Origin of the sequence: Panacibacter microcysteis, assembly GCF_015831355.1 — a bacterium.
In the GTDB taxonomy this organism is placed as follows: domain Bacteria; phylum Bacteroidota; class Bacteroidia; order Chitinophagales; family Chitinophagaceae; genus Panacibacter; species Panacibacter microcysteis.
Genome location: NZ_JADWYR010000001.1, coordinates 461,372 through 519,042, shown reverse-complemented (window position 1 = coordinate 519,042; position 57,671 = coordinate 461,372). Strand labels below are relative to the sequence as shown.

38 protein-coding genes, 4 tRNA genes and 4 rRNA genes (1 of these 46 cut by a window edge) are annotated in these 57,671 nt (G+C 42.5%); 27 read left to right on the top strand and 19 right to left on the bottom strand.

Annotated elements, in window-relative coordinates:
• The 7 genes from ispG to I5907_RS02095 form a co-directional block, all read right to left on the bottom strand.
• Positions 1-711, bottom strand: partial view of a (E)-4-hydroxy-3-methylbut-2-enyl-diphosphate synthase gene (ispG, locus tag I5907_RS02125; protein WP_196989087.1) — the start only. 1,299 nt of this gene lie to the left of the window's left edge; 711 of the gene's 2,010 nt are visible here — the first part of the coding sequence; its start codon is at positions 709-711; the stop codon falls past the left edge of the window.
• 88 nt (positions 712-799) lie between these two features.
• Complete coding sequence (locus I5907_RS02120; RefSeq protein ID WP_196989086.1) at positions 800-1,588, bottom strand: hypothetical protein; 789 nt, start codon at positions 1,586-1,588, stop codon at positions 800-802.
• Between the two features lie 13 nt (positions 1,589-1,601).
• Positions 1,602-2,321 (bottom strand): tetratricopeptide repeat protein, encoded by a 720-nt coding sequence (locus I5907_RS02115; RefSeq protein ID WP_196989085.1) that lies wholly within the window; start codon positions 2,319-2,321, stop codon positions 1,602-1,604.
• Between the two features lies 1 nt (position 2,322).
• Complete coding sequence (locus I5907_RS02110) at positions 2,323-3,336, bottom strand: VWA domain-containing protein (protein WP_196989084.1); 1,014 nt, start codon at positions 3,334-3,336, stop codon at positions 2,323-2,325.
• Between the two features lie 398 nt (positions 3,337-3,734).
• Positions 3,735-5,570: an ABC transporter ATP-binding protein gene (locus I5907_RS02105; protein WP_196989083.1), complete on the bottom strand. Its 1,836-nt coding sequence runs from the start codon at positions 5,568-5,570 to the stop codon at positions 3,735-3,737.
• A 544-nt stretch (positions 5,571-6,114) separates the two neighbouring features.
• Complete coding sequence (locus tag I5907_RS02100) at positions 6,115-7,485, bottom strand: RagB/SusD family nutrient uptake outer membrane protein (protein ID WP_196989082.1); 1,371 nt, start codon at positions 7,483-7,485, stop codon at positions 6,115-6,117.
• 22 nt (positions 7,486-7,507) lie between these two features.
• Entirely contained in the window at positions 7,508-10,552 is a 3,045-nt protein-coding gene (locus I5907_RS02095) for a SusC/RagA family TonB-linked outer membrane protein (RefSeq protein WP_196989081.1), read from the bottom strand.
• A gap of 673 nt (positions 10,553-11,225) precedes the next feature.
• Between I5907_RS02095 and I5907_RS02090 the strand changes: the two genes are divergently transcribed.
• From I5907_RS02090 to I5907_RS02080, 3 genes are all read left to right on the top strand, one after another.
• A complete protein-coding gene (locus I5907_RS02090; protein WP_196989080.1) occupies positions 11,226-12,173 on the top strand; it encodes an NAD-dependent epimerase/dehydratase family protein in 948 nt (315 codons plus the stop codon).
• Between the two features lie 44 nt (positions 12,174-12,217).
• On the top strand, positions 12,218-12,850 hold the full coding sequence (locus tag I5907_RS02085; RefSeq protein WP_196989079.1) for a hypothetical protein: 633 nt from the start codon (positions 12,218-12,220) through the stop codon (positions 12,848-12,850).
• 286 nt (positions 12,851-13,136) lie between these two features.
• Positions 13,137-14,459, top strand: coding sequence for a peptidoglycan DD-metalloendopeptidase family protein (locus I5907_RS02080; RefSeq protein ID WP_196989078.1), 1,323 nt, complete (start codon positions 13,137-13,139; stop codon positions 14,457-14,459).
• A gap of 45 nt (positions 14,460-14,504) precedes the next feature.
• Here the strand turns inward: I5907_RS02080 and I5907_RS02075 are convergent, their stop codons facing one another.
• From I5907_RS02075 to I5907_RS02050, 6 genes are all read right to left on the bottom strand, one after another.
• Positions 14,505-14,918 (bottom strand): Hsp20/alpha crystallin family protein, encoded by a 414-nt coding sequence (locus tag I5907_RS02075; protein WP_231401934.1) that lies wholly within the window; start codon positions 14,916-14,918, stop codon positions 14,505-14,507.
• An 11-nt stretch (positions 14,919-14,929) separates the two neighbouring features.
• Positions 14,930-15,103, bottom strand: coding sequence for a hypothetical protein (locus I5907_RS02070; RefSeq protein WP_196989077.1), 174 nt, complete (start codon positions 15,101-15,103; stop codon positions 14,930-14,932).
• 10 nt (positions 15,104-15,113) lie between these two features.
• Positions 15,114-15,380 carry a hypothetical protein gene (locus tag I5907_RS02065; protein ID WP_196989076.1) on the bottom strand — a complete coding sequence of 89 codons (267 nt, stop codon included), beginning with the start codon at positions 15,378-15,380 and terminating at the stop codon, positions 15,114-15,116.
• 116 nt (positions 15,381-15,496) lie between these two features.
• The gene (locus tag I5907_RS02060) at positions 15,497-15,826 is read right to left on the bottom strand and encodes a hypothetical protein (RefSeq protein WP_196989075.1); all 330 of its coding nucleotides are present in this window, start codon (positions 15,824-15,826) and stop codon (positions 15,497-15,499) included.
• A 14-nt stretch (positions 15,827-15,840) separates the two neighbouring features.
• Positions 15,841-16,392, bottom strand: coding sequence for an RNA polymerase sigma factor (locus tag I5907_RS02055; protein WP_231401933.1), 552 nt, complete (start codon positions 16,390-16,392; stop codon positions 15,841-15,843).
• A gap of 265 nt (positions 16,393-16,657) precedes the next feature.
• Complete coding sequence (locus tag I5907_RS02050; RefSeq protein WP_196989073.1) at positions 16,658-17,068, bottom strand: RrF2 family transcriptional regulator; 411 nt, start codon at positions 17,066-17,068, stop codon at positions 16,658-16,660.
• A 65-nt stretch (positions 17,069-17,133) separates the two neighbouring features.
• Between I5907_RS02050 and I5907_RS02045 the strand changes: the two genes are divergently transcribed.
• Positions 17,134-17,661, top strand: coding sequence for a hypothetical protein (locus I5907_RS02045; protein ID WP_196989072.1), 528 nt, complete (start codon positions 17,134-17,136; stop codon positions 17,659-17,661).
• Between the two features lie 153 nt (positions 17,662-17,814).
• On the opposite strand, the gene dapB is transcribed toward I5907_RS02045, so the two are convergent.
• Positions 17,815-18,531, bottom strand: coding sequence for a 4-hydroxy-tetrahydrodipicolinate reductase (gene dapB / locus I5907_RS02040; RefSeq protein WP_196989071.1), 717 nt, complete (start codon positions 18,529-18,531; stop codon positions 17,815-17,817).
• Positions 18,532-18,604: 73 nt separating this feature from the next.
• On the opposite strand from dapB, the gene I5907_RS02035 reads away from it, so the two are divergent.
• Positions 18,605-18,808: a hypothetical protein gene (locus I5907_RS02035; RefSeq protein WP_196989070.1), complete on the top strand. Its 204-nt coding sequence runs from the start codon at positions 18,605-18,607 to the stop codon at positions 18,806-18,808.
• Here the strand turns inward: I5907_RS02035 and I5907_RS02030 are convergent.
• The 4 genes from I5907_RS02030 to I5907_RS02015 all read right to left on the bottom strand — a co-directional run bounded on the left by I5907_RS02030 (position 18,794) and on the right by I5907_RS02015 (position 22,238).
• Positions 18,794-19,471 (bottom strand): DUF5683 domain-containing protein, encoded by a 678-nt coding sequence (locus I5907_RS02030; RefSeq protein ID WP_196989069.1) that lies wholly within the window; start codon positions 19,469-19,471, stop codon positions 18,794-18,796. The two genes, I5907_RS02035 and I5907_RS02030, sit on opposite strands and share 15 nt — an antisense overlap.
• 7 nt (positions 19,472-19,478) lie before the next feature.
• Complete coding sequence (locus I5907_RS02025; protein WP_196989068.1) at positions 19,479-20,402, bottom strand: ParB/RepB/Spo0J family partition protein; 924 nt, start codon at positions 20,400-20,402, stop codon at positions 19,479-19,481.
• 77 nt (positions 20,403-20,479) lie between these two features.
• Entirely contained in the window at positions 20,480-21,280 is an 801-nt protein-coding gene (locus I5907_RS02020; RefSeq protein WP_196989067.1) for a ParA family protein, read from the bottom strand.
• Positions 21,281-21,557: 277 nt separating this feature from the next.
• Complete coding sequence (locus I5907_RS02015) at positions 21,558-22,238, bottom strand: metal-dependent hydrolase (protein WP_196989066.1); 681 nt, start codon at positions 22,236-22,238, stop codon at positions 21,558-21,560.
• A 670-nt stretch (positions 22,239-22,908) separates the two neighbouring features.
• On the opposite strand from I5907_RS02015, the gene I5907_RS02010 reads away from it, so the two are divergent.
• The 12 genes from I5907_RS02010 (at position 22,909) to I5907_RS01955 (ending at position 44,194) form a co-directional block, all read left to right on the top strand.
• The gene (locus I5907_RS02010; protein ID WP_196989065.1) at positions 22,909-24,345 is read left to right on the top strand and encodes a hypothetical protein; all 1,437 of its coding nucleotides are present in this window, start codon (positions 22,909-22,911) and stop codon (positions 24,343-24,345) included.
• A 9-nt stretch (positions 24,346-24,354) separates the two neighbouring features.
• Entirely contained in the window at positions 24,355-27,549 is a 3,195-nt protein-coding gene (locus I5907_RS02005) for a carbohydrate binding domain-containing protein (protein WP_196989064.1), read from the top strand.
• 77 nt (positions 27,550-27,626) lie between these two features.
• Positions 27,627-33,350 carry a DUF6443 domain-containing protein gene (locus I5907_RS02000; protein WP_196989063.1) on the top strand — a complete coding sequence of 1,908 codons (5,724 nt, stop codon included), beginning with the start codon at positions 27,627-27,629 and terminating at the stop codon, positions 33,348-33,350.
• Positions 33,351-34,134: 784 nt separating this feature from the next.
• The gene (locus I5907_RS01995) at positions 34,135-34,707 is read left to right on the top strand and encodes a hypothetical protein (RefSeq protein ID WP_196989062.1); all 573 of its coding nucleotides are present in this window, start codon (positions 34,135-34,137) and stop codon (positions 34,705-34,707) included.
• Positions 34,704-35,000, top strand: coding sequence for a hypothetical protein (locus tag I5907_RS01990; protein ID WP_196989061.1), 297 nt, complete (start codon positions 34,704-34,706; stop codon positions 34,998-35,000). Before I5907_RS01995 ends, I5907_RS01990 begins: the two co-directional genes overlap by 4 nt.
• 1,268 nt (positions 35,001-36,268) lie before the next feature.
• Positions 36,269-37,069 carry a 3'(2'),5'-bisphosphate nucleotidase CysQ gene (gene cysQ, locus I5907_RS01985; RefSeq protein ID WP_196989060.1) on the top strand — a complete coding sequence of 267 codons (801 nt, stop codon included), beginning with the start codon at positions 36,269-36,271 and terminating at the stop codon, positions 37,067-37,069.
• A 116-nt stretch (positions 37,070-37,185) separates the two neighbouring features.
• A complete protein-coding gene (locus tag I5907_RS01980) occupies positions 37,186-38,283 on the top strand; it encodes a glycosyltransferase family 4 protein (RefSeq protein ID WP_196989059.1) in 1,098 nt (365 codons plus the stop codon).
• A gap of 199 nt (positions 38,284-38,482) precedes the next feature.
• Positions 38,483-39,388 carry a sulfotransferase gene (locus tag I5907_RS01975; RefSeq protein WP_196989058.1) on the top strand — a complete coding sequence of 302 codons (906 nt, stop codon included), beginning with the start codon at positions 38,483-38,485 and terminating at the stop codon, positions 39,386-39,388.
• Positions 39,389-39,653: 265 nt separating this feature from the next.
• Positions 39,654-40,598: a sulfotransferase family protein gene (locus tag I5907_RS01970; protein WP_196989057.1), complete on the top strand. Its 945-nt coding sequence runs from the start codon at positions 39,654-39,656 to the stop codon at positions 40,596-40,598.
• Positions 40,599-40,648: 50 nt separating this feature from the next.
• Positions 40,649-41,569 (top strand): sulfotransferase family protein, encoded by a 921-nt coding sequence (locus tag I5907_RS01965; protein ID WP_196989056.1) that lies wholly within the window; start codon positions 40,649-40,651, stop codon positions 41,567-41,569.
• A 45-nt stretch (positions 41,570-41,614) separates the two neighbouring features.
• On the top strand, positions 41,615-42,934 hold the full coding sequence (locus I5907_RS01960) for a UDP-glucose dehydrogenase family protein (protein ID WP_196989055.1): 1,320 nt from the start codon (positions 41,615-41,617) through the stop codon (positions 42,932-42,934).
• Positions 42,935-43,063: 129 nt separating this feature from the next.
• Positions 43,064-44,194, top strand: coding sequence for a glycosyltransferase (locus tag I5907_RS01955; protein WP_196989054.1), 1,131 nt, complete (start codon positions 43,064-43,066; stop codon positions 44,192-44,194).
• A gap of 190 nt (positions 44,195-44,384) precedes the next feature.
• Here the strand turns inward: I5907_RS01955 and I5907_RS01950 are convergent, their stop codons facing one another.
• Positions 44,385-46,832 (bottom strand): M1 family metallopeptidase, encoded by a 2,448-nt coding sequence (locus I5907_RS01950; protein ID WP_196989053.1) that lies wholly within the window; start codon positions 46,830-46,832, stop codon positions 44,385-44,387.
• A 295-nt stretch (positions 46,833-47,127) separates the two neighbouring features.
• Between I5907_RS01950 and I5907_RS01945 the strand changes: the two genes are divergently transcribed.
• The 10 genes from I5907_RS01945 (at position 47,128) to I5907_RS01900 (ending at position 57,526) form a co-directional block, all read left to right on the top strand.
• Complete coding sequence (locus I5907_RS01945) at positions 47,128-48,405, top strand: proline and serine-rich protein 1 family protein (RefSeq protein WP_196989052.1); 1,278 nt, start codon at positions 47,128-47,130, stop codon at positions 48,403-48,405.
• Positions 48,405-49,169 (top strand): tRNA pseudouridine(38-40) synthase TruA, encoded by a 765-nt coding sequence (gene truA / locus I5907_RS01940; protein WP_231401932.1) that lies wholly within the window; start codon positions 48,405-48,407, stop codon positions 49,167-49,169. Before I5907_RS01945 ends, truA begins: the two co-directional genes overlap by 1 nt.
• A 626-nt stretch (positions 49,170-49,795) precedes the next feature.
• A 16S ribosomal RNA gene (locus tag I5907_RS01935) occupies positions 49,796-51,322 on the top strand.
• 144 nt (positions 51,323-51,466) lie between these two features.
• Positions 51,467-51,540: transfer RNA gene (locus I5907_RS01930), tRNA-Ile, on the top strand.
• Positions 51,541-51,596: 56 nt separating this feature from the next.
• Positions 51,597-51,673, top strand: a tRNA-Ala gene (locus I5907_RS01925).
• Positions 51,674-52,001: 328 nt separating this feature from the next.
• A 23S ribosomal RNA gene (locus I5907_RS01920) occupies positions 52,002-54,792 on the top strand.
• A 128-nt stretch (positions 54,793-54,920) separates the two neighbouring features.
• Positions 54,921-55,032 (top strand): 5S ribosomal RNA (gene rrf / locus I5907_RS01915).
• 616 nt (positions 55,033-55,648) lie between these two features.
• A 16S ribosomal RNA gene (locus tag I5907_RS01910) occupies positions 55,649-57,175 on the top strand.
• Together the 16S, 23S and 5S rRNA genes with 4 tRNA genes alongside form the textbook arrangement of a ribosomal RNA operon.
• Positions 57,176-57,319: 144 nt before the next feature.
• Positions 57,320-57,393 (top strand) — tRNA-Ile (locus I5907_RS01905).
• Positions 57,394-57,449: 56 nt separating this feature from the next.
• Positions 57,450-57,526 (top strand) — tRNA-Ala (locus tag I5907_RS01900).
• Positions 57,527-57,671 lie beyond the last annotated feature (145 nt).

Genomic DNA, 57,671 nt, shown 5'->3' with positions numbered 1-57,671 from the left:
TAACGGGTAGCATTCGCCAAATTCCGCATCCATCTGTTGTACCAGTAAGCGATAAGCCTGTACCATTACCTGTGGGTTGCTTGACTTCATGCTGAGGATAATGTTATGGTAGGCTTCTGCACGTGCAATACGCAGGAACTCCATAGCACTTTCTACCATACCCATTGGTGTATCACCGTACCGGCTCATGATCCTGTCGCTGAGAGAACCATGGTTTGTGCCAATACGCATAGCTGTTCCATACTGTTTGCAAATGTTAACGAGCGGGGTAAAGCGCTCCCTGATCCTGTCTATCTCTTCTGCATATTCAGCATCGGTATATTCTATCTGTTCAAACTTTTTCTTGTCAACATAATTCCCGGGGTTCACACGTACTTTTTCTACTATTCTGGCGGCTATTTCGGCAGCATTTGGTGTAAAATGAATGTCTGCAATCAATGGTGTATGATAGCCACGGTTGCGCAGTTCATTTTTTATATGCAACAGGTTTTCTGCTTCTTTTTTACTTGGTGCAGTAATGCGCACAAGCTCAGCGCCGGCTTTTATACAACGGATACTTTGCTCCACCGTACCAATGGTATCCATAGTATCGGTAGTGGTCATCGTTTGTACGCGTATAGGATGGTTGTTGCCCAGCAAGAGATCGCCGATCTTTACTTCTTTCGTTTTAAGCCTGCTTACCTGTGTAAGGGAATTACAATACAACTGCATGTTCAATCTTTGTTTGCGCTGCAAAAATAACAAACAAAAAGGGGATGCGGTTTTTAAGCATCCCCTTTATATTTTGTGTTATTGCAATTTAGTACTCAACTGAGTATTCAAGCGTTTCAGGTTTATCCAGCAAACCCGAAAGGCTGTTCATAAAACTGATCGTCTTTTTATCGTCAGACAATTGCGTTTCTGCGCCACCGCTGTATTTTTTTACAGGCTTCGGCAAAACAAATGTTGTTTTGTAAGTAAAATCGCCCACAAAAGGAATCATTTGTTTCAGCATCTGTACACTGTCAGATGCAACTGCGGCCGTTAAACCCTGCTTGTCTTTTATAGTATTACTGATTATGCCATTGCCGGCAGTAAACGAGAATGCATCCTGGGTGGGGTTAAGCAGTTTGCCGGCGCCCGCCATCGGAGAACCCATATTGCCACCCATCATATCCATTCCCGGCATCATGCCCGGTGCGTTATCGCCATTCATATCTGAGGGCTTTATCTTGCTGATCATTTCAAACATGTGCTGCTTAATGTACAGCAACTGGTTCATGTCTTTAAAAGGCAATTCAAATTCGGCTTTTATATCATCATTCATGGCAATGTGCATTTTGCCATTTTGCAGGATGGTTTTTTCTTCTGCACTCAACGTAGTTGCCGTGTCGGTAAAACTTTTAAAGTATATAACGGTATCTTTTTTTTCGAGGGCCTGGCCAGACTGCTGCATTGCGCTTTGCAACATGGGCGAGTTACCAATGTTCATTACAAGCTGGTACGTACCACTTTTGTCTTCATTGAGTGTTATCTTCTCTTCTGTGTCGAGACACGAAACGAGCGCTACAGCAAAAAAGCCAAGCACCAAACCAAATATTTTTTTCATAATTGTTGCTTTACTACCAGTCTTTGTCGGGTTGCTGACCGGTAGATTTTCTTTGTAATAATTTTTGAAGTTGTTTTTCCTTGTCTTTCAGCTCTTCAAACTTTTGCTCCATAACATCCCTGTTGGGCATTTTGTTCTGTTGCTTTTTGGGGTCAGGTTTTTTCTGTTGCTGCTGCGGCCGGGGTTGGTTTTGCTGGCGTTTCTGCAACTCGGTCAATGCTTTTTGCAGGTTTTCCCTTGTTTCATTGTCTTCCGGGTTTAGCAGCAAAGACTGTTTAAAAGCTTCAATGGCTTCGGGCAGTTTCTGTGCCCTTATCATTGTTATACCCTTATTGTAGAGGGCTTTTGATTTAAACGCGTCATCGCTGTTAGCTTCTGCAAGCTGCGTGTAGTATTGAATTGCTTCAGCAATATTATTTTGTTTTACCAGCGCATTGCCAAGATTAAATTTTGCGGTTACATTGCTGTTGTTCTCTTCCAGTGCTTTGCGGTAGTACTTTTCTGCATTCTTGTAATCACCTTTTTTATAGGCGTCATTACCATATTTTATCTCACTGTTTTCGTCCTGTGCGTAAGTGGTGATGGTAGTTATAAAAGACAGCATGCAAAGCAGGAGTAGTGTTGGTAGCCGGCTGCAGTTTTTCATGGCATCGCCTGTTGTGTCACTCACTTCAGCGGCTGAAGCATTGGTGAGCAGGCCTGCGCGAAGGCCATGCGATAAAAACTGTTGCATACTAAACAGCATTGGACTGAATTTTTGTCTTCTTTCTTTCGGGTATAAAAATTTCGATGATCAATAATAGTAAAGCTATGGCAATTATAAATGGGGAGAGCGAAAAATAAGCCCGTTCGCCGCCGCTTTCAACCAGCTTTTTTTCCATGCCATTCAAGGCAGTGCTTACCTGGCTGGCAGTAGCTGCAACATTCTCCAGGCGAAAGTACCTGCCTTCAGTAGTGTTGGCAACCTCTGTAAGTAAATCTTCATTTAACCTGGTGATAACCGTTTTGCCGTCTTTATCAGTTTTCAGGGTGCCGGTTTCCGGTTCTGTAATGGTCGATCCATCGGGTGTACCTATGCCAACCGTATACACTACTGCTCCGTTATCTGCCAATATCCTTGCTTCAGCGCCGGCACCATTATCATGGTCTTCACCATCTGTAATAAGTACCACGGCCTTGTGTTTCTTTTCTTTTGTATCCAGCGCATTGTTGCAGAGCTGTAAAGCTTCGGTAACATTTGTTCCCTGCACAGGTACCGCATCAGGCGAGGCATTGGAGAGAAAAAGTTTTGCTTCAGAAAGATCAGGTGTTAAAGGCATTTGCAGGTAAGCCTTGCCTGCAAACAAAACAAGCCCCACACGGTTGTTTTCGCTTTTGTCGATCAGCATGCTTATTAATTGCTTTGCACGCTCCAGCCGGTTAGGTTTTATATCGTTGCCAAGCATGCTTTTGCTGACATCGAGTGCAATCATGATGTCTATGCCTGCTGTTTGCTCTTTGCCTTCATCCATCGGTGTCCGAACATTGGTTGCGGCCATAATGCATAAAGCAAGCGCTATCAGTACTACTACGAATTTGAGTTTGTATAATTTGTCAGAGTAGCCAAAGGTGAGTTTTTCTATAAGCGACGCATCGCCCAATGCTTTGGCGGTCTTGCGCTTCCAGCGTAATACCAGCACAAAGATCACAACCACTGGTATCAGTAATAAAAGGCCCGAGATGAGTTCGATGTTTTGAAAAGAAATCATAAGTATGCGCAAGCTACAAGCATTAAGCCAAACGCATAATTAGTATTTAATTTTGTAAGAAAAGTGTAAAGTTTTTTTAATATTTCAGGCCGTTATCATAAATCTCCTTTCAGCTCCAGCAAGCGCAAAAAAAAGCCGGCGCCTTTTTTATCGGAATCGGGTTTGTTTTTTTGCAGGATAAAAACAATACTGATGAAGACAAGCAGTGTTAGCAACGCGAATAAAATAAAATAATGCATAACGTTTAGGGGCTTAGTGTTGCACAAAGATATAGGGGAAAATGAATTGACCAAATCTTCGGTCTTTTAATCTTCGCGTGGCTCAAAAAAGTGATGCAGTACAAGAGTGCGACGCAACAAAAGCATCATCGTTATACTACAACCGGGCGCATAAAATTTTTAAACAATGAGGTTTTTTTTCTGGTCCAGTTGCATGCTGTGCAGCTTTGCATAAAAGCCATCTTTGGCCAGCAACTCATCGTGCGTGCCGCTTTCCTTTATTTCGCCTTTATCGAGCACAATAATTTTGGATGCCTTGCGGATAGTAGAAAGCCTGTGTGCTATTACTATTGCGGTTCTGTTGGCAATCAGTTTGTCTATTGCTGTCTGGATCAATAATTCACTTTCCGTATCAATAGAAGAAGTGGCTTCATCAAGTATAAGTACAGAAGGGTTGTAAAGCAGCGCACGTATAAACGAAATAAGCTGGCGCTGTCCGAGGCTGAGCGTTGTGCCACGTTCCATTACATTGTAATCGTAACCACCGGGCAGCCGCATAATGAAATCATGTACACCAATGATCTTGGCGGCTTCCTCCACCTGCTCTCTTGTTATGTCAGGGTTGCGCAGCGTTATATTGTCGAGCACAGAGCCGGAGAAAAGAAAAACATCCTGCAATACAACACCAATGCTGCCACGCAGCCTGTCGAGATCATATTCAGGAAGGTTAACACCATCCAGTTTAATGGCACCTTTCTGAATTTCATAAAGCCTGTTCAATACGCTTATCACCGATGTTTTACCGCTGCCTGTATGCCCCACCAGCGCAATAGTTTCGCCTTCTTTTACGGTAAAACTGATGTCTTTCAAAACATAGTGTTCGTCGTTATAGGCAAACCAAACCTTTTCGAATGCTATATCGCCTTTTATAACAGCAGGTTTATATGTTCCTGTATTTACGGTATGATCCGGATTATCGAGCACCTTGAAAACCCTTTCTGCTGCTATCATACCCATTTGTATGGTATTGAATTTATCTGCAATAACACGCAGGGGCCGGAAGATAAGGTTGAGGTACATGGTAAACGATATAAGTTTACCGGCAAGGTCTTCCTGCGAAATGGGATTGCTTGCTGCCTGCCCTGCCAGCCACCACACAACCAGCCCGGTTGCCACGGCCAGGATGATCTCTACGATCGGGAAGAAAACAGAATAAGCAAAAATGGATTTAATGTTTGCATCCCGGTGTTTCCTGTTGATGGTATTGAACTTGTTAAACTCGCGCTCTTCGGCTGCAAAGGCCTGCACAACCATCATACCGGTAATGTGTTCCTGCACAAACGCGTTGAGTGCAGCCACTGCATTGCGCACCTTGATAAAGCTTTTGTTTACGCTTTCTTTAAAATAATAAGTGGCCACAATAAGCAGCGGAAAGGGAATGAGTGCAATTAGCGTTAAACGCCAGTCAACCACAAACATCGTGATGAGCACTACAATTATTGAAAGCATATCTGCAATGATCTGAATCAGCCCGTCTGAGAAAATGTCGTTGATGCTTTCGATATCGTTGATGGTCCTGGTGGTAAGTGTGCCAATGGGTGTTGTATCAAACTGTTTTAAATTAAGACCCAGTATTTTCCTGAAAACACTTACCCGCATGTCTTTTACAACACTTTGCCCAAGCCACGAGGTAAGAAAAGAAAATAAAAAGCGCAGGATGGTTTCAACAACCAGGAATATGAGCTGGAAAACGGTGATGGCAATGATGAATTTTGTAGCGTCAGTAAGATCTGTATTGAAGTAAAACCATTTCAACAGCAGGGGCAATTCTGTGGGTTTGCCGGTTGCCCTGTCAATGGTCAGTTGAATAAGGTGCGGCCGCACAGGTGTAATGAGTGCCAGTAGTATTGCCAGCACCACACTGGATACAAACTGAAAACGGTACGGACGTACAAACCTGAACACCCTGCCCATCAATGAGAAATCAAAAATCTTCTTTTTGGCCGTTTCACTCATAATTAGTGCGCAAAGGTAAAGGAAGAAGGTGGAAGAGGCAAAGAGGGAATGAGGCAACAAAGCACTGAGGCAGGAAAACGTAGCACGTGGTGGAATCACGGCTTGGTAAGTATGAAATAATTGGATTTTATTAGCCGGCTGCATTGCTGCTATGAGGCACCGGTTGTGTCACTCACTTCAACTGCACCAAGTATTTGAGCACGGAAGCAAACTGGTTCATGGTTTCTAAGTGCTGCAAAAGCGGCGTTTAAAAGTTCTGCTGCTGCTGAGATGTATTTTGATAGAGTTTGATAACCAGATTCCGCCGGGAGTGCGATAAACAGCTACGCTGCAGTTGCCATAACAACGGAACGATGAACCGAGCGTGGCAACAGGCGATGCCATGAAAAGCTATTGCTGAAGCACAAAAGAAAATTCCTGTTCGCATTGGCGCATGTTGTTTGACCAGAACAACCCAGGTGCAGCTTTTTAAAAGCAATATTGCAGGCAATAAAAAACCGGCAACAATTGTTGCCGGCCTTTATTATTCACACATGAGAAAAGACTAGTAACCCGGATTTTGAACGAGGTTTTTGTTTACATCCATTTCTCTTTGAGGTATGGGTAACACGAGTGTAGGATCGTTGAACGGTAAACCGTCAATATCCAGTTGGAGACGTTTAAGTGTCCACAACCTGTCGCCTTCGAAAGCAAGTTCGCGGAAACGCTCGTCAACAAAATCTGCACCGGTGGCGTTATTGATGCTGCCTGTGCCTCTCATGTTCCTTACCATATTGATATCGTCATCCGGATCTACGCCACCCACAGGCGCGCCACCTTTTCTAAGGTTTGCTTCTCCTCTGGTAAGATACATTTCTGCGATACGTATAACAGGGATGGTTTTATACAGCACGCTGTACTTGTTGGTGTAAGTTCCGCTAAAGCCACCAATACTTACGCCATCGCTAAAGAAATATGCGCGTTGATCATCGTCGTTGAAATAGCTGAAGTAATTGGTATTTACCTGGGCATCTCCGCGGCCTACAGGTCTTGGTGCATAGAATGTAGGCAAACCATTATTGGTAGTACCTGCGTTGCTTTGCGAAGACTGAAGAATGCCGAAGATATCTTCCGGTGAGTAACCATCGTTGTTGAACACTTTTGTATAATCGCTTACTAAAGCAAAACCTCCGTTATTGATCACATCATCGGCCATTTCTGCTGCAGCCTGGTAGTTCTCCATTTGCATATATACTCTTGCAAGAAAAGCTTCAGCCGAGTATTTGGTTGCACGGCCGGCCGCTGCCCCTTCGGGCAATGCTGCTGCTGCCTCCGTTAGATCAGTAATAACCTGCTGGAACACCTGCTCCGTAGTGGCACGTGATGGTTTGATCGTTGAATCGTATGCGTAAGTTGGTTCGAGAATCAACGGAACGCCGGAGTTTGCATCTGAGGCATTACCTGCCGAATAAGGCTGTGAAAAGAAGCTTACCAGTTCGAAGTAGGCAACACCTCTCATGAACTTAGCCTCTGCTTCGATAGCAGCTCTTGAATCCTCATCAACAATATCGATCTTGTCAATAACAGTATTCATGGTATTTATGAGTGAATAGCTGTTAGACCACATGCCTGTTGCGATGCTGTTGTTTTCAATGATTGTTTTGGACTGTATATCGGCATAGTTGGTGAATGTTCCGATGAAATCTACCTGGTCCTGGGAAGCGAGCAGGTCTGCTGCAAAAAGGAAACGTTCACCAAAAGCATTCGGGCTTTGAAGAATGCCATAACCGCCCAGCATAACCGCTACAACATCGCCTGATGTTTGAATTTGTTCAGGCGTTATGTTGTTCTGTGGCAGCACATCCAGCTTTTTGTTACAGCTAAACATTACGGCCGCTGCAACCATAGTAAGGGAAATATTTTTAAACTTTTTCATTGTTCTTTTTTTAGGTTAATAATCAGAATCGAACATTTACACCAACGGTTATTGTTTTGGCCTGCGGGATGGTATAAAAATCCTGTCCGCCGCCGATGTTGCCGAGTGTCTGAGTATTTACTTCAGGATCTCCGGGATAATCTGTCAACGTCCAGAGATTGGTGCCGGAAACATAGAACCTGGCAGAAGATATTTTGAGACTGCTGGTAACTGATTTTGGCAGGTTATAACCCAATGAAACTGTTCTCAGCCTGATGTAAGAACCGTCGTATAACCACCGTGTTGAATTGTCGCCATCGTCTACACCGTAGAAGTAACCGATTCTTGGAACGTTGGTAATGTCTCCAGGTTTTTGCCATGCGTTCAGCATATCAACTGTCTTGTTGTCGAAGTAGCCGTTATAGAAACCTGAAGATTGGTAAACGCCGCCCAGGTTATAGATGTCGTTACCACTTACAAAAGTGAAAAGGGTATTAAGATCAAAACCTTTGTACGAGAAAGTGTTGCTGAAGCCACCTGTCCAATCGGGGTTTGATTTGCCTACAACCACCCTTTCTGCGCTACCATAATCGTTGGTAGGTTTTCCTTCAGCGTCTGCATACAATGCATCACCTGTTTCAGGATCTACGCCCAGGTATTTAGGCATGAAAAACACACCAATTGGCTGCCCTTCCACGGCACGCTGAATGCCGCCGCCACCTTCTATTACCTGGCCTTTCAGGTTTCGTACAGTATTCTTGTTAAAGGCTGCATTGATAGAAGACGTCCATTTAAACGCGCCATCGAAAATCCTGCCTGTCAGTAAAAATTCCCAACCTGAATTATCCATGTTGCCAAGGTTCTGCAGAATGGTAGTATAGCCGGTTGTTGCCGGTACATTTACCGCCAGTAAAAGGTCATTGGTTTTTTTGTTGTAATAATCTACTTCTGCTGATACCCTGTTATTGAGTATGCCAAATTCCAGTCCTATGTCAGCCTGTTTGGTTCTTTCCCATTTCAGGTCCGGGTTTGCCAGTTGAAGCGGTACATAACCAGGAAAGCCCGGATAATTGGAGATGCCATATAAAGCAAGAAAGCTGCTTTCGCCAATCTCGGCATTACCTGTTAAACCATAGCTGGCCCTTAATTTCAGGAAGCTGAGGAATGACAGGTTCTGCATAAATTTCTCCTCAGAGAGCACCCATCCTGCAGACACCGCAGGGAACCATCCGTAGCGGCTGTTGGGTCCAAACCTGGAAGATGCATCAGACCTTACGCTTGCAGACAAAAGATATTTATCCTGGAAAGAGTAGTTTGCCCTTAAGAAATAAGAAAGGAAAGTATAACGTGAACCGCTGGTAGAACCAAATGTGATGTTGGTTGCAGCAGAGAGGTTTTTAATGGCATCTGAAGGGTATGTTTCACCATTTACAAAGGCCTGTTTTATGTCGCCCTGCTGGTAGCTCATACCCAATACGGTATTCAGCTTATGACCCTCACCAATTTTTGGCGTAAACGTAAAGTAGTTATTGGTATTGAAGTTTACATTTTGTGTATTGATGTAACCGCCTTTACCGATACCTGCGCCGTCAATGGTCTCTTTACCCTGGAAAGACTCCTGCGAAAGGCTGAGGATATCTGCACCAAACTCTGAACGGAAAGATAAAGAAGGAAGGATATTCAGATTGGCGAATGCATTACCAATTGTTCTGAAAGTAACCTGCCTGTCGCTGTTAAACTGTGCATCGAAAAGGCCGTTTGAATAAAGTGTATTACCATTCAGTTTGCCTGTTTCAGGGTCATATACCGGCGAAATTGGTAACTGCGCTACCAACTGACCCGGTGTAGAAAATGCATTGTCATTGCTTACCCTTCTTAATTCAGAACGGTTAACGGCTACATTTACACCCAGGGTTAAGTTTGATGTAGCATTGTGTTCAATATTGAACCTGCCGCCATAGCGGCTGAACCTGTTATTGATCACGATCGCTTCCTGGTCATTGTAAAAACCTGAAACGAAAAATCTTGTTTTATCAGAACCGCCTGATGCAGAAAGGTCAACCTGTCTTTGCGGTGCATTTTTGTTATACAGTAAATCCTGCCAGTTGGTATTTACAGCCTGGTTGCGCCAGTCTGTTCCAAGAGAAAAAACATCCAGGATGTTTGAATAATAGAAATCCTGGTAATCTGCAAGTGCCTGGTCCAGGGTTTCATAACCGGAAACACCATTGTTGAAATCGTATTCAGCATCTGTCTGTGCTGCAATGTTGATCAGGTCAACATATTGTTTTGCATCGAGAAATTGTCTTTTTTTCGTTGGGTTGCTCCAGCTATGCGTAACATTCAATTCGATGTTTGTTTTCTGGCTGTTCCTGCCTTTTTTGGTGGTGATCAGCACAACGCCATTTGCGGCGCGTGCACCATAGATAGCAGATGCCGATGCATCTTTCAGCACTTCAATTGATTCGATATCGTTAGGATTGATATCAATCAAAGGATTGGTTGCATCGTTAGTAGGATCAGACTGTGAACTGGATGTAATGGGCAAACCATCAACAACATATAACGGCTGGCTGCTTGCGCTGATGGACGAAGTACCACGAATTCTTATTTTGATACCCTGCCCAACTTTACCGCTTCCAGACTCCACCACTACACCAGGTGCTTTACCCTGTATAGCCGACTCAAAACTTGGCGCCGGGAAATTAGAAACATCTTTGCCTGATACTTTTGAAATAGAACCGGATACATTTTTCTTCGTGGCCGTACCGTAACCCACTACCACCACTTCATTCAGGCTTTTTTCTGATGCAGACATTACCACATTCATGTTGTCTGAAACCGGAACTTCCAGGTCTCCATAACCTACATAAGAAAATTCCAGCGCTGTTGTAGCATCAGGAACGGCAAGAGAAAAGGTTCCGTCTACCCCGGTGGTGGTTACCTGTGATTTGCCCTTGGCTTTTACTGATACGCCTGCCAGGGGAGCGCCGTCTTTTAAGTCTGTAACTTTTCCCGTTACAGTGCGGGTTTGCTGACTAAAACCTGTTATACTCATAAGCAGGCCAAGCAGTAATAAAACTCTCATTCGCATAAAAATGGTTTTTTGTGAAACAATAGCCGATAAACAGTTATTACAACTGTCGCATTTATAACAACACCTTACGTGGAGCAAGCATTAAGATTGGTATCAATGCCTTCAATAAGTAATGTGCATTTTCAGTAAATAGTGCATTCAATTCTCTCCTTTTGATTTTATAAACATTCAAACATGCATAGGCAATAGCGTTACAGGGCGTTATTTTTCAATAACACCAATATGTTGCTCGTTTATGTATTGCGTATAGCTTAAAAAAGATGATGGTTAACAACTATACTTATAGGTTATGTCCGAAAATTCGAAGACAGCAATATTACATCAATCGCTGTATTACTTAAACATCTATATAACCGCTCATACTTTCTTGACAATTTTATTACAAAAGCATGCAGCGTTTTAATACTAACGGTTATTTTGAATTTCTTGTTGGCAGAGATTTGTAGAATTATTTTCCTGTATAAAAAATTGTTGCCATGTGTGCGTGTTGCAGCGCTGGCCCCGCAATGTTCCAACTACGCTTTGATCTTCGCATTTGCTCATTTTTGATCCTGCAGTTGAAGAGTGCGACGCAACCGGTGCCTGATAGTATTGCCAACGCCGGGCCCAAAATCTTATATCACCAATATTTTATTACGTTTGCAGCATTCAATAAATTACTGGTATGGTTAAAGAGAAAATTCTTGTAATTGGTGCATCAGGGCAAATAGGGGTGGAACTAACATTGGCATTGAGAAAAATATATGGAAATGCCAATGTAATAGCGAGTGACCTGCGCGAAGAAAATGAACTGCTCAAAGGCTCGGGTCCTTACGTTTCGCTAGATGTAATGAACAAGGAAATGCTGCACGTACAGGTTATAAGACAAAATATTACGCAGATATATTTACTTGCTGCCATACTATCTGCCACGGGCGAAAAAAATCCCAACCTTGCTTGGAGCTTAAATATGCAGAGTTTATTGAATGTGCTGGATATTGCACGCGAAGAAAAACTTACCAAGGTTTACTGGCCCAGCAGTATTGCTGTGTTTGGCCCTACCTCGCCCAAACAGAACTGCCCGCAGCAAACAATTATAGAACCAACTACTGTTTATGGTATCAGCAAATATGCCGGAGAGTTTTGGTGCAACTATTACTTTAAACGTTATGGGGTTGACGTTCGCAGCCTGCGATACCCGGGACTGATCAGTTATAAATCTGCGCCGGGTGGCGGCACCACTGATTATGCAGTGGAGATATTTCATGAAGCGCTTGAAGAAAAACATTATGACTGCTTCCTGCAGGAAGATACGTACCTGCCTATGATGTATATGCCCGATGCTATACGCGCCACCATTGAATTAATGGAAGCACCTGCAGACAACATCTCCATACGCACCTCTTACAACATTGCAGGAATAAGTTTTTCCCCAAAAGAAATAAGTGCTGAAATAACAAAACATATTCCCGGCTTTTCGATTGCGTATAAACCAGACTACCGGCAGGCCATTGCAGACAGCTGGCCACAAAGTATCGATGATGCTGTAGCAGCCCGTGACTGGAAATGGCGCCACGAATACGACCTCGAGAAGATGACTGATGATATGTTAAAAAATCTCCAGCTGAAATAAGCTGCTGCGGTTTTCGTTAAACTTACATTTCAAGATTTTACACCATGCATAAATCATTATTCCTTCTTTCATTCACAATACTTGCCGGTGCTGCATTTGCGCAGGACGATATACCCAACTACCGCAGCAAGCGGGAAAACTTTTTAAAGATGATGGAGAAGGAAGCCCGTGCAGACCTTGCTACATTTACACTCGGTGGTCTTGATGAAGCTGCCGGTAAACAGCCATTGCCCGCAGCACCTGTAACGGCCTATGGCAATGACTCAATCATATTGCAGGAAGGCAATATAAAAGTATTGATCAAGGCAGGTGTGTTCGATAAAACAAAACATAAAATTCTTTACTACGACGAAAAGTATGTAACGAAAATTGATAATAAACCCTACTACGGCATCATAGGTAAAATGCCTGCAACAACGATTGCTGTTTTGCAGGTTACCATTGGCAGAGACACGATTGTTATACCACCTGCAGCTTATGCAGATCTGTATAACCCTTCATTCTGCAGGGTTGCAGCCAATGCTAAAACAAAATGCAATGTGGGCGTTTACTTCTCAAAAGATAATCACCGCATGTACATTTACATGTTGAATGGTAATGGAAAAGAAGGCTATGAAGTAACCTGGATCATACAGGATAAACAATACCTGCGCCGTGTGGTAGACTGGGATTTTTAATTGATGTACCCGGCAGTAGTTTTTTATGGCATCACCTGTTGCGTCGCACTCTTGTACTGTTGAATCAATATTGAACAAACACGAAGACCTTAGCTAATATTGAATAACGCTAATCCCGCTTTAATAACCTCCTGTGAAGGTGAAAATTGTTGTAGAATTAAATCAGCAAACAAGCACAAAACCTTTGGCAGCTTCGCTGCTTTCTGACAAAAGCAACGCACAAACCGCTTCATTCCACAACTACGTACACACGGCTCAAGATTTGTAAGTTGGCTACCTAAAAAGTATGATGTGCCGAAAATATATAACGCTGATCGGTTTTTGTTTTTTTATCCTCTCATGTAGTTCTACGCAAAAAGGGTTGTTTGTAAAACGAACGCCCCACGAAAAGTATGCAGACAAGCTGGCCGGTGCCGGTCTTGTACAAACAACGCTGGGCAGCAAATGGCTTGCCGCTGCCACTAAAGGCATACAGCAACCGCTAAACATTGCTTTGCCTTATAAAGAAGCTGGTTACTTTTCCGATATTATGCCCGATGCTGCAGGATTCAGGTTTAATGCAAGACATGGCGAGCAGGTTAATATCCTGGTAGAAACTAAACCTGCCGGCAGTATAGTGTTTGCAGATGTATGGATACAAACAGAACAGGGTACATTGAGTTTTTTGCAAAGTGCTGACACTACCGGTAATACGCTGCAGTTTGAAGCAACGAAAGATGCGTTGTACCAGCTCAGGATTCAACCCCAGTTACTGGCAGGCGTTTCTTATACATTAACAATAAAAACAACGCCTTCCCTTGCCTTCCCGGTACCTTCTGATGCCAGTCCAAAAATCGGCAGTTTTTGGGGTGCCAGCAGAGACGCTGGTGCACGAAGCCATGAAGGCATAGATATTTTTGGCAGGTTTAGAACACCGGTGGTGGCCGCAGCGAATGGTGTTGTTACCAGTACCAGGAATAACAACCTTGGCGGTAAGGTAGTGTTTATGCGCCCGGATAACAAAAACTACTCGTTATATTATGCACACCTCGATTCGCAAATGGTATCTGCCGGCGATCGCGTAACTACCGGCGATGTACTGGGGTTGATGGGTAATACCGGCAACGCGAAGAATACGCCTACGCATTTACATTTTGGTATTTGTACAAATTCCGGTGCTGTTGACCCCTTGCCTTTTGTAAACAATAGCCGGCCTGCGCCTGAAACAATCAAAGCATCTCTTACAGTGGTTGACAGCCTGGTAAGAAACAGCCGTGACGCGTTAATGTATGCCACGCCATCTGCAAAGGATGGAGCAGGCAGTAAAATACCTCATAATACATTAATGAAAATTACTGCAGCTACAGGTGCATGGTACAAAGTAAAAATGATGGAAAGCGGGAAAGAAGGATTTGTAAGAAGTGATGCAGTTTCCCTGCTTGCAAGGCCAATCAGAACTATCGCTGTAAGTAATATTGCTACTGTTTTCGATATTCCTGATACAACTGCTGCTGTAAAATTTGTTTTGCAGGATAAGCGTGAAGTTGCTGTGCTGGCAGAAAGCGGGAATTTCCTTTTTGTTGCACAAGATGCCGGCAACGGCTGGATGGCCAGGCCTGTAAAAAAATAAAAGGCAACAAAGTGTTGCCTTTTAAGTTGAACCTGTGTTTACCAGCTAATCTACGTTTATTTCCTGTGCCGGCTTTTGTGCTTCGGGGTTTTTGGGTAAGGTTACAATCAGCACATTGTTTTCCTGCCTGGCTTTTATATTGGTGGTATCAACCTGGCCATTCAGGGAAATGATCCGCTCAAATGTTCTTACAGGAAATTCCTGCTTCACAAAGTTTGGCTTGTAACTTTCATCCTGCTGCTTTGTGCCGGTAATATAAAGTACATCTTCGGTTACAGATAATCTGATGTTGTCTTTGTCAAAACCGGTTGCGTAGATCGTTAGTTCGTAACTATCTTCTTTTTCTTCTATGTTTACAGGCACATTGTATTTCGGTCTTCTGTTAGCCCCGAAGTTTTCAAATGGCATATGCATGCCTCTTCCTGCGTGTCTGTAACCTGTGTTGCATCTTCCGTACATAGTGTATTGTTTTAGTATTTATTGGTTAATGAATCTGTTTCAGTTGTATTGTTGTGCAAACGGCTGCTGCAATGTTTGGGATGCCGGTATTGCATGTGGTAAGGCTTTGCAAAGACTGCAAGCGTGGTAAAAGTTACCACCGCAGCCAGTAAGCCTGTAAGAAAGCGATTGCGTCTTTGTTTCATGGCTGTTGTGTTAATCAATAGAGATGATGTTGCTGTTGTGTTTGTTGCTGTGTATGTTTATCACGTTGCCTGCACTGTGGTAACGGTGGCCAAAAGATGGTGTATTGAAAGGTTTGTAACCATGATAAACCATGCGGCGTCTTCTGCTGAAAAACCTGATGACTGCTCCGATAACAAAAAAGAATAATAGTATACGCAGCAGGAAAAAGCCGGCAAAAAATATAGCCGCACCTGCAACAATGCCGGCAAGAACAGGTTTAAAAATTGATCGTATCATTTTTGTAATTTTTAGTGTTGTAAATGTGTTTACAATAATGAAGACGAACAATCAGTTGAATTACTTTAAATAGTTTTAAAAAAAATTCCCCGGTATAAGCCGGGGAATTTTTTTATTTATTCCTGTTTTTTTTCGCACCTGTTTTTCCACTCTTCCCGGAATTTTGTTTTTTCATCGGGGCTCATGGAGTGCCATTTATCTTTCCAGTATTGTTTTTTAAATGATGGCCCGCTGCTGTTGCGCCTGCCAAAACTGCCAAAGAGTATCCTGCATAAAACCAATAAGCCTACTGCCTGCCAGTAAGTAATTTCTTTTGTATTCAATACCGGTGGCAGTACGGCATTCCACAACCACATTACAACTACACCAACCAGTAAAGCTGCAGCAATAATTACAAGCGGGAAAAGCAGGAATCCTTTTGGTCTATGTTTATTGCCGTAATACATGATAGCTAAGTTATTTAATAGTTGATTAAATCGTTGTAAAGGTGTTGCAATCTTTTGCGCAAATGCTGTACGGCATAGCGTTTTCTGCTGATGATGGTTTTAATGTTCTCTCCCAGTTCATCCGCTATTTGCTGCAGCGTTTTGTCTTCCAGTTCGTTTTGTACAAATACATTGCGCTGGTTTTCGGGCAGCTCATCCAGCGCGGCAAATAATTCTTCCCAGAATATATTTTTCAGGTGCCTTGTTTCGGGGTTATCATCATCTGCCAGTAAAATGTCTGTAAAGCTAAAGCTTCCATCTTCTCCTTCATAGCCAAGATCATCAATCAGTTCGGGCTGTTTTTTACGGTAGCGGTCTGTTATTTTGTTACGCGCCACAGCAAACAGCCAGCCGCTTACCTGCTCGATGGTTTCGGTGGCTGAGATGTTTGAAAACTGGTACCATACATCCTGCAAAATATCTTCTGCGTCTTCATCTGTGTTTACACGGCCGCGTATAAAGCCAAATAGTTTTCTGCCGTAATCTTTTACAGCCTGTACAACATTTTGTTTTGGTTTGTCTGCCATGTTAATATGTCTGCCATCTTCAACCATTGAAACGGAAGACGATTGAACCGGTAATTTACTTTAAAGTTTTACAAGATTTCCCTGGGTTGGCATTTTGTGCAGAAGGCGGATGTGCCGACAGGAGTGTTGTTTGTGCCTGCTTTGCGAACAGTAACGATACAATACACATTTAGCGGAACTGTACTATGCTGAGTATTGATGAAAATGTACAAGAGTGCGACGCAAGTAAAGTTAAATAGTAGTAATGCAGCCGGATACAAAAAAATTACATATCGGCAATATCGGCCACGGTCTTCTTTTCGAGTATGGCGAGGTTGGCATCACGCACTTCTATCATTACGCGGTTGAGACCGCAGTTCTTTTCATCGCAGTTGCTGCAACGCTGGTAGAAATGCAGGCTTACACAGGGCACCAGCGCTATGGGGCCATCTACAAGCCTGAGTACATCTGCCAGGTAAATATTGTGTGGGTCTTTGGCAAGATAATAGCCGCCACCTTTTCCTTTTTTGCTATCGAGTATACCTGCTTTTTTTAGTTCGAGCAATATATTTTCCAGGAACTTCAAAGGCACTTTTTTCTTTCGTGCAATGTCTGCAATAAGCACGGGGCCTTTATTGTACTCGTGTGAGAGATACATTAAAGCTTTGAATGCATACTGCGTTTTCTTTGATAGCATGTGGCAGGTTTATTGCAAGATAATATTTTGTATGTTGCAAATGCTTATTTGTTAAAAACAAGACCATGACGTTAAGAACCAGCTTTGTAAAGGTGATGTTGTGCATAGGAGTGTTGTGTGTAACCGCTACTGAAAGCAGTGCACAAAAGTTGTTTTCATTCTTTGTACATGGCGTGTATGCACAGCCGCTCGACGAAAATTTTAACGGTAATTACAATGCAGGTTTGGGAGTAGAAGGTGGTGTGCGTATTGCTATTAACAGAACAGCATTGGTAGCAACAGTTGGTTATACCAACTTTTTCAGCAGCAACAATAGTGAACTGGGTAACCTGCAATTTATTCCTGTAAAGATCGGGCTAAGACAATACATTATTTCCAGACTGGTATTTATACATGGAGATGTGGGCATTGCCAGAATAACCGGCGACCTGTATAACAATGCATCGAGATTTAGCGGTGATGCAGGCATTGGTGTAAAGCTTACGGGTTTTGAGGTGCAGCTCGATTATGATGGTTTTACAAGAAAGAGCCCCGAAGCAACCGGTTATTCTTCCTGGATAGGGTTGAAGGCGGGCATCAATCTTGGGCTTTGACAGTGATCGTTTTTTATACACATATCATCTTGAACAAAGACCAACAATAATGTTGGTCTTTGTTCTTTTAAGATCTTTTGCAGCACGTTTCAGCCATGCTGTTTGTGTTGGAGAAATATATGATTTGCCTGCGTGCGGCAATCAACGTATGTATCAAAAACCCAGCACTTCCTTCATGCTGAAAATACCTTTCTTGTTGTATAAAAACTCCGCAGCCATCACAGCTCCTGAAGCAAACCCTTTACGGTTATGTGCGGTATGAATAATTTCAATATCATCAATGTATGAGCTGTATTTTATTTTATGCGTACCCGGTGCAGGGTCTATGCGTTCACTAATGATTTCCAGTTCGGCTTCATTATCACTGGTATGGTTAACCCATTGTTTCTTGCCCGTGATATACCGCATTACCTGCTCTGCAAGGGTAATGGCCGTACCACTCGGGGCATCTTTTTTTTGCGTATGGTGTATCTCTTCAAGTGTAACATGATAGTCATGGTGTTTACGCATCAGTTGCGCAAGAAAACTATTCAGTTCAAAGAATAAATTTACTCCCACACTAAAGTTGCTGGCATATAAAAACGCACCATTGGCAGCAGAAACATAATGTTCAATTTCGGGTAATTGCTGCAGCCAGCCTGTAGAGCCACATACAACCGCAACGCCTGCATCAACACATGTTTTTATGTTTTCAACTGCGCTGTGGGGAGATGTAAATTCGATGGCAACATCAGCTTTTGCAATGTTTTCCTTTGTAAACGCTTCCAGGTTTTCTATGCCAATACGTAATACAATTTCATGTCCTTTTTCAACAGCAATTTCTTCTATGGCATGCCCCATTTTGCCATAACCAACCAGTGCAATTTTCATCATTGTTATTTTCAGCAATAAATAATGGCAGCAAAGTAAAAGAATAATTTATTGTCCCGGCTGATGAATATGTATGAAGCTTTGGTTGCGTCGCACACTTGTACTGCAGCAATGGTATGCAGCAAACGCGAAGACTGAAGCGAAGATCAAAACACTATTGCAGTTTATGACAGGTATAGAAGGGATCACTTCAAACCTGAAGGAAGGTTTTAGTGCCATTATGTTGAGATCGTCATGCCATTACAACATCATGCAACGTTTCCTAAAACACAGGTAATGCTCTGTGCGCATTTGTTTTAAGGTTAAAGGCTACACCCAATCCCGGCTTTTTGGTAGTAGCATCAAATGTTGGATTAATGCGCATAGTAAGGTCGTCACTTACATCGAAATCTTTTAAATGTCCAAACACAGTGGCATCTACCACATTAAGGCCCCATGCTATCAGGAAGTATAAAACAGAGTAATCACGGTTGCGGCGAAAGTCGTTCCGGTAAAACTGCAGCGTTTCCGCAGAAAAAGGCTGACCGGTTTGTTTATCAAAAAGTTTACTGTCTATTGAAGCAAAATCTTCTGTGCGATTGTTCACAACAATATCGTAAGCCTCTTTGGTGCGTTGGTACCATTTGTTGTTGTAAACAAAGGTGCCCGCTGTAATGCCAAGGGCCGCATATACAACCGGTATTTTCCAGTATTGTTTGTTGTAAGCCTGTCCCCAGCCTGGTAACACTGCAGATCTGAAAGTGGCTTTAGAAGGGTCGTGTTTTTTCTTAACCAAAGAATCATGTTTGGCCACGCTGTCTTTGGCAACAATCGTAGTATCAGCTTTTACTTTTACCGTAGTATCTATTACGGAGGCATTGGTTAATTGCTGTTTGTCTGTTTGCGCAAACAGGTTCACTGCAAAACAAAGAATAAATATGATGATTAGTTTTAACCGCATCTGATGATTAACTTACCTGTACGTTCATGTTATCAAGAATCTTATTAAGTTCTTCCAGTGAGTAATATTCCAGGGTAATGCTGCCATAACCTTTATTGTTGTGGTTCAATTTTACCTTGGTGCCAAAGTGAGAGGCTAAATTATCTTCTATTCTTTTGTAAGCAGGCGCAAGCGTTGATTTTGCAGAAGATTTAACAGCGGCAGGCTTTTCATTTTTATACAGGTTTCTTACCAGTTCTTCTGTTTGTCTAACGCTGAGACCTTTGTTTTTGATCTCATTGTACACATATAATTGTTTATCTACTGTATCAATATTTATCAAAGCCCTTGCATGCCCCATGCTTAATGTGGTGTTGCGCACCGCCAGTTGAATATCGGGCGGCAACTTCAATAACCTGATATAGTTGGTAATGGTGCTGCGTTCTTTGCCCATACGCTCCGCCACCTGCTCCTGCGTATAAGACAGTTCGTCCATCATGCGTTTGTAACTGAGGCCTACCTCAATAGCATTCAGGTCTTCCCGCTGCAGGTTTTCCAGTAATGCCAGTTCAAGCAGTTCTGCATCGTTTGCCTGGCGTATGTAAGCAGGAATGTCTTTTAAACCGGCCATTGCCGCCGCACGAAAACGGCGCTCACCGGCAATAAGCTGGTACTTGCCCGAAGCAAGTTTGGAAACTGTTACAGGTTGTATAATATCGTGTATCCTGATGGAAGCCGCCAGCTCATTCAGTGCCGCTTCATCAAAATCGTGGCGGGGATTCCTGGGGTTTGTCTGTATCTGGTCTAGCGGCAGGCGTGTTGTAGATACCGCTTTTTCCACTACACCACTTTTTAAATTACCGGTGGTGGTCTTCAGATCCGTATCAATATTCTGGAGTAATGAGCGTATACCCTTACCCAGCATATCTTTATTTTGTTTTGGAGTAGCCATGTCAGGTTGTAAATTTTAGGCAGTAAGTTTTAAGCCGGTGTGCCTGCAGGGCACCGCATAACTTATCAATTACATCATTATTCAATAATTCTTTCCTCGTTGGTCATTTTCGTCATGTCATTTTTCTGCAGCACTTCTTTGGCCAGGTTAAGATAGTTTACAGAGCCCTTACTGTCAGAATCATATAATATAACAGGCTTGCCAAAGCTGGGTGCCTCACTTAAACGGGTGTTGCGGTGAATAATGGTGCTGAATACCATCTCATCAAAATGTCTTCGCACCTCGCTTACTACCTGGTTGCAAAGGCGCAGCCTGCCATCATACATCGTCATTAAAATGCCTTCTATCTGTAATGCGGTATTAAGGCGGCTTTGTACAATCTTGATGGTGTTTAGCAGTTTACCCAGGCCCTCCAACGCAAAGAATTCGCATTGTACAGGTACAATAACACTGTCTGCCGCGGTAAGGGCATTTACAGTAATAAGGCCCAGCGACGGTGAACAATCTATAATAATGAAATCGTAATTGCTTTTAACGGGCTCAAGAATGCCTTTTAAAACCAGTTCCCTGTTGGGGTAATTGATCATTTCAATTTCTGCCCCTACCAGGTCTATGTGCGATGGAATAAGATCAAGATTCGGAATCTCACTCTTCAATATCACATCTGCTGCAGGTACATTGTTTACCATGCAATCGTACAGGCTGTTGGTTACATTGTGCAGGTCGAAGCCCACGCCGGTGGTGCTGTTTGCCTGCGGGTCTGCATCTACCAGCAATGTCCTGTATTCGAGCACAGCAAGACTTGCTGCCAGGTTTATGGCAGTGGTTGTTTTACCAACGCCACCTTTTTGATTTGCTACTCCGATGATTCTTGCCATAATTACTTTTCCCGCGGGAAAGTGTTGTTTTTATTTATATGTATGCAGGTTTGGGGTTTAACCGTTTGCGGTGAAGTTCAACCTGGCCTGTCTTTATTTTTCACCGTTCCTGGTGTGGCACGTATTTGTTGGGATACAGGCCTTACACAACCGGCGACTACCTGTAAATGCAGCGTGGTGTGCCCGTGCCGCACAGGGCTTTACAGTACAAGAGTGCGACGCAACGGAAGCTCAATGCTTAGGTTACTGCCGGGCTCCGGACATTTTTTCAAAAAAACTATAGTTCAATTGTTTCTCCTATTGCCGGAAGTAACAATTGTTTGCCTTCGGCCGCAAAATCCTGCTGCGCTTTTGCAGTATCGATTTTTATTGGCGGAAATGTATCGTAGTGCACGCCCACCACTTTATCGCACTGCACAAATGTTGCTGCTTTAATGGCATCGGCCGCATCCATGGTAAAGTTGCCGCCAATTGGCAATACCGCAAAATCAAGTTTTGCCCACATTGGAATAAGCTGCATATCGAGCGTAAGTGCGGTATCGCCCGCAAAATAAAAATTTCCCCCGGGTGTTGTAAACACGAAACCCAGCGGGTTGCCTGCATACGTACCATCTGGCAGGGAGGAGGAATGAATGGCGTTTACACCACGGGCCGTGCCAAAATCGAAGCTGATAGGCCCGCCATGGTTCATGGCATGCGCTTTTTCTATGCCCTGTTTTTGCAACCAGCCTGCCAGTTCTGCAGCTGCCACACAGGTGGCGCCGGTATTTTTAGCAATGGCTACTGCATCTGCCACGTGATCTCCATGGCCGTGGGAAAGGAATATATAATCAGCTTTTATGGTATTGATGTCGATGTCTTTAGCTGCCGGGTTGGGCGTTATAAAGGGGTCGAACAATATTGTTTTACCGCCGGTTTCCACTGAAAATGCCGCATGTCCGTAAAAAGTTAACTTCATAAAAACAGATTTTAAAGTGGTGAAAGGGCAGCAAAAATAAATTTTCAGATTCAATTTCGGGGTATAGAAAATGTATTGTTTTTGTGAATCTTACCGGAAAGGGGCTTGTGCGGCCTGGCAGCATCTGCAAATGCCGTGACGCAGTATTGCTAAGGACAGTTTTTGAGGCCAGGAAAAGTGAGGTGATACCGGCTGTGGTTTTTTATGGCATCGCCTGTTGCGTCGCAATCCGTTCATCAGTATAACTGTGGGCGGCAGCGGGTTGCGGTTTTGGGGCTTGGTGTGTTTGGGGTAAGAAAAAGACAGGTTCGGACTGGCATATCCTGATGTCGTGTGCTTAAAATCAAGCTACACTTTTAAGTGTATCGATTTTGCGAATAACTGTATGGGAATTTGGAATAAGTGCCGGTAGTTTTGTAATAAGTGTTTTGTGAAACGCAATGTTTTGCGATTCTGAACAATTGCAATCAAATGTAGTACAAGCAAGGGTTGCAGCCAGAAAAGCAAAAGGATTGCATTGTGTGTTTTAATTTGTGGTATAAAAAATTAATTTGGTAAATTTTACCAAATGCTCAAATTGCATGAGCATTTTAAACCCTACAATCGGACACTAACTGTAGAAAAGACCAAAACAACAATTACCCAATTTTAAAGGACTAAACCCTTTTGCATGCGATATCTTATTGCCATACTATGTATTGCCCTAAACGTTGTAGTCTATGGACAAACAACTGAACATGATTCAGCAGATACTATGCAAAGTAGGGTCAATACACTTACATCTATCCCCGGCAAGTCACTTGAATATATTGAAAAAAAATACAGCAGGTTAAGCAGTACGATTCAAAAGCAGAATGAAAAGGTGTTACAGCGCATGCAGGAGAAAGAAGACAAAATCAGGAAAAAGCTGGCTGTTACAGATAGTTTAAAGGCTGCAGCATTGTTTGGGAAGAGCGAGGAGAGATACCGGTCTTTAAAAGATAAACTACAACAAAAACTTAAGCTCCGTGAATATATTCCGGGTTTGGATACGGTGGCAACCGGACTGCAATTCTTTTCGCAATCTCAAATGCCTGTAGACGTAGATGCGTTGAAGTTAGATGAACTTTCAAATAGTATTAGTGACCTGCAATCGCGGCTACAACAAGCAAACGAAATACAAACTTTTGTTCGGCTGAGGGAAAAGGAACTGAAAGAACAATTGATGAACACAGGTTTGGCCAGGGAGCTTTTATCTGTAAACAAAGAAGTGTTCTACTATCAACAGAGATTGAAGGAGTATAAGGAACTGTTGAATGATCGAAAAAAACTGGAAAAAAGATTGGTCACTGAAGTACGCAGAATTCCAGCATTCGAAAAATTCATGGAGAAACATAGTTACCTGACTGCCTTATTTCCTCAGCCCGATAACTATGGTACTGTAGAAGCCTTGCAGGGTCTACAAACCAGAAGCAGTGTACAGCAGATGCTTCAACAAAGCATGGGAACTACTGCGCTTAATCCTGAACAATATATACAACAACAAATGCAAACGGCGCAGACGGCCTTAAATGATTTAAAGGATAAGATCAACAAACTGGGAGGTAGTGAAGGGAACAGTGATATGACAATGCCGGATTTTAAACCCAATAATCAAAAGACCAAAAGTTTCCTCGAGCGTATTGAATATGGATTCAATCTACAAAGTTCCAGGACCACGAACCTGTTACCAGCTACCAGTGACATGGCGGTTACTGCAGGCTACAAGTTCAGCGACAAGGCCAGTGCCGGTTTAGGTGTAAGCTATAAAATAGGCTGGGGCTCTGGTCTAAACAGTATAAAATTAACCAGCCAGGGAGTGGGACTGCGCAGCTATGTAGATGTTAAAGCAAAAGGCAATCTCTGGATTACCGGTGGTTTTGAATATAACTATATGCAGGAGTTTAAAAAGCTTCAGGAACTGTACAACGTGAGCACCTGGGGAAAAAGCGCTTTGGCAGGAGCTACAAAAAAAATAAAAATTGGCAAAAAGCGTGAGACAAAGATTCAGCTATTGTATGACTTTCTTGCTACCAGACAAATACCTCAAACCCAACCTCTAAAATTTAGAATAGGATATACATTTTAATTTCTCAATATGAATATGTACCGTTTAGCTGCTTGTTTCAGCGGCATTATACTATGGTTTTGCTCAGCCGGCCAACCCGTAAATACCAATTTTTTACCTAAAATAGGTGCTTCCTCTCCGGAAGCAATGGCGATGGAAAAATTTGTTTCTTATCCGGTAAGTCTTTTTACTGGTGCAACGAGTGTAAGTGTACCAATCTACACAATCAATGTAAACGGTATGAAAGTGCCAATATCATTAGATTATCATGCGTCGGGAATAAAAGTTTCAGAAGAAGCAAGCTGGGTGGGTTTAGGCTGGTCTTTAAATGCAGGGGGGGCAATAAACAGGAACATGAGAAGTCTACCCGATGAAATAAGCGGTTATTTAGATGGAGAGCCCCTTAGGACCGGCGGATTTTTACCAAATGATCCGAATGATGTATTGTATTTGCGATTATTATCTGAACATACAATTGATGGTGAACCTGATATTTATAGCTACAACTTTCCAGGGCATAGTGGTAAATTTTATCATGCTAATCAAAGCTCTGCGCCTGAGAATGTAAAAATTATCCCGTACAGTGCTATAAAGATTATTACTAGTTTTTTTAATGGGATGCAATTTACTATACTGGATGAAGCTGGAATTGAATATCGGTTTGTTGATGCGCCGGAAATTACGTCTCCGGCTGACGGTCCATATAGTTATTATAGCTCATGGATGCTTACAGAAATGATTTCTGCCGATAAGGCAGATACAATAAAATTCAGTTATAGCTTTGAGGAATTTGATGCAGTTGGAGAGTTAATGGATTATGTAAGTGTAACTGATCGTGTTCTTCAGGACACCAGATTGAACTCGGAATGCCATAATAGCTATCAAGAGAGAGTCACTCCTGGTACGTCGCAACGAACATCTAGTATTATTACTGCAAAGCTAGTTGGAATCAGTTTTCCTGGGGGAAAAGTTGAATTTGTAAAGAACGGAAATATGAGGGCCGACATTCCAAACAGTAAAAGTCTGTATCAAATCAAAATCTTTGAGAAAAACCTGATTACAAACACAGATATTTTACTTAAGTATATTAATTTAAACCAGTCATATTTTTTAAACAATAGCGTAATAAATCCATTTAACAAGTACAGGTTGCGTTTAGACGCGGTTGTAGAATATAACGCCGGAAATACATCAGAAAAGACTTATAGTTTTGAATACAATACCGCCCAATTACTACCGGATTATGCGGAATCAAGATCGAAGGATTATTGGGGTTATTTCAATAATAAAGCGAATTCATCTCTTGTCCCAAGGCAATTTATTGCTTTATTATCAGCAGAATTAGGAAATGAACAGCCAAGCGTGTGGATCGGTGGGGCTGAAAACGGCAGAGTACCTGATCCAATATTTAACCAAGCTTGTATTCTGAAAAAAGTCAATTTTCCCACAGGCGGATCTGCAAGTTTCGAATATGAAACAAACAAATATTACAACTATGAAACAGGTACTGTTGATTATGGTGGTGGTGTGCGTATAAAACAGATCAATCATTTTGACGAATATGGCAAATTGGCACTGAAGAAAACATACAAATACGGAAAAAACGAAAATGGTTATGGTCGCATAATCATACCCCTTCCAACAAGATCTTTTGTGTCTGAAGAAATGCACTATCCTACAACTAGCTGTTTGTCTGCGGGATATTGTCGTGTCAGAAATTTTAGCTCTTCTCCCTCTTATTCCGTTGACCCATTTGATGGTGCCTCTGTGGGTTATGAGGAGGTTGCAGAATATGAAGGTGATGACAATAACAATAACGGTAAAACAGTATACCAATATTCGTTCTATGAAGATGCTTTTACTTCAACTTATGCTTACTCAAAACCCAATGTAGTAAGTTACCATTATAAACGGGGTGAATTATTGCATAAGTATGTTTATCAAAGCTTGTCTCCCGGCAATTATAAACTGCTTCAGCATACTCATAATGGCTATGGTGCATTCCCAGATAACTCGGCTGGTGCTGTAGATATCGTCGCATTCAGAAAGGCTTATTTTGACAATGGGTCTAACTGGAATGGATTTATTGAATACGATTACAATAGTTATTCTGTTATGCAGGGAGATAACAGGCTAATTTCCACAATTGATACTCTCTGGAGCCAAAAAGGAGATTTGTATACCATTAATAAGTCGGAGTATACATATGGCAATATTAATCATCAACAGATAACACAAATCAAACAATACGTGAGTGGTGGTGATATCATTACAGTAAATCAAAAGTACCCGCACGATTTTGTTTCCACAACGGTTTATAATGAAATGGTAAACCAGGCACATATAATAAACCCCGTTATCGAAAAGACTGAATTAAAAAACAGTTTCCAGAGAAGCCTGCTGAAGACGAATTATAAAAAGTGGGCAAACTACCAATATTTACCCGAGACTATTCAGCAAAAGATTGGCACAAATCTACTCGAAACAAGGGCAACTTTTTATGCCTATGACAACCATAGTAATGTATTATCGATGGCAAAGCAAAATGATACCAGGACATCCTTCCTGTGGGCGTATAAAAAATCGCTGCTGGTTGCAGAAGCAAAAAATGCATTGCACAATGAGTTGTTTTTTGATTCTTTTGAGGAAGATGCAGAATGGGATAATAATCTCATAACTTATGATAATACAAAATCGCATACAGGAAATTATGCGGGAAAAATAACAAAACCAACGGCAGGAGAGCAAGTAGCATACAGCAATAAATGGTTGACCATCGCCATAACTACTCCTACCAGGTTTCGTTATTCCGGTTGGATATACAGTGAAGGCCCCACTGCAGATATCTTTCTTTTTATGAAGAGAACGGGCGAAACCGGATTGTACAGCTATGTGGATCATGTAACAACCACAACTACAGGTAAATGGGTTTTTGTAGAAAAGGATTTTACGGTTCCGGCAGATGTTACTACCATATCCCTGAGGCTTGACAACAATGGCGGCGGTAATATTTGGTTTGACGATCTCAGATTACATAGGGCAAATGCTTTTGTAAGTACTTACACCTATAAACCGCTGGTTGGTATGACCGCTCAAATAGACATCAATAACAATACGCAGTTCTATGAGTACGATACCTACAACCGTTTAAAGCTTATCAAAGACCTGAACGGCAACGTTATCAAAACAATAGACTACAAACTTAAATCTTCTACCCCTTACTAAAACATTGGCCCATAGCTGGTGAAATGCATAGTACTCATCTTACAATCAACTCATTTTAGCCTTAAACTAATCAACATATGTCTGCCAAATATTTATTCCTGGTGCGTTTTGCCATAGTTTTATTGGTAATAAGCATTTTTAAAGTATCAGGGAATGCTCAATCTTTAACAATTAGGGGAGGTTCTTCAACCTGCGTTATCGCTCAAAATACCTACACTTATACATTGAGTGGTAATTATAGCGGAGGAACAACGACATGGTGTGTACAAGGTGGGATTATTGTGTCAATAAATGGTAGCGGAAGTATTTCCAATAACTGCGCTACCGGATCACAAATTCCCGGTATACAGGTTAAGTGGACAGTGGTTGGGCAGGGCAGTATTAATGTTACATGGGGTGATAACCCGTCCCTGAATCAAACCGTTGTTGCTGCACTAAGCCCAGGTTCTATAAGTAATACTTTTCAAACAACCAATTATTATACAGTTCCTGCAACAATCAATTGTTCACCGGCTTCCGGAGGCGCCTGTTCACCAAATTACACTTACCAATGGGAATCATCAACAGATAACATCAACTGGATTTTGGGGCCTACAACTCAAAACCTGGCCTTCACAAAAGAATTAATAGAAAAAACATATTTCAGGAGAAAAGTCACTGAAACTACATCAGGATCAGTCCAATATACTTCTCCGATAGCAACGGTGAATGTAAATCCCCCCTTTTGTACGACTACAATAACATCGTCACAGGATATATTTACCGGTACTGTGCCGGCAAGTATTATTGCACCGGCCGCAACAGGTGGTAATTGTAGCGGCAACTATACCTATTTATGGGAATCGTCTTCAAATGGAATTGATTGGATTCCTACCACAATAACAACAAAAGACATTTCTTTTAGTAATCCTTTTACCGCAACAACTTATTACAGGCGGCGGGCTAAATGTGCAGCTACCGAATATTCATTTTCCAATAGTTGTAAAATAAATGTATACCAGCATCTTGCAGCAGGAACTATAACACCGTCAAGTAAAACTATATCTTATGGCACTTCTCCCGGTGTCATAACTGTGGCCGCCTCTACCGGTGGAATATGCACTGTAAAGAATTATCAGTGGCAAAAAAGTGTGGATAATGGTACTACGTATACAGACATAAACGGCGCTACAACTTATAATAACTTTAACCCGGGACCATTGACTGTAAAAACACTTTTCAGGCTTGAAACTGTGTGTGGGGCAGAAACGGTGTATTCAAACGCAATCACAATAAATGTAAATCCTGAACTCATTGCAGGTACGATTTCACCTGGCTATATCGTAATGACAGCAGGTGACAGCCCGGGACTTATCTCAGGAAATCTTGCTTCTGGTGGCAATTGTACAACTTATAGCTATCAATGGCAAAAGAGCACAGATGGTATAACGTTCACAAATATTATAGGAGCTACTTCTCAAAACTATTCGCCGGGCATGATCAATGCCACGAGTTATTATAAAAGACTGGTTAACTGCGGATCAGACCAGAAAGAGTCAAATGTTGCATCGTTTATAATCCCTGTAAGGAATTCTTACAATTTTATTACTACCCGGCAAATAACAAAACCAGGGGTAACAACAGAATCTGCTGCAGATCTTTTGTCTGCCTTAACAGATGTGCAACAATCGCGGCAATATTTTGACGGATTGGGAAGGCCGGTTCAAACAATTGCCAAACAGGCATCGCCACTTGGTAAAGATATCGTTCAGGCAGTTAATTATGATCAGTTTGGACGGGAGGAGATCAAATATCTGCCTTATGTTTCCTCCAGTGTTGATGGGAACTACAATCTCGGAACGTCTGCAGCAACGCAATATTATGCTTCATCGTTCAACGATCAGTTTTATTACAGTAAAACATTCTTTGAAAATTCACCGCTTAACCGGGTATATGAAAATTTTGCGCCAGGAAACAGTTGGGTTGGTTCAGGTGTTGGTGTGGAACAGCAATACCTTTTTAACACCGCAACCGATTATGTAAAAATTTGGGCCGTAACCAATAGTGCAACGTTTGGTTCATTTGGAACATATGCAGTGCAGGGCGAGTATGCAGCAGGCGAATTGTATAAAAACATTACCATTGATGAACATGGCAAACAGGTAATCGAATTTAAAAACAAAGAAGGGTTAGTACTTCTGAAGAAAGTACAGTTTACAGCCGCACCTGATGACGGAACCGGCTCGGGTTCTAACTATGTACAATGGTTATCTACCTACTATATTTATGATGATTTCAATCAGCTCAGAGCTGTGATACAGCCAAAAGGGGTAACTTTGCTGTCAAACAACAATTGGGATATAAATGCTATATCAGGTTCGATTCTTTCTCAAACAGTTTTTGAGTACGACTACGATGAAAGAGGACGTATGATCATGAAACGTGTTCCGGGGGCTTCTGAGGTGTATATGGTGTATGATACCCGTGACAGGCTGGTAATGACGCAGGATGCCAATATGCGGGCTTCAGACAAATGGCTCGTAACAGTTTACGAGAATGATTTTAACAGGCCGGTTCAAACAGAACTTGTACCTAACAGTACTTTTGCTAATAAGACCTTCGAACAACATAAAACAGCAGCATCAACATCATCAGCATACCCTTATGCGTTACCTCCGTCAGTGGGAGCAAACACGCTAACCATCACACATTACGATGATTATGCCTCTTTACCTTCGGGATTGAATGCATCTCTTGTTACAACTGCAATCACGGCAACTAATTTTTACACTACCTATAATGCTTCTCCCACATATGCCCAGGAATTGATCCAGTCGAGCAAAACGAGAGGCATGGTTACCTGGACACAGACAAAAGTTTTAGGTACTACTTCACAAATGCTTGCAGCATCGAGTATTTACGATGGATATGGCCGGGTTATACAAACGCAGTCGGTGAATGTTACCGGCGCAACAGATATTACCACAATGCAGTATGATTTTTCCGGCAAGTTGTTACGTAACCATTTAAAACACGAGAAAGCAGGCGGGGTGGCTCAGACTTATAAAATAGGTACTGCAAACACCTACGACAATGGTGGTCGTCTTACTAAAGTTGAGAAGATGATTAATGAAAGCGGTACATGGAAGACGATTGCGGAAAATACGTATACAGAATTAAACCAGTTAAAGACAAAGAAATTAGGCGTGAAACCTTCCGATGGTGTAAGTCCTTTGGAAACTTTGATATACGACTATAATATCCGCGGCTGGCTGCTTGGTACGAACAGAAGCTATATACAAAACACTTCGACAAACTATTTTGGGTTTGAACTGGGTTATGATAATGCTAATACCATCGTTTCTGGCACAGCTTATACAAAGCCGGAATTCAATGGAAATATATCAGGCACAGTTTGGAAAAGTGCAGGCGATGGCATCATCAGAAAGTTTGATTATGATTATGATGCGGTGAACAGGATTGTTAGCGCTGATTTTAATCAGTATAGTGGTAGCAGTTTCAATAAGGCTGATGGTATTGATTTTAGTGTAAGCAATATCACCTACGACCAAAGCGGCAACCTGAAGACCATGAAGCAAATGGGTTGGAAGGTTGGCGGAAGCACACCAATAGATGATTTTACATATACATACCTGCCAAGTAGCAACAGGTTGAAAAATGTGATCGACGATTACAGTGACCCTCAGACAACGCTTGGTGATTTCAGGTATTCAGAGAGCTATAATAATACATTGGGAGGAACTAAGTTGACGACAGCAACTGATTATACGTATGATGCCAATGGGAACATGAAATCTGACAAGAACAAAGACATTACCAGCATTACTTATAACTATCTCAATCTGCCAATAACAATTACCATTACCGCAAAGGGTAGTATTGAATATGTGTATGATGCTGCCGGTAATAAGCTCAAAAAGATTGTACATGAAACAGGTAAACCGGACAAAACAACACTTTACCTGGCCGGCACTTACGAAGATGATGTGTTGCAGTTTTTACCACACGAAGAAGGACGTATACGTTACAATGCAACAACCTCGTTGTTTAACTACGATTATTTTATCAAAGATCATTTGGGCAATGTGCGCATGACGCTGACAGAAGAACAACAGCGTGATGTATACCCGGCAGCAACCCTTGAAGGAAATATCAATACAGATGGTACGCCCAACGCCGTGTATATAGAAAAGAATTACTACACCATAGACCCTGCATACATTGTGCCGCAGGCTGATGCAACAGGTATAACCGCTTATAAGAATAACAATGGTGCCAATGCGCCCAACAATAACCCAAACAGTCTTACAGGGCAAAACAGTACCAAGCTTTACAAATTAAACAGTAATACCAATAAAACAGGTCTGGGTATAACACTGAAGGTGATGGCAGGTGACATTATTGATATCTACGGCAAGAGTTATTATTTCCAAAACAACGTTACAGAGCAGAATGTAACCATGCCTTTATCAGAGATCATCAGTGGATTTTTGGGTTCAGCAACAGGTGTTACGGCAGGTAAAGGTGCCACCACTGCTACAGTTACAGCACTGAACCAATCGGCATTCCCGGCAACATTCTTTACGAGAACGCCACCGGCAGGTAACGTAATCCCCAATGCTTATATAAATTATATTTTTTTTGATGAGCAATTTAAGTATGCCGGGAATGCGGGGAGTGGTTATAGTAAAGCCGGTATTAACGGGCAAATCAAAAACCACATTACCAGCCTTGACAATATTGTGGTGCCCAAAAACGGCTATCTTTATGTATACGTTAGCAACCAAAGCCCCGTTGATGTGTTCTTTGATAACCTGCAGGTAATACATACACGAGGTGCTATATTGGATGAAACGCACTATTATCCATTCGGCTTGACAATGGCGGGAATATCTTCAAAGGCAGCACAGTTCGGAAGTCCAGAAAATAAATACAAATACAACGGCAAAGAAGAGCAGCGGCAGGAGTTTAGTGATGGAAGTGGACTTGAATGGATGGATTATGGGGCAAGAATGTATGATGCACAAGTAGGAAGATGGACTGCAATTGACCCATTATCCGAATTAGGCAGAAGATGGTCGCCATACAATTACGCATTAGATAATCCAATACGATTTATAGACCCTGATGGAATGTGGAGTTTTGATACTAATGGAGGTGCTAGCACAAGCAATCCTGAAGAAATAACAGCATTTATGAAAGAAATAAATGCATCAACAAGCGATGAAGAACCTGATGCTGGTGGTGATGATGATGACAAAAAGAAAAAAGACTCAAAACAAACAGAGAAAAAAGAAAATGAAATTCCTAAAGATTTTGTTTCTCCATTGGCTGACGGGTTAACGTATGCAAGTATGATATGGCAAGTTGCAGAATTAAGTGCTAATACTGAGATGATAAAAAATATTGCCTTAAATCTTGGAATAACCACCGCACAGGTAGCTGAACGTCTAAAAGCATTTTCAAGCACATTGAGCAGTATTGGAAAAAATGCATACTTCCTCGGAATTCTTTTATCAGCGGGAGCAGCAGTTGAAAAAGTTCGAAATGGGGAGTCCCCTGGAAAAGCTTTTAGTAAAGCTGGAATAGATATTGGCGTGGGGACTGCTTCATTTCTTATAGGGGGACCAGTCGGCGCTGCAATTGCTGTTGGTTATTTAATTTTAGATAAGTCAGGTGCAATTGATTATACAATAGATAAAACTGCAAGCTTTTCTGATAAGCTTAAGACTCATTGGAATGACTTAACAAACTATATGTCTAGAGTGGAGTCAGCCTTATCTTCAGGTCATATTTGGTAATTTATTATGATAAATAGACTTATATATACGTTGTTCTTATTTTCTAGGTATAGAAAATTAGATGATCATTATTTGATTTCTGGAGGTTTTATTCTTTTATGTCTTCAGCTGATCTTACTCGCTACAATCAAACTATTATGTATTTTTTTGAATTTGTCTTTCATTGAGGTCTTCTATAATAATAGGTTGATATATGTGTTTTTGGTAGTTATATTTTTCTTCATATCAAAAATTTATGGGAAATATTTAATAAAAAAAATTAGAATGAAATCTATAATTGTTCGAAGAGTATCGTTTCATAACATTTATTTGTTTATGACAATAAGTATGTTGTTTTTCTTAATTGTTATGATATTCTTATAGTTACCTAATGGCGTAAGGTGTGTCACGAAGTAAAAGAATGAATAATTCCGTCTCCACAGAGGTGTGTCACGAATGAAAAGGGTTGATGGTTCTTTTCAATGTTGTATAAGAGATGGCAGAAGGTCTGCCGCATACGCAATACAGTTGGAGTATGCAAACCACTTGAAGGTGCTGTGTTTAAAAAGCATGGTGCTGAACGTTTAGGCAAAAGGTAATGTAAGGACATTATCAGGTAAGTGTAAAGAACCTTAATGCAAATGAACCGTTGAAGACATGTCGAAAGGACAACTTGTTGGTAAAACTGTTGGAATCTCTGTAGTGGCAGGACAAACTTCCGTCTCCACAGAGTTACCGGCAGGGAACTCTGTGGGGGAGCAAGATAGAACTTACCAGTTAAACATAAAACCTGTAATTTCAGTTCATGTCTGTAAGAACCCTCAAATCTGAAAAAGGAACCAGTTATTTTTTTACTATTACTAATTGCAAATGGATTTCTTTATTTGAATACACAAACTTCTACAGCAAAATATACGATTGGTTTAATTTTCTTGCTAAAAGAGGAGATCGTATACTCGGGTATTGCATAATGCCGAATCATCTGCATGGTATGGTATATCTCCAGAAGGATAGCCCTGTAATAAATGAAGTAATTGGTGAAGCAAAGATGTTAATGAGTTACGCTATTGCAGCAAGGTTGAAAAGACTAAATGCAACACAGGTATTAGCGCAATTACAAAATGCTGTTTCTGAATATGAAAAGAAAAAAGGTCTGAAGCATAAAGTATTTGAAGATAGCTTTGATTGTAAAGAATGTTTTACGTATGAGTTTATTCAGCAGAAATTACAATACATGCATTACAATCCTGTGAAAGCCGGGTTAGTAAATATTCCTGAATTATACGAGCATTCTTCCGCAAAGTTTTATATAACGGGAGAGCAAGGCATTTATCCTGTTACACATTATGCGGAGTTGTACGAGCGTGGAAATAATTGAGTACAGTCTCACTTACTGCACCCACAGAGTTCCTTTCAGGTAACTCTGTGGAGACGAAGAAAAAAGGTGTGAAACATAAAATATTTGAAGATAGCTTTGATTGTAAAGAATGTTTTACGTATGAGTTTATTCAGCAGAAATTACAATATATGCATTACAATCCTGTGAAAGCCGGGTTAGTAAATATTCCTGAATTATACGAGCATTCTTCCGCAAAGTTTTATATAACGGGAGAGCAAGGCATTTATCCTGTTACACATTATGCGGAGTTGTACGAGCGTGGAAATAATTGAGTACAGTCTCACTTACTGCACCCACAGAGTTCCTTTCAGGTAACTCTGTGGAGACGAAAATGTTCCTGAATTATACGAACACTCTTCCGCAAAGTTTTATACAACGGAAGAGCAAGGCATTTATCCTGTTACACATTATGCTGAGTTGTACGAGCGTGGAAATGATTGAGTACAGTCTCACTTACTGTACCCACAGAGTTCCTTTCAGGTAACTCTGTGGAGACGAAAAAATGACTCGGTAGGTTCCGGTTATTTAGGTTCATTTTATGATTTATTAGACACTGTAAGAAATTTCTAGTTATGAAGTTATGCTTATTCTATTTTGCTTTCATGGTTAGTCCCATATATCTGCCTGAAACTGAATTTAAGTTTGAGCAAGCTGCCTTTGAATTTTTTGTCCGCAATTTTCAAAATTTCTTGTTTTCGAAAAAAGATACAGTTGATTTCAACTGTAAAAGCTTAAACTCTCTTGATAGGGCAATGTTTTTAGGCAATAACACATGGCATGATCAGGGGATCGTGAAAAATAAATCATATTCTAGCTATGACAGCCTTGAAAATACAAAAACCAATTTATACTATTCCATCATCGCTATACCTAATTCGAGAATCTGCTATAATAGTACCCAATGGCATAATCAACATTGGGAGTTGGTTATTTACAAACGGTTTTATTATGATGGGTTTATTTATGTATACTTATTTGTGGAACGCAAACAATTTAGACGGTCTGCTCTAATAAAATTTTATGAAGATAAAATCGTGGATTCTTGTTTTATAAATTTTGTCCAATAAATGATCTCCTGCTGTTGCAAGATTGAGGCGTGAGGTTCGTGTTTTGGCATCTTGTGCCTTGGAGCCGCTCCTTATATCATACCAAACCATCAAGAACTTTCTATTCCAACATTAATCCACATCAAGCCAATGCCTCCGCACGCCACAGTCCCCATAAAAACGGAACGTTGAACCGAGCGTGGCAACTGCCGATGCCATGCAAAACCATTGCTGATACCCAACTAAAATAACCCGTAACAAGTTTTAGCGGAGTTTCTTAAACACATCGTCTTTCATTATCCACCATATTATTAAATTATAATTTCCAATAATATCATCTGGTGTTTCTTGTCGAAACCTGCTGCAAGCAAACATTTTAAGCGCATTTAAACCGCAGCAGCTAAAATAACTCCGGATACCGTTAACATCTTTTAACATAAAAATTTATCTTGCCGACCGATGGAAAACACTTTCATTAACCGTAAAAACAATAGATGAAAAACTTGATTAATGTATCCGTACTCGCTGCAATCAATGCAGGCAATGAAATCCTTGAAGTGTATAAACAAGACTTTTCTGTAGAAACCAAAAGCGATAACAGCCCCCTCACCATCGCCGACAAAAAATCCCACGAAGTAATCAAAGCGGCCCTGGCCAATACCGGGTACCCGCTGCTGAGTGAAGAAGGTAAACAACTGTCTTACGATGAAAGAAAAGGCTGGGAAACTTTCTGGCTCGTAGACCCGCTGGATGGTACCAAAGAATTCATTAAAAAGAATGGCGAGTTTACCGTAAATATTGCACTAGTAAAAAATGGCTCACCTATACTTGGTGTGGTATATGTACCTGTTACCGGCATATTATACTACGGTGCAGAAGGTGTTGGCGCATTTATGGTAACCGTAAAAGAAGCAGTTACAGAAAGCAATCTGGAAGCTGTCTTGTCCACTGGTGAAGCATTACCCGGTGACGCAAAACCGGCTGTGTACACAGTGGTGGCCAGCCGCTCTCACAATACACCCGAAACAGAAGCTTTTATTGAGGAAAAGCGCAAAGAATTTGGCGAGGTTGATATGGTAAGCTCCGGCAGCTCTATCAAACTTTGCCTGGTTGCAGAAGGTAAGGCCAATGTTTATCCAAGGCTGGCGCCTACTATGGAGTGGGATACCGCGGCCGGTCATGGTGTGGCCAAATACGCAGGTTGTTCTGTGTATAACTACGAAACCAAAAACGAAGTGGTGTACAACAAAGAAAACCTGCTCAATCCATGGTTTGTGGTGGAGCGCAAAAATTAATACACCGTTTACAATAAAGCAATCATCATTATACATCTTGCAAAAAAACCTGTGTAAGCGATCATCGTTTATTTCCCCTGTAGATATCTATGGAAAAACAATTTAAAATTGTACAAATGGTTCCTGCCCTCGGCTGGGGCGGTGCACAGGTATTTTGTATACAGATGTGCAATGAACTGGTAAAATACCCGGGTTATGATGTTACACTGGTTTCTATGTACCATCATAACCCTGATAAACACCTGCCGCTTTCCATGCTGGATAAGCGGGTAAAGTTTGTAAGCCTTGGCAAACGCAAAGGTCCCGACCCAAAGATTTTCCTGCGCATCAAAAAACTATTGGGAGACATAAAGCCAGATGTTGTGCATACGCACCTCCACAGCGGCTACTATTGTTTCCTGGCTTATAAACAACTCAAAGATTTTACATACAATAAGATCCATACTTTCCACAACCTGGTAAAGATGGATGCGCCCTGGCATGGCAGAAAAGCGTATAAATATTTTTTCAAAAACCGCATTATACAGCCTATCAGCATTTCAGACGAAGTGCATGACAGTGCATTGAAAGAATATGGTGCAGATTGTAATATTATCCAGATCAACAACGGTTCAGAGCCGGTAAAACCCACTGCGGCTTTTGAAGAAGTAAAGGAAAAGATTGATACACTAAAGAAAGATGCCCATACAAAAGTGCTCATCAATGTGGCACGCATCAGCAGGCAAAAGAACCAGCAGCTTTTACTCAGCGCCATGGCACAGCTTGAAAAAGACGGTGCCAATGTAATAGCCATCATTTTGGGTGATTACCTGCCTGATGATAAAAAGATCTACGACGACCTGATGGCCATGAAACCGGGCAACGTACATTTTCTCGGCAAGGTTACCAACGTGTCAGATTATTTACTCAATTCAGATGCGTTCGTGCTGTCTTCTATTTTTGAAGGTTTGCCAATCAGCCTGCTCGAAGCACTTGCAGGCGGTATTGTGCCTGTGGCAACACCTGTTGGCGGGCTCATCAATATTGTAAAGCCGGATATCGGGTACCTTTCAAAAGAAGTGAACCACGATAGTTTCCTGGCAGCGCTCAAAGCGTGGCTCGGTGCCGGCGATGCGCACCTTGCACAACTGGCTGAGAATGGTAAAGCACTGTATAAGAAAGAGTTCAGCATGGAAAGCTGTGTAAAAAAATACGACGTTTTGTACCATAAATAGCAATTTTTGGTACCCGGCTGTAGTAAAGGCATTAAGCTCCCGTTGCGTCGCACTCTTGTACTGCAGTGCCGGTGGCAGCAGGATGACCTTCGGTCTCACGGCTGCGCCGTGAAGCCAAAAAAAATCGGCCCAAACATCATTCGAAAAACACAAACAAACAATAGCAATATCTTTACCCCTGGAAACAGTAGTATAACCAATGAATAAAAAACCTACCATTATTTATGTAATGTCAGACAAGCGGTCTGGTTCCACCCTGCTCGAAAACATGTTGTCAAAATCAGCAGAATGTTTTTCCGTAGGGGAGCTTGCCCTGCTCGACGGACATTTAAAGAAAGAAGGCCCCGGAGAAAAATGGAACTGGCACTGCGCCTGTGGCAGTCCGTTTACTGAATGTGTTTTCTGGTCTTCTATTGTAAAAGAAACATACCAGCAAAATCCGCAGGATTTTGCCACCAACATACACTGGAATTTTAAATCGAAAGGGTTAGTCATGAACGCCTTTTCGTCTGCTTCCTTCGCAAAAAAACTGCTGGCGGTTATTGAAAAACCTGCCAACAAAAAAGTTACCGCCACGCTGGAACAGTTGTACTCTCTCATCAATCAGAAAAGCGGCAAAACATTTATTATAGATTCTTCCAAAGCGCCATTCCAGGCGCTGGCTGTTTATAAAAAAATTACAGGGTTTGATGTTAAGATCATCTGGCTTAAAAGAGATTTGCGGGCAATCGTTACCTCTAAAATGAAATGGAAGAGCGTAAACAGGAAGAAAGAAAAATCAATGCTCAAGTTGCTGATGGATGTTTTTTACCTTAAAAAATTGTGCTACACCGTTTTTAAAATGGCAAAGCCCCAGGATGTGCTGGAATTGCAGTACGAAGACCTGGCGCAACACCCGCAGCAGGAGCTGGATAAAATATTCAGCAAATTCGGGCTTACGCCATATAAGGCACCTGAATTTATGGAACTGGCAGAAGACCACACTATAGCAGGCACACCGGGCAGGTTTACGAAACGGCCTATTCAGTACGATGAAAGCTGGAAGAAACAATACAAAAACAATAAACTGGCTTACCGCGTTGGCGGAATATTAAACAGTCTGTAACCGGGGGCTGCTGAATAAAGATTCTATAGTACAAGAGTGCGACGCAACAGGCGATGAGGAAGGTTCTGCTGCCCGGTAAATGATTTTCTTATTGCACATTAGCTGCGGCTGGCAAAATATTAAGTTTGCCAAAACCGTTATTAGCGCATAAAAATTTATCTTGCTGCCGCCCGGAACGGGGTTAATTTTTACCAGACTGCTGCTACGCACATTAAAAAGCAGATAAGTATATATTCCCCGTTTTGTATGGCAAAACCAGCAATCTATGAGTAAAGCAATTCTACCAAACACATTTCTTATCGGGGTACAGAAAGCCGGCACCACTACGTTGGACGACTGGTTGGCGCAGCATCCGCAGATTTATTGCTATGAATCGCTGAAAGATGTATTGCTATTTGCACGCTTTAATAGTATAGATGAAATTTTGCAGCGTATGCAAAAAGAACCTGCCGCGTATAAAGGGCAGCAGGTGGTTTTGCAGTCTGCCGTCAATTATATTTTCTACCCCCAATACCTGCAACAACTGGCCGCTATGCAGCCAAATGCAAAGCTGCTGCTTATTTTGCGCAACCCGGTTGACAGGGCCGTTTCTTCTTACGGGTACTTTACAAAAATGCTGCGGGAAACACGCAGCATGGAAGAAGCACTTGTCTATACCCCATCCGCTAATACAGAATTTTCAAAAGACAACAGTGATTTTACTTACATAGAGCACGGCCTGTACGCAAGGCAAATAAGGCATTGCCTGCAATATTTTTCCAAAGAGCAGTTGCTTGTGTTAGACTATGATGAACTGGCTAAAAATCCTAAAGGTCTGTTGCAACAGATATATACTTTTCTTGGCATAGATGCATTTGAACCTGATCTTACGCCTAAGAATGTTACCGGCTCAGTAAAGAGCCAGGCATTCCAGGATAAGCTGGTAAACCGCAGCAATTTCAGGAAATGGGTGGTAAATAATATTATCGATCCTTTCTTCCCGGTTGGCAAAAGAAAAATGCTAAAGAAGAAAATGTTTGAAATGAACACCGGCAAGAAGCAACCTGCGGTTGCAATAAAGCAGGAAGATAAGGAGACTATTTCCCGTATTAAAAAACAGTTACAACCATATTTTCTCGAAGACGCAAAAGAACTCGATGCAATGCTGGGCACTGCTTTTTATGAAAAGTGGTTTACGAAAAAACCGGCTATTGCAGAAAAATCATTATAGTACTGTAATAGCCAAAGACTTTACCATTACGCAATATTTTAAAAAAGACCATGCAGAAAAAAGTACCTAATTTCTTAGTATGTGGCCCTCCCAAATGTGCTTCAACATCCTTGAATTTTTATCTTAAGCAACATCCTGAAATATACATGTCGCCTGAAAAACAAACCAGGTTTTTCAGTGTGTATTATGATAAAGGCATCGATTTTTACCTCGATACTTATTTCTCCGGCATTACCACAGAGAAGATGGCAGGCGAAGCTACGCCCACATATTCGTTGCTTCCGTTTGTGGTGCCGCGTATAAAAGCATTTAATCCCGATATGAAGCTGGTATTCTGCCTGCGCAACCCGGTTGAGCGCACTTTCTCGGGCTGGAGCATGCGCGCCAATAATGGCACAGAACATCTTTCATTCAGGGAAGCTGTGAAAGAAAACCTGAAGCAGCGTGAAACAGTAAAATTCGATAACGAAAAAGATGCAGAAGGCTGGGCCTCTGATATGAAGCGCGGAGACAGGCTGGAAGAGACAGGCTACAGAACTTACCTCGATGGAAGTTTTTATGCATCTAACCTGCGCCATTTCCTGCAGCATTTCCCAATGGAGCAGATCAAAGTGGTGTACATGGAAAACCTTATCAAAGACCTGCATGGTACATTGCAGGAGATCTATCGTTTTCTCGGTGTTGATGATACCTATGTTATTGAGAAAACAGAACAGAAAAACACGTACAAAAAATCGAAGATCAAATTTTTGGAACCAATATTGGGTAAGAACAAACCATTGTCTAAAATCCTCGCCGGTATTATGCCAAAAGGTATAAAAAAGAAGATTCTTGATACGATGTACGTGGAAGGCAGTAAAAAGAAACTTACACCAGAAGACAGGAAGTTTACATACGAAGTCTTAAAAGACGACATTAACGACCTGGAAAAGTTATTGAACGTAGATCTTTCGCACTGGAAAGTGAAATAAAAGTCACAATCTGAAATTCTATAAATTTTAAACCTAAGTTATCAAATGAAAATTGTTGTTGTAGGTACAGGGTATGTTGGCCTGGTTACAGGTGCCTGCCTTTCAGAAGTTGGAATAGAAGTAATATGTATAGATGTAAATAAAACAAAGATCGAAAACCTGCAAAAGGGCATTCTGCCTATTTATGAGCCGGGTTTGGAAGATATTGTAGAGCGCAATTATAAAAACGGCCGTCTGCAGTTTAGTACAGATCTTGCAGAGTCCATCGTTGGTGCAGAAGTGGTATTTATAGCCGTGGGCACACCTCCCGGGGAAGATGGCAGCGCAGATCTCCAGTACGTTTTACAGGTAGCAGACAACGTGGGTACACACATGACCGATTACCTGGTAGTAGTTACCAAAAGCACCGTACCGGTGGGCACCGCTGCAAAAGTGAAAGAAGCTATTGCCGGTGCTTTAAGAAACCGCAGCGCATCGCTGGAGTATGATGTCGCTTCTAACCCTGAGTTCCTGAAAGAAGGGGCCGCAATAGAAGATTTCCTTAAACCAGACCGTATTGTAATTGGTGTGGAAAGCGAAAGAGCAAAAAGCACGCTGCACCAGTTATACGATCCGTTTGTATTAAATGGCCATCCCATTTATTTTATGGATATACCTTCTGCTGAAATGACCAAATACGCAGCAAACGCAATGCTTGCCACCAAAATATCTTTCATGAACGATATAGCAAATCTTTGCGATATCGTAGGTGCCAACGTAAACGAAGTGCGCAAAGGCATCGGTTCAGATGCACGTATCGGTAACAAGTTCATATACCCGGGTATTGGTTATGGCGGCTCATGCTTTCCAAAAGATGTAAAAGCATTGATCAAAACCGGTGAGCAAAACAGCTACGAACTGCGTATCCTGAAAGCTGTTGACGATGTAAACAATGATCAGAAAAAAGTAATCATTTCCAAGATCATGAAGCATTACAATGGCGATGTGGCGGGTAAAACATTTGCTGTTTGGGGGTTAGCCTTCAAACCAAAAACCGATGATATGCGTGAGGCGCCGTCGTTGGTTATTATAGATGCATTATTGCAGGCCGGCGCAAATGTGCAGGCTTATGATCCCGTTTCAATGAACGAAGCAGAGCATATGCTCGATGCCAAGGTGGTGCTTACCAAAGATGCCATTAATGCAACCAAAGGTGCAGATGCATTAATCCTTGTTACAGAGTGGCCGGAGTTTCGTTTACCCAACTGGGAGAAAATTAAAAGCAACATGAAAGACCATGTTATTTTCGATGGCCGCAACATTTACAACGGCGACGAAATGAAAGCCAAAGGTTTTGCATATCACGGTATCGGTATAAAATCTTAATATTTTTAAAATAAGGAGCCTGGCTGCAACGCATGCATTAAGCTTACGTTGCGTCGCACTCTTATACTTTCAGTTCAATATTCGGCAACAGCGACCCCGCTGTTGCTTTCATTAACCCCTTATCACTGCATGGAGCGTATAAAAGTATTGCATATCACTCAGTCAATAGGTGGCGTGGAAACTTACCTGAAACAAGTTATACAAAACATTGACAGAAGCCGTTTTGATCTGAGTATAGCTTCATGCGAACCTTCACTTGAAAAGCTGTGCGCTTTACACGAGATTCCTTATTTCGATATAAAGATGTCAAGAGGAGTAAACCCTTTTGTAGATATTATTTCCATCTTTAAAATAAGGGCGCTTATCAAAAAGCAGAAGCCCGGTATTGTACATCTGCACAGTTCCAAAGCTGGTTTTGTGGGCAGGATAGGCGCAAAGTTTGCAGGTTGCCCGTCTCTGTTTACACCACACGGCGTTTCTTACCTTGCCTTTACAGGCGCTAAAAGAATGATCTTTTTCCTGCTGGAATTACTGGGCAAAAAGTTTACACATAAAGTGCTGGCAATTTCGCAGTCAGAAGCTAATCGCTGTATTTATGAAATAGGCATAAAGCCAGATGATATTTATGTAATTCCCAATTCGATGACAATACCCACTGTTCCCGTACTGGTGCCTGATAAGCTTGGCCCGTTGGAAGGGGATGTTAAGATTGGAACAATTGGAAGACTTACTGCACAAAAGAACCCGATATTATTTGTTGATATAGCCAACGGCGTTATTAAAGGCAATAACAAAGTGCACTTTTATTTTCTTGGCGCAGGTTTTCATGAAGATCTTGGTAAAGAAGTAAAAGAGCGTATTGAATACCATGGCATAGAAGCCAACTTTCACATTATTCCCAAAGGAGACAGTATAGTTGCGCTTAATTTTCTGCGTCAGCTGGATATCTTTTTGCTGCCGTCGGTTTTTGAAGGATTACCTTATGCATTGCTGGAAGCCATGTTTGAAGCCGTGCCTTGCATTGTAAGCAAATGCGATGGCAATAACGATGTTATTGACAACAATGATAACGGTTATGCCTGTCTTGTAACAGATGAGTTTGTAAGCGTTATTACAAAGCTGATCGCAAACAAAGAAAAAGCGGTTGAAATTGGTAAAGCCGGCCGGCAGTATGTAATAGACAGGCATGATATCTCCAACAACATTAAAGTGCTTGAAAGTATTTACACAGAAGCAGGCAAGAAAGGGAAATCTTCATAAAGGCGCAACGGCTTATATTACTTTAATAGCACTGCCGGCATAAATGATTTGTATGTAATATAAACCTGTGGCACAATGCCCCGTTACTTGTTGCAGTACAAGAGTGCGACGCAACAATAGCTTCATAGCAGCAATGCTGCCGGGTTCAAAAAATAAAAAAAACCTTCGCCTGAAGCGAAGGTTTTTTATGTTATTTTAAAACTGTTTCTATATAGGTTTTTATTTCTCCTCCTTTCGCATTTGCAAGCTTTTGCAATGTTTGTTTAAAAGCAGGATCAGTATAAGTACGGTAGGTTTCCGGTACCTCTTTCATTACAGCAATTACTTCATTTATACCCGATTTTATTTTTTGTGTGTCACTAAGTTTTGCGAGGTAGCCGCAGAAGACGAGTGCGCTTGTTATTTTATTTTCACTCAAAGGCTGGTTTTTTATACGGGCTACAATAAACTCGTAGTCGGTTTCATTGCCGCCTTGCATAATGATGGCTCCTATGGCTTCGTCTAGTTTGCCTTTTGCGCCTGGTGCAAGCGTTTTTGCAAGGTCTGTAGCTGCGCGCTGGTCGAGCAGATAAAGACCGCCCAGCGAAGCTCCTGCCACGCTGTAAGAAGAATCGTTTACATACTTTGTATACAGCGGTTTATATTTTTCGTTACCGGTTATTGCCAGTAATTCGAGTGCTTTTGCTTTCGTTTTATTATCTGTTTCAGCCTGCACCATGTTTTCAATCTGGGACAATAAGGCCGTATTTGTTAATATAGATGAATCCTGCCCCAGCAGATCGAGCGTATAAGAACGAAGGCCTGCAAACTTATCTTTTAGCCCCAGTGAAAGTTCGGGCATTTTGTTTTCTGCAAAATATTCCAGGGCTTCTCTTCTGTCTAGATACAGGGGCGCATAAGTAATCTGGGCTTTATAATTATCAGCAGTTTTGTTATCCGTTTTTTGGCACAGCAAGATTTTGTCTGCGTCTACATTTATAAGGTCTGGCTTTGTTGTATATGAAAAGCTGAATGTATCTGTTTTGTTGTTTAGCCAGACTTTGTACCGTTGTTTACTGGCACCGGTATACAGGTCTATTGCAATCGGCAGTCGGAACACATTATCAGTTTTCTGCATCTGCTGGATGATAACTTTTGCTGTTTTGGCTGCTTCATCATAATCGTAATCAATTTTCAAAACGGGATGGCCGTTGCTGTAATACCATTGGTTCCAGAACCAGTTCAGGTCCTGGCCCGTTACAGCCTCAAATGCGAGACGCAGTTGCTGTGCTTCACCGGTTTTAAATTTGTTATCTGTAAGGTATTTATGTAAAGATTTAAAGAATGCGCTGTCTCCAACATAATTACGCAGCATATTCAGTACCCTGCCACCTTTTTCGTAGCTCACTGCATCAAACATGTCTTCTTTGTCTTTATAATAAAACCGTACAAGTGAAAGATCGTCGTTGGCGCTTTGCAGGTACTTCACCAATGCATCGAAGTTGTGTTCATCACCTGCATCTTTGCCATATTTGTATTCATCCCACAATGTTTCACTAAAGTCGGCGAAACTTTCATTAACGGTCAGGTTGCTCCAGCTCTCTGCAGTAACGAGATCTCCAAACCATTGATGAAACAACTCATGGGCAATGGTCTCTTCCCAAATATTGCCGTCTAGCAATTGCCTGGCGTTTTGATAAGCACTTTCCTGGTGCAGTGTTGCGGTAGTGTTTTCCATTGCGCCGCTTACATAATCCCTTCCTACTATTTGCGCATATTTGGCCCACGGAAATTCAACACCTAATACCTGCGAAAAAAACTTCATCATCTCCGGGGTATTGCCAAAGATCTTTTTTGCATATGGCGCATACTCTTTTTCCACGTAGTAGCTCACTTCTTTGCCTTTGTAGGTATCCTTAATGACTGAAAAGTCTCCCACGCCCATAAAAAATAGATAGGGTGCATGTGGAAGGTCCATTTTCCAGGTATCTGTTCTTGTGCCATCAGCATTTTTCTTTTGGGCTTTGAGTAGCCCGTTTGAGAGCGTTACATATTTCGCCGGAACGGTCATGGAGATTTCTTCAGTACTCTTCTGATTGGGCTTATCGATTGTAGGCATCCAGACACTGTTGCTTTCCGTTTCGCCCTGTGTCCATATCTGGGTTGATTTGGTTTTGTCGTCTCCTTTGGGATTGATAAAATACAACCCCTTAGCGTCTGTTATGGCAGCGCTGCCTTCAGTTTTAAGATCGTTGGGCTTTGATATATAGTCAATGTAGATGGTGTAGGGTTCTGAAGCCTTATAGGTCTTATCGAGTTTTATTTTCAATGTTTTTTGATCGTAGTTGTATTGCAGCGGTGTTTTTTTAGTACCGGAAACTACAGCGATTTCATTAATAGTCATGCCCTGCGCATCAAGTGCCAGGGAATCTGTAGGATAGAAATGAGGTTTGAGAGTTACCCATTCTTTGCCGTACATCCATGCTTTATCGAAATCAAAGCGCACATCCAGTTTGGTATGTACGAGATCGTTTATTTTAGGCGCCTCGGCCCTGTATGTCTTCTTCCAGGCTACATCTTTATTCGTTTTTACCACGATATCCTGCGCACTGGATATGTACGTAGTAAACAATGCAAGCACTAAACTGCTTTTCTTCATTCTATGATTTTTTGAAGATGCAAAAATATCCTTCTGCAGATATCCTTCTGTGAAGAAATGTATAAATGGATGAAGATTTTACTGGTCAAAACAGCGTAACGGTAAACATAAAGCGAGTTTTTTTGCAGTGCGAACCCTGCTGAATGTTGTTATACAGTACAAGAGTGCGACGCAACAACTGTTGAAACAAGACCTGCTGCCGGGTACCATATCATCATGCGGACCTGGCACCATGACAAGGTTTGTAAATCGGCGCCGTTTTTGCATTAGCTTTGTCCTAAACCGACAAACGTTGATGAAAAAGTTTTCCTGGTTACTTACTATATTTCTTTTTATAAACGCTGTTTCAGGGGCGTATGCTCAACAACAGGATCATTTTGTATACATACAGTCAGACGATAAAACACCGTTTGATGTTACCGTAAACGGCACCACATATACCTCTTCTGCAATTGGTTACGTGATTGTACCAAAGCTGGCAAAAGGTGATTATAAATTTGCTGTTGGCTTTCCCAATAAAAAGTTTCCTGACCAGGAATTTTCTTTTACAATTGACAAAGTTGATATGGGTTTTGCGCTCAAGAATTATGGTGACAAAGGCTGGGGTTTGTACAACCTGCAAACACTCGATATAACTATGGCCGGCGGTAAGGCGCTTTCAGAAGTAGCGGCCGATGCTGGTGAACAGCCAAATAACAATGCATTTGGCAATATGCTTTCTGAGGTTGTGGATGATTCTACCTTGAACAAAAAAGTTATTCTTGAAAAAACAGCAGAGCAAAAAGCCGCAGAAGCATTTGTGCAGCAACAAAACACCGGGATAAAGGCTGCAGATACCGCTACACAATTTGCAAAAGCGCAGCCGGTAGCTGAAAAAGAAAGTGTTTCATTTTCTGCGCAAACAAAGCCGCTGTCGAAGCTGAATGAGTTCATTTCCGCTGGTGGCAGAGATGTGATATTCGTAGATAATGGCAACGGGCTGAATGATACGATCAGGATTTTTCTGCCAAAAACATTAACAGACTTACAGGAGGAAGCAGTGGCTGCAAAATCTGATACCGTTGCAACCCCACGTGCCGAAAGTAATCCAGCAATCCAAAAAGAAGAAATTGCAGATACAGCGAAGAGCGAAGTCACCGTTAAAACAGGCGAACCGGGTAATCCATTTTTCAATGCAGGCGAAGATAAGTCCAGGGGTAAAGATCTGGTTGAAACTGAAATGACCAGGAAAGACGAAACGAAAGACCAGCGTGATGCAAAGCCTGTGGCGCTTACACCACCCAACTGTGCGGGCACTGTATCAGAATCAGATGTTGATAAGCTCAGGAAACGAATTGTAAGTGCTTCGGGTGAAGAGAAAATGCTGGCTGCGGTAAGAAAAACAATACAGGACAAATGCATAAGTACCACCCAGGTAAAAAGTCTTGGGCCATTATTTCCGTCAGACGACAGCCGCTTTAATTTTTTAAAAACTGTTTTCACTTCGGTCTCTGATACGGATAACCTGGCAAGCCTCGACAGCCAGTTGATAGACCCTGTCTACAAAACACGTTTTAAAGAATTATTACGCTAATGATGCAGCGGTATTTTCTGGAACTTGCCTACATAGGTTCCGGGTATAAAGGATTTCAGATTCAGCCTGTTGATGTAACGGTGCAGTCGCAGGTAGAAAATGCATTAGGTACCTTGCTCCGGCAAAAGTTTAACCTGACGGGCTCTTCCAGAACAGATGCAGGTGTGCATGCGCACCAGAATTTTTTTCACTTCGATACAGACATACAACTACAGCCAAAGCAACTTTATAATCTTAATGCGATTTTGCCGCCGGACATTGTTGTCAAAGGCATTTACAAAGTTTCTGCCCAAGCTCACGCCAGGTTCGATGCAGAATCCCGTTTGTATCGCTACATCATCTACCGGAAAAAAGACGCGTTTTTTTATCAGCGTGGTTGGTACTATCCGTTTTCAATCGATATGCCCGTTTTGCATTCAGTTGCAGCAATCATTAAAGCGTCGCGGGATTTCACTTCATTTTCAAAACGTAACACACAGGCCAAAACGTTTAATTGCAAGGTGGAAGAATCTGTCTGGACAACAGAAGGTAATACGCTTGTATATACGGTCTCGGCAAACCGTTTTCTACGTGGTATGGTAAGGGCATTGGTCGCAACCATGTTAAAAGCAGGCCGGCATACCATTACGATTGATCAGTTTCAGGATATTGTTGATAGCAAAGATTGCAGCAGGGCAGATTTTTCAGCCCCTGCCCACGGTTTATATCTCACACAAGTTTCCTATCCGCCATCCATTTTTAGCGAACCCGTTGCCATCTTATAAGTGATTTTTTTTGGGTCAGCTTTTGTACATTGGGCATCACCTGTTGCCACGCTCGTTTCATCTTTCTTTTTTCATGGCATCTGCTGTTCAGGTATTATCATGCATCGAAAGCATTAAACGACTTTTTTTACTAGTGGAAATAGTAGGTTATAAGCATGTTAATGCATCACAAAATCAAGTTATTCAAATTTTTTTTCCTCCCAAATCCTTTCCGGTAAAGACTTTCAGCCATGTGGCGGTTATTTATTTTTAAAAAGATTTGGTAGCAACCATTTCGCTCTTATCTTTGCGCCCCGCTTTAGAGGAAAGGGGATAAGATCTTAGAAAAAAAGGGAGAAAAAGTTTAAAAAATATTTGGTGGTAAAATAATAGCGGGTATCTTTGCAGCCCGTTCGGAAAAAGGGGAAGTAAAGCGGGTGATTAAGTTCTTAAAAATGTAATGATAGAGAAGTGAGGTTCAACACCTTATACATTTTCAGGAGGCCGTTAAAGAAGGTCTTTTAAGTTCTTTGAAAGATGGAAACAACAGTACGTAAATGTCAAAAGTTTACGGTAAGGTTGAAGCGTAAAACAATTAAATATCCGACGTTAATTTTCTAAGAGAATTAAGTCAGATCAACTCATTTACAATGGAGAGTTTGATCCTGGCTCAGGATGAACGCTAGCGGCAGGCTTAATACATGCAAGTCGTGGGGCAGCAGGAGTAGCAATACTTGCTGGCGACCGGCAAACGGGTGCGGAACACGTACGCAACCTTCCTTCAGGCGGGGAATAGCCCAGAGAAATTTGGATTAATACCCCATAAGATTATGAGATGGCATCATTTTATAATTAAAGCTTCGGCACCTGATGATGGGCGTGCGCCTGATTAGGTAGTTGGCGGGGTAACGGCCCACCAAGCCTACGATCAGTAGCTGATGTGAGAGCATGATCAGCCACACGGGCACTGAGACACGGGCCCGACTCCTACGGGAGGCAGCAGTAAGGAATATTGGTCAATGGACGCAAGTCTGAACCAGCCATGCCGCGTGGAGGATGAAGGTCCTCTGGATTGTAAACTTCTTTTATCTGGGACGAAAAAAGATTTTTCTAAGTCACTTGACGGTACCAGATGAATAAGCACCGGCTAACTCCGTGCCAGCAGCCGCGGTAATACGGAGGGTGCAAGCGTTATCCGGATTCACTGGGTTTAAAGGGTGCGTAGGCGGACATATAAGTCAGGGGTGAAATCCTGCAGCTTAACTGCAGAACTGCCTTTGATACTATCTGTCTTGAATGTCGTGGAGGTTAGCGGAATATGTCATGTAGCGGTGAAATGCTTAGATATGACATAGAACACCTATTGCGAAGGCAGCTAACTACGCGAATATTGACGCTGAGGCACGAAAGCGTGGGGATCAAACAGGATTAGATACCCTGGTAGTCCACGCCCTAAACGATGATTACTCGACATTGGCGATACACAGTCAGTGTCTGAGCGAAAGCATTAAGTAATCCACCTGGGAAGTACGACCGCAAGGTTGAAACTCAAAGGAATTGGCGGGGGTCCGCACAAGCGGTGGAGCATGTGGTTTAATTCGATGATACGCGAGGAACCTTACCTGGGCTAGAATGCTGGTGGACTGTGGGTGAAAGCTCACTTTGTAGCAATACACCGCCAGTAAGGTGCTGCATGGCTGTCGTCAGCTCGTGCCGTGAGGTGTTGGGTTAAGTCCCGCAACGAGCGCAACCCCTATCAGTAGTTGCCATCAGGTAAAGCTGGGAACTCTACTGAAACTGCCGTCGTAAGACGCGAGGAAGGAGGGGATGATGTCAAGTCATCATGGCCTTTATGCCCAGGGCTACACACGTGCTACAATGGATGCGACAAAGGGCTGCAACCTGGTGACAGGAAGCTAATCCCAAAAACGCATTCTCAGTTCGGATTGCAGGCTGCAACTCGCCTGCATGAAGCTGGAATCGCTAGTAATCGTATATCAGCAATGATACGGTGAATACGTTCCCGGACCTTGCACACACCGCCCGTCAAGCCATGGAAGCCGGGTGTACCTAAAGTCGGTAACCGCAAGGAGCTGCCTAGGGTAAAATCGGTGACTGGGGCTAAGTCGTAACAAGGTAGCCGTACCGGAAGGTGCGGCTGGAATACCTCCTTTTTAGAGACTGCTCAATCTTTTTTAACTGTTGTTTCCTCTTCTTTCAATTTTGTTCTTTTAAACAATGCAGTGATAGCCAAATGTTATACGGCAATCTGTTAGAAGCCACATGTAAATTTGCATTCGCATTCAGGCACACTAAATAGACCCGTAGCTCAGTTGGTTAGAGCGCTACACTGATAATGTAGAGGTCACCAGTTCAACTCTGGTCGGGTCTACAATATAAGCTGCAAGCTAAAAGCTATAAGCTGCAAGCTAACAGCCAAAACAGTTTGGGGGGTTAGCTCAGTTGGCTAGAGCATCTGCCTTGCACGCAGAGGGTCATCGGTTCGACTCCGATATCCTCCACCAAAGGTTTGAAAGTAATAAGTGTTAAGTTGTAAGTTCTTTTAAAGAAATAATAAGGTTACCGGCAGCATTACTATTATAATGCTTTAGTTGTGTCACTCACTGCACCGTTTGGTTCATTGGTGAACAGGAAACACAACCGGGCTGGTAATAAGATGAACCCGCAAAGAGGGGTTAGATGGTTCAAAACCATAATCATCACAACGTCAGGATAAACAGAGCAATCAGTTCAATCCTGGTAAAAGTTCTTTGACATATTGGGAAAGCGATCTCATCAAGAGTATCGAAATCAAAATAAGATAGTAGCAATATTATCTTGCAATTCAAATTTTTTAAAGCAATTAAGAGCACATGGTGGATGCCTAGGGTCTGAGAGGCGATGAAGGACGTGGTAAGCTGCGATAAGCTTCGGGGAGCTGCACACAAGCGTTAAATCCGAAGATTTCCGAATGGGACAACCTGCTATGCTGAAGGCATAGCACTCGAAAGAGAGCCAACCCCGAGAACTGAAACATCTAAGTACCGGGAGGAAAAGAAAATAATAATGATTCCCTGAGTAGTGGCGAGCGAAAAGGGAAGAGCCCAAACTTGAGCGGCGTGCCGCTTGAGGGTTGTAGGACCACATTTAGAAGTCAACATCAAACTGAATCTTCTGGAAAGTTGAGCCAGAGCAGGTGATAGCCCTGTAAGTATAAATTGTTGATAACGAGTGGTATCCTGAGTAGCGCGGGACCGGAGGAATCTTGCGTGAAACTGCCAGCACCATCTGGTAAGGCTAAATACTCCTCAGACACCGATAGTGAACCAGTACCGTAAGGGAAAGGTGAAAAGCACCCTAAACAAGGGAGTGAAATAGTACCTGAAACCGTGTGCTTACAAGCGGTCGGAGCACAGCAATGTGTGACGGCGTGCCTTTTGCATAATGAGCCTACGAGTTGCTCCTAACTGGCGAGGTTAAGTTCATATTTAACGGAGCCGAAGCGAAAGCGAGTCCAAACAGGGCGTTTAGTCAGTTGGGGCAGACGCGAAACTTTGTGATCTATCCATGGGCAGGTTGAAGGCGGGGTAACACCCACTGGAGGACCGAACCCGTTGACGTTGAAAAGTCTTGGGATGACCTGTGGATAGGGGTGAAAGGCCAATCAAACTGAGAGATAGCTCGTTCTCCCCGAAATGTTTTTAGGAACAGCCTCGGATATTGAAGTATGATAGAGGTAGAGCTACTGATTGGGCTAGGGGGCTTCACCGCCTACCAAACCCTGACAAACTCCGAATGCTATCATATATCTCCGGGAGTGAGGCTGCGGGTGCTAAGATCCGTGGCCGAGAGGGAAATAACCCAGATTAGCAACTAAGGTCCCTAATACGTAGTTAAGTTGATCAAACGAGGTGGGACTTCTATAACAGCCAGGATGTTGGCTTGGAAGCAGCCATTCATTTAAAGAGTGCGTAACAGCTCACTGGTCGAGAGGTCCTGCACGGAAAATAATCGGGCATCAAACTACGAACCGAAGTTCTAAGATCTGCTTGCAGATCGGTAGGGGAGCATTGAAAACTGCATTGAAGGTGATGGGCGACCATTGCTGGAGCGTTTTCAAAAGAAAATGTAGGCATAAGTAACGATAAAAGGAGTGAAAAACTCCTTCGCCGAAAGTCTAAGGGTTCCTGATCAACGTTAATCGGATCAGGGTTAGTCTGGTCCTTAGGAAAACCCGAAAGGGGCATCTGATGGAAAGCAGGTTAATATTCCTGCACCTGCTATGCATTAAAAGTGACGGAGAATGCTAGCCACCTAAGCTGACGGAATAGCTGAGCCGAGCCTTCGGGCAAAGCGTAGTGGTAAAAGTTCTTCCAAGAAAAGCGAGCATAGCGGCCAGTACCGCAAACCGACACAGGTAGACGGGATGAGTATTCTAAGGCGCTCGGGTGAGCCGTGGAAAAGGAACTAGGCAAATTAACGCTGTAACTTCGGGATAAAGCGTACCGCAGCGATGCGGTCTCAGTAAAATGGTTCAACCAACTGTTTAACAAAAACACAGGGCCCTGCAAAATCGAAAGATGACGTATAGAGCCTGATACCTGCCCGGTGCTGGAAGGTTAAGGAAGGATGTTCGGAGCAATCCAAAGCTTCTGACTGAAGCCCCAGTAAACGGCGGCCGTAACTATAACGGTCCTAAGGTAGCGAAATTCCTTGTCGGGTAAGTTCCGACCTGCACGAATGGTCTAATGAGTTGAACACTGTCTCTTCCACGAGCCCGGTGAAATTGTAGTATCGGTGAAGATGCCGGTTACCCGCCACGGGACGGAAAGACCCCGTGAACCTTCACTACAACTTTGCATTGATTTTGAGCAACAAATGTGTAGGATAGTTGGGAGACTATGAAGCTGCCTCGCCAGGGGTGGTGGAGTCAACGTTGAAATACCAACCTTTTGTTGCTTAGAACCTAACCCCTTACGGGGGACATTGCATGGTGGGTAGTTTGACTGGGGTGGTCGCCTCCTAAAAAGTAACGGAGGCTCGCAAAGGTACCCTCAGTACGGTTGGTAATCGTACATAGAGCGTATTAGTATAAGGGTGCTTGACTGTGAGGCAAACACGCCGAGCAGGAGCGAAAGCTGGCTAAAGTGATCCGGTGGTTCTGCATGGAAGGGCCATCGCTCAAAGGATAAAAGGTACTCCGGGGATAACAGGCTGATCTTACCCAAGAGCTCATATCGACGGTAAGGTTTGGCACCTCGATGTCGGTTCGTCACATCCTGGGGCTGGAGAAGGTCCCAAGGGTTCGGCTGTTCGCCGATTAAAGTGGCACGTGAACTGGGTTCAGAACGTCGCAAGACAGTTCGGTCCCTATCTGTGGTGGGCGCAAGTAAATTGAGTGGACATGCTCTTAGTACGAGAGGACCGGAGCGTACGTACCGCTGGTGTATCTGTTGTGCCGCCAGGTGCAATGCAGAGTAGCTATGTACGGCCAGGATAAACGCTGAAAGCATCTAAGCGTGAAACCTTCCACAAGATGAGTTTACTTTTAAGGGTCGTCAAAGACTATGACGTTGATAGGCTACAGGTGTAAATGTGGTAACACGTTAGCCGAGTAGTACTAATTGCCCGTATGCTTTAATTTTATTTTTGATACCAGGTAAGAAAGCAATCCCAATATGTAAATTATTGATGTACAGTACCAGGATATATGATGTACGAAGTATAGTAGTACAAAAAGTCATTAATCCTATACTGTAAATCTGAAGATTTTATGGTGGTTTTTCCGAGGGTGTTCACCTCTTCCCTTTCCGAACAGAGAAGTTAAGCCCCTTATGGCCGATGGTACTGCAATACTATGTGGGAGAGTAGGTAGCCGCCATTCTTATTTTAGCCTTTCAGTTAATAACTCTATTACTGAAAGGCTTTTTTTTGAAGGCAGGCATAAATTTTATAACAATCAGATGAGGCCCGCCATTTAAGGCCCCAAGTTTTTTGAAACATCATATCAGCAATAAGATATTTATTTTAAAATTTTGCTGTTATAAAGATGCTTGTTATATTTGCAGCCCTTTTAATATAAAGTAGATTATTTCAAAGTATTTTTTAATAAGCTCATTGGTAATTAGTATATTTGCACCCCCAAACTTCGCTCTTATCTTTGCGCCCCGCTTTAGAGGAAAGGGGATAAGATCTTAGAAAAAAAGGGAGAAAAAGTTTAAAAAATATTTGGTGGTAAAATAATAGCGGGTATCTTTGCAGCCCGTTCGGAAAAAGGGGAAGTAAAGCGGGTGATTAAGTTCTTAAAAATGTAATGATAGAGAAGTGAGGTTCAACACCTTATACATTTTCAGGAGGCCGTTAAAGAAGGTCTTTTAAGTTCTTTGAAAGATGGAAACAACAGTACGTAAATGTCAAAAGTTTACGGTAAGGTTGAAGCGTAAAACAATTAAATATCCGACGTTAATTTTCTAAGAGAATTAAGTCAGATCAACTCATTTACAATGGAGAGTTTGATCCTGGCTCAGGATGAACGCTAGCGGCAGGCTTAATACATGCAAGTCGTGGGGCAGCAGGAGTAGCAATACTTGCTGGCGACCGGCAAACGGGTGCGGAACACGTACGCAACCTTCCTTCAGGCGGGGAATAGCCCAGAGAAATTTGGATTAATACCCCATAAGATTATGAGATGGCATCATTTTATAATTAAAGCTTCGGCACCTGATGATGGGCGTGCGCCTGATTAGGTAGTTGGCGGGGTAACGGCCCACCAAGCCTACGATCAGTAGCTGATGTGAGAGCATGATCAGCCACACGGGCACTGAGACACGGGCCCGACTCCTACGGGAGGCAGCAGTAAGGAATATTGGTCAATGGACGCAAGTCTGAACCAGCCATGCCGCGTGGAGGATGAAGGTCCTCTGGATTGTAAACTTCTTTTATCTGGGACGAAAAAAGATTTTTCTAAGTCACTTGACGGTACCAGATGAATAAGCACCGGCTAACTCCGTGCCAGCAGCCGCGGTAATACGGAGGGTGCAAGCGTTATCCGGATTCACTGGGTTTAAAGGGTGCGTAGGCGGACATATAAGTCAGGGGTGAAATCCTGCAGCTTAACTGCAGAACTGCCTTTGATACTATCTGTCTTGAATGTCGTGGAGGTTAGCGGAATATGTCATGTAGCGGTGAAATGCTTAGATATGACATAGAACACCTATTGCGAAGGCAGCTAACTACGCGAATATTGACGCTGAGGCACGAAAGCGTGGGGATCAAACAGGATTAGATACCCTGGTAGTCCACGCCCTAAACGATGATTACTCGACATTGGCGATACACAGTCAGTGTCTGAGCGAAAGCATTAAGTAATCCACCTGGGAAGTACGACCGCAAGGTTGAAACTCAAAGGAATTGGCGGGGGTCCGCACAAGCGGTGGAGCATGTGGTTTAATTCGATGATACGCGAGGAACCTTACCTGGGCTAGAATGCTGGTGGACTGTGGGTGAAAGCTCACTTTGTAGCAATACACCGCCAGTAAGGTGCTGCATGGCTGTCGTCAGCTCGTGCCGTGAGGTGTTGGGTTAAGTCCCGCAACGAGCGCAACCCCTATCAGTAGTTGCCATCAGGTAAAGCTGGGAACTCTACTGAAACTGCCGTCGTAAGACGCGAGGAAGGAGGGGATGATGTCAAGTCATCATGGCCTTTATGCCCAGGGCTACACACGTGCTACAATGGATGCGACAAAGGGCTGCAACCTGGTGACAGGAAGCTAATCCCAAAAACGCATTCTCAGTTCGGATTGCAGGCTGCAACTCGCCTGCATGAAGCTGGAATCGCTAGTAATCGTATATCAGCAATGATACGGTGAATACGTTCCCGGACCTTGCACACACCGCCCGTCAAGCCATGGAAGCCGGGTGTACCTAAAGTCGGTAACCGCAAGGAGCTGCCTAGGGTAAAATCGGTGACTGGGGCTAAGTCGTAACAAGGTAGCCGTACCGGAAGGTGCGGCTGGAATACCTCCTTTTTAGAGACTGCTCAATCTTTTTTAACTGTTGTTTCCTCTTCTTTCAATTTTGTTCTTTTAAACAATGCAGTGATAGCCAAATGTTATACGGCAATCTGTTAGAAGCCACATGTAAATTTGCATTCGCATTCAGGCACACTAAATAGACCCGTAGCTCAGTTGGTTAGAGCGCTACACTGATAATGTAGAGGTCACCAGTTCAACTCTGGTCGGGTCTACAATATAAGCTGCAAGCTAAAAGCTATAAGCTGCAAGCTAACAGCCAAAACAGTTTGGGGGGTTAGCTCAGTTGGCTAGAGCATCTGCCTTGCACGCAGAGGGTCATCGGTTCGACTCCGATATCCTCCACCAAAGGTTTGAAAGTAATAAGTGTTAAGTTGTAAGTTCTTTTAAAGAAATAATAAGGTTACCGGCAGCATTACTATTATAATGCTTTAGTTGTGTCACTCACTGCACCGTTTGGTTCATTGGTGAACAGGAAACACAACCGGGCTGG

What these genes read in the sequence shown, in the direction of transcription:
- I5907_RS02120 (WP_196989086.1), bottom strand. Translation starts at nt 1,588, where the DNA reads ATGAAAAAAATATTTGGTTTGGTGCTTGGCTTTTTTGCTGTAGCGCTC.
- I5907_RS02115 (WP_196989085.1), bottom strand. Translation starts at nt 2,321, where the DNA reads ATGCAACAGTTTTTATCGCATGGCCTTCGCGCAGGCCTGCTCACCAAT.
- I5907_RS02110 (WP_196989084.1), bottom strand. Translation starts at nt 3,336, where the DNA reads ATGATTTCTTTTCAAAACATCGAACTCATCTCGGGCCTTTTATTACTG.
- I5907_RS02105 (WP_196989083.1), bottom strand. Translation starts at nt 5,570, where the DNA reads ATGAGTGAAACGGCCAAAAAGAAGATTTTTGATTTCTCATTGATGGGC.
- I5907_RS02100 (WP_196989082.1), bottom strand. Translation starts at nt 7,485, where the DNA reads ATGAAAAAGTTTAAAAATATTTCCCTTACTATGGTTGCAGCGGCCGTA.
- I5907_RS02095 (WP_196989081.1), bottom strand. Translation starts at nt 10,552, where the DNA reads ATGAGAGTTTTATTACTGCTTGGCCTGCTTATGAGTATAACAGGTTTT.
- I5907_RS02090 (WP_196989080.1), top strand. Translation starts at nt 11,226, where the DNA reads ATGGTTAAAGAGAAAATTCTTGTAATTGGTGCATCAGGGCAAATAGGG.
- I5907_RS02085 (WP_196989079.1), top strand. Translation starts at nt 12,218, where the DNA reads ATGCATAAATCATTATTCCTTCTTTCATTCACAATACTTGCCGGTGCT.
- I5907_RS02080 (WP_196989078.1), top strand. Translation starts at nt 13,137, where the DNA reads ATGATGTGCCGAAAATATATAACGCTGATCGGTTTTTGTTTTTTTATC.
- I5907_RS02075 (WP_231401934.1), bottom strand. Translation starts at nt 14,918, where the DNA reads ATGTACGGAAGATGCAACACAGGTTACAGACACGCAGGAAGAGGCATG.
- I5907_RS02070 (WP_196989077.1), bottom strand. Translation starts at nt 15,103, where the DNA reads ATGAAACAAAGACGCAATCGCTTTCTTACAGGCTTACTGGCTGCGGTG.
- I5907_RS02065 (WP_196989076.1), bottom strand. Translation starts at nt 15,380, where the DNA reads ATGATACGATCAATTTTTAAACCTGTTCTTGCCGGCATTGTTGCAGGT.
- I5907_RS02060 (WP_196989075.1), bottom strand. Translation starts at nt 15,826, where the DNA reads ATGTATTACGGCAATAAACATAGACCAAAAGGATTCCTGCTTTTCCCG.
- I5907_RS02055 (WP_231401933.1), bottom strand. Translation starts at nt 16,392, where the DNA reads ATGGCAGACAAACCAAAACAAAATGTTGTACAGGCTGTAAAAGATTAC.
- I5907_RS02050 (WP_196989073.1), bottom strand. Translation starts at nt 17,068, where the DNA reads ATGCTATCAAAGAAAACGCAGTATGCATTCAAAGCTTTAATGTATCTC.
- I5907_RS02045 (WP_196989072.1), top strand. Translation starts at nt 17,134, where the DNA reads ATGACGTTAAGAACCAGCTTTGTAAAGGTGATGTTGTGCATAGGAGTG.
- dapB (WP_196989071.1), bottom strand. Translation starts at nt 18,531, where the DNA reads ATGAAAATTGCACTGGTTGGTTATGGCAAAATGGGGCATGCCATAGAA.
- I5907_RS02035 (WP_196989070.1), top strand. Translation starts at nt 18,605, where the DNA reads ATGAAGCTTTGGTTGCGTCGCACACTTGTACTGCAGCAATGGTATGCA.
- I5907_RS02030 (WP_196989069.1), bottom strand. Translation starts at nt 19,471, where the DNA reads ATGCGGTTAAAACTAATCATCATATTTATTCTTTGTTTTGCAGTGAAC.
- I5907_RS02025 (WP_196989068.1), bottom strand. Translation starts at nt 20,402, where the DNA reads ATGGCTACTCCAAAACAAAATAAAGATATGCTGGGTAAGGGTATACGC.
- I5907_RS02020 (WP_196989067.1), bottom strand. Translation starts at nt 21,280, where the DNA reads ATGGCAAGAATCATCGGAGTAGCAAATCAAAAAGGTGGCGTTGGTAAA.
- I5907_RS02015 (WP_196989066.1), bottom strand. Translation starts at nt 22,238, where the DNA reads ATGAAGTTAACTTTTTACGGACATGCGGCATTTTCAGTGGAAACCGGC.
- I5907_RS02010 (WP_196989065.1), top strand. Translation starts at nt 22,909, where the DNA reads ATGCGATATCTTATTGCCATACTATGTATTGCCCTAAACGTTGTAGTC.
- I5907_RS02005 (WP_196989064.1), top strand. Translation starts at nt 24,355, where the DNA reads ATGAATATGTACCGTTTAGCTGCTTGTTTCAGCGGCATTATACTATGG.
- I5907_RS02000 (WP_196989063.1), top strand. Translation starts at nt 27,627, where the DNA reads ATGTCTGCCAAATATTTATTCCTGGTGCGTTTTGCCATAGTTTTATTG.
- I5907_RS01995 (WP_196989062.1), top strand. Translation starts at nt 34,135, where the DNA reads ATGTCTGTAAGAACCCTCAAATCTGAAAAAGGAACCAGTTATTTTTTT.
- cysQ (WP_196989060.1), top strand. Translation starts at nt 36,269, where the DNA reads ATGAAAAACTTGATTAATGTATCCGTACTCGCTGCAATCAATGCAGGC.
- I5907_RS01980 (WP_196989059.1), top strand. Translation starts at nt 37,186, where the DNA reads ATGGTTCCTGCCCTCGGCTGGGGCGGTGCACAGGTATTTTGTATACAG.
- I5907_RS01975 (WP_196989058.1), top strand. Translation starts at nt 38,483, where the DNA reads ATGAATAAAAAACCTACCATTATTTATGTAATGTCAGACAAGCGGTCT.
- I5907_RS01970 (WP_196989057.1), top strand. Translation starts at nt 39,654, where the DNA reads ATGAGTAAAGCAATTCTACCAAACACATTTCTTATCGGGGTACAGAAA.
- I5907_RS01965 (WP_196989056.1), top strand. Translation starts at nt 40,649, where the DNA reads ATGCAGAAAAAAGTACCTAATTTCTTAGTATGTGGCCCTCCCAAATGT.
- I5907_RS01960 (WP_196989055.1), top strand. Translation starts at nt 41,615, where the DNA reads ATGAAAATTGTTGTTGTAGGTACAGGGTATGTTGGCCTGGTTACAGGT.
- I5907_RS01955 (WP_196989054.1), top strand. Translation starts at nt 43,064, where the DNA reads ATGGAGCGTATAAAAGTATTGCATATCACTCAGTCAATAGGTGGCGTG.
- I5907_RS01950 (WP_196989053.1), bottom strand. Translation starts at nt 46,832, where the DNA reads ATGAAGAAAAGCAGTTTAGTGCTTGCATTGTTTACTACGTACATATCC.
- I5907_RS01945 (WP_196989052.1), top strand. Translation starts at nt 47,128, where the DNA reads ATGAAAAAGTTTTCCTGGTTACTTACTATATTTCTTTTTATAAACGCT.
- truA (WP_231401932.1), top strand. Translation starts at nt 48,405, where the DNA reads ATGATGCAGCGGTATTTTCTGGAACTTGCCTACATAGGTTCCGGGTAT.